The following is a 47423-nucleotide window of genomic DNA, read 5'->3' as shown; positions in this document are numbered from 1 at the left end:
CAGGCTGAGGCCCGCAACCGTCGTCCCGAGCAGACGACGACGCCGCAAATTGATCTGGTCAGACATGGCTAATTCTCCTTATGTGCGACAGCGCTGAATTGAACAGTGCGCCCGCGGGACGCACCGAATGGTTAAATCAAAACATCGCGAAGCGTGGCCGGTACATGCAGCGGCCCTCGAAGCGGACTTCAGTTACGGCTTGGCGTAAATCGCCCCAAGACCGATTATTTCAGAGTCCGACGCATGCGAGCCCGATGCCGAACTGCCGCCCGTCGCTGGGCCATAAGACGACAACGCCAGGCCGTTCCGCGCACTCACGCGGGCCTCGGCGGCCTGGATATTCCTGGGATACTGCGTTTCATCGCTTGCAGGGTTGTAGCCGGCCTTCTCCAACTGCACGAGTTCCGCGCGGACCTGCGCCCGAGTGAGCGGCTGATTCGATTGCGCGAACGACAAAGCCGGGAGAGCAACGGCAGCAGCGACGATAAGCGATTGAATGACTTTCATGATCTTCACCTTGAGAAAAAATGTCTTCCACGCAAACGCCCGTTTGTGTTCTGCGTTTGCGTTCTGATTAGCAACGCCAGTTCGACTGGCCTGGAAGCATTAGACCCCGTCGACGTATCTGGCTTATGTCGGCAATGCCCGTTGGTGAAACGTTATGTACCCTGCTACGGTGCAGATACATTGCGATACAAAGAACGGTGGCAACGCCAAGGCGCTCGCCTTTGAGATTGCCAATCCAATCAGGCCGGTTCAGCTTGCCTCTGAGTCCTCGTCCATGATGAGCAGAAAGAGTGTTGCCTGGGAGGAAATGTTCAGTTTCCTGTAGAGATTGCGCCGGTGAACCTTGGCCGTGGCAGGCGACACCCCCAGTTCTCTCGCCATGTTCTTGGTCGAATGACCGGCGAGAATCATCAGCGCGACTTCGATCTCGCGATGGGTCAGCGACGCATTGGATCGCTTGCGCAGTGCCTGTTCGAAGTGAAGGCGACGGTCGCCTCCCGCCGCCGAACTCGCCGGCGGCGGCAGCATCGCGGTCTGTGCCGAGAGCGCATGGCACATCAGCGGAAGCAGCCATGCGCCGTAAAGACAGAGCGTTCCGACGTCGGCCGAACTGAAGCGCCGCTCACTGCCCATCGACACCGACAGCGTTCCTCCCGAAGACAGCGGCGCCAGTAACTGCACCTCGTCTTCGAGCACGTTCACCGAAAAATAGCGGCGAAAGTATTCGGTCTCGCGGAAATGATCGGGCGCGACTTCATCCAGACAATACACGCCTGGGCTGATCGCGCCGAGGCTGAATTGATAGAAAGGGTCCAGCAAATAGACGCTGTTCAGATAGCCCTTGAACAGGTCGTCGTGCGGTGTGCGCGTTTGTGTCTCCGCGATCAACTGTGGTTTTCCGTTGGGCCAAAAGATCATCGCCACCCAGTTGTCGAAGTGAACAACTTTGCGCAACAGATCGATCAGCGCATGCCAGAACTGTTTGTCGTCGAGTTTTTCGACCAGACGTCCGAGCCGCTGATGAAATGCAACGTCCGATATTTCAAGCGGCATGTCAGTGTCCCCCTCTACCCCTAAAAGGGTAGATCGCTCCATCGTTCTAGCCCTTCGGCCTGATTTGTACCCGTTTGCGCCGCCCCTACCATCTCAGTACCCCGCCGCATAGGCAGCGGCAAGACTTGCCCGCAGCGGGCAACACAGGAGAAACGTATGGGTATCAGAGACATCGGTGTTCGAGTCGGCCACGGCACGCCAGGTCCATTCAACAGCATCACCGACGTGCAAGGCGTCAGAGTCGGTCATCGTACCCTGGTCGAAAACCGGGCAGAAGTCTCGATTCGAACCGGCGTGACGATCATCGAGCCGCGCCCCGGCATCGCGCGGTTCGATCCGTGTTATGCGGGCGTCCATGTGCTCAACGGAAACGGCGATGCCAACGGCCTGGAGTGGATACGCGAATCCGGCTTGCTGACCACGCCCATCGCGTACACCAACACGCACAGCGTCGGCGTGGTTCGCGATGCGCTGGTTGCCGCCGAACGCGCGACGCTCGGCGAGAGCCAGTACTGGTGCATGCCGGTGGTGCTGGAAACTTTCGACGGGGTGCTGAACGATATCTGGGGGCAACACGTCACCGCGGCGCATGTACACGAGGCATTGGCCGCGGCCCGCAGCGGACCTGTCGAGGAAGGCTCGGTTGGTGGCGGCACCGGCATGATTTGCCACGAGTTCAAAGGCGGCATCGGCACCGCCTCGCGCCGACTCGCGACGAAGGACGGCGGCTGGACCGTCGGCGCGCTGGTCCAGGCCAACTACGGCCGGCGCGACGCGCTGCGCGTGGCCGGCTATCCGGTTGGCGACGTGCTGCGCGATCTGCCCTCGCCATTCGACAAGCGCCAGATGGGCGTCCCCGGAATGGGATCGATCGTGGTGACGCTCGCGACCGACGCGCCGCTTCTTCCGCATCAGTGCGAGCAGGTCGCACGACGCGCAAGCATTGGATTGGCTCGCGTGGGCGGCGGCACCGAATATTCGAGCGGCGACATTTTCATCGCGTTCTCGGTCGGCAATCACGCCATACCTCCGGCGGACTACGGCAAAGCGATCGAACCGGTGATCAGCGTGCGCACCGTCACTCACGATTCTATTTCTCCGCTGTTCGTCGCGGCCGCGGATGCCGTCGAAGAAGCGATTCTCAACGCACTTGTCGCTGCTGAAGATACGAGCGGACAGCGCGTGCATGTCCCCGCGCTGAGCACGGCCCGTCTGCTGAAAGCACTGGAGCAGGTTGGCTGGCGCCGCCCAGCGGATCGAGCCGAACGCCCGTTCACAGACTGACTCTTCTTCTCCTCGCATGCGCTTCTTTATTCAACCCGGAAGACCACTATGACATCCCGCCATCTCATCAGCGTAGTCACTGGAATCCTCGCAGCATCGGGGATGCTGGCGGCGACCACTCATCCTGCCAATGCCGAAGAACTGAATGTCTACAACTGGTCGGACAATATTGCCGAGGACACCGTGTCGGGCTTTCAGAAAGAAACCGGCATTCACACGCGATACGACGTGTATGACGGCGACGACACCTTGCAGGCAAAGTTGCTGAGCGGTTCCTCAGGCTATGACGTGGTGGTGCCGTCGTCCGCCTATGCCGCCAGGCAGATCGAAGCGGGTGTCTATCGCAAGCTCGACAAGAGCAAGATTCCGAATCTGGCCAATCTGGATCCCGTGCTCATGAAGATGCTGGCATCCGCCGATCCCGGCAATCAGTACACGGTGCCCTGGTCATGGGGAACGGACGGTATCGGCTACAACGTCACGAAGGTCACGCAGATACTGGGCAAGGACGCACCCTACGATAGCTGGGATCTGCTGTTCGATCCGCAATACGTGTCCAAACTGAAAACCTGCGGCGTTTCCGTGCTCGACTCTCCCGAGGATGCTTTCTCGGTGGGCTTGATCTACCTGCACAAAGATCCCAATAGCACTAACCCCGCCGACTATCAGGCCGTGTACAAGCTGTTCAAAACAATCCGGCCGTACATCACCCAGTTCAATTCATCCGGCTACATCAACGACCTCGCCAATAACGATGTCTGCCTCGCGCTAGCATGGTCCGGCGACGTCGGTATCGCAAAGCGGCGCGCAGAGAAGGCACACCGCGCCTATGAGATTCGCTACGTCATTCCCAAAGGCGACGGCGTGCTGTGGTTCGATCTGATGGGCGTGCCGAAAGATGCACCTCATCCTGAAGCCGCGATGCAGTGGATCAACTACATTCTTCAACCGAAGGTCAGCGCGGCGATCACCAATCAGGTTTACTACCCGAACGCCAACGCCGCCGCGCGTGCTTATGTGAAACCGGCCATCCTCGACAATGAAGCGGTCTATCCTCGCGGCGAGAAGATGAAATCGCTCACGCTGTCATTGCCTTTGCCGGCCGAAATCCTTCGCCTTCAAAACAGGCTGTGGACGCAACTCAAAGCTGGGCGGTAACTTACAATGCTGTGGATGAGCCCTTCTTCCACAGCATCGACGCGAGACGTACTGACTTCCTATTTCTGGAGTGGCGATGCCATTCGCAGCCGGAGCGTGAGTGACATCGTGCTGTCAGGCACGCTCGACGTACCCGCGCCTCCTGCTCGCGTGCTTGCGGATTGGGACAGGGAGATGTCGTCGCGCATGGTCCTCGAACCCGGTGACGTCGAGGTCATGCCGTTGGCGCGAACGCAGGTGCGCTGGCCGGACTACCCGCGCTGTGTGCGGGCAATGTCCGAGTGGACGGGCGCGCTCGGACTGCCGGACGTGCTTGCCGCCAGCGACATTGCGCTGATGGCCTGCCGCGGCGCGAGGTATCACCATGACGGCGCGCAATATGGCGGTGCGGCCTTCTGCAATCTGTTCCTCAGCGAAGACAAGGGGCTGGATGTTCATTTCCCCGGCACAGGTCATCGCATTCCTTTGACTCGCGGCACGGCCTTGATATTCGACACCGGCCAGCCTCATGGCGTGATCCGGCGAGGCAGCAGCGGGTTCAATGCAGCCGACTTCGCGCCTGATCAGGATTGCACGCAAATATTCCTGACGTGGGAGCTTCCCATCGAAGACCTTCATGTTGCGCGTGCGCTTAACGTTGTCTTCGACATCGGTATAGCCCCTTCGACCCCGTTGCAAGCGGATGAAGAGCAAGTCCGCGTGAATGGTGAATCGGCTATCGTGTGTGCGGAATCCGGCCGTTGGTGCAGGATCGAATGAGACGGTATCGTTGATTCGCGCTTTCCCGGTATACGGGGACGCGATATCAAACCAGTATCGTCAGAGTGTCGAACAAAGCGAGATCTTCTTTCTTCGCCGATCGTGCGTGCTTGCGGACCACCTGCAACAGGCATTCGATAAAACAATGCGCCGCGCCGCCAAGCGTACTGTTTCGGCGCGTGACAATGCTCAGTTGTCGCGAATCGAATTTCTCTTTCAGCGGCAGCGCCACGAGTTTTCCGTCAAACAGAGAAGCCGTCTGGAGGACGGCCGGGCACCACGTACACATCTCGGCACGTTCAACCAGTATCTGCAGCGTGCCTAGCGAATGGGCCCGTACAATGCGGCTCGCTTCGATCCGCGCACCGTGGCGCGTGAACAGATAGTCGATCAGCGCATCCTGTCCGTCGGGTGCGAAGTTGAGAGCCCAGTCCTGGTCCAGCAGATCGTGAATCGAACGGCAGTGCTCGCGCGAATGTCCCCGGCGCACCATCACCGCCGTTTCATAGTTCAAAACCGGTTCACACGAAAACTCCTGAGTGGCCGTCGACGGATTCAACTGGCCAATCACGAAGTCCATGTCGCCGGCACGTAAAAGCGGTTGCGCGACCGCCATGAGACTCTCGAATATCTCCAGCTGAATGTCGGGCATTCGCTTGCGAAACAGCAATACCGTCTCCGCCAGAAACGTCAACGTAATCCACGGTGTCACACCGACGCTAAGCCTCCCCTCCGCTCGTCCGCGCAGTCTTGCCAGGTCGCTCTGCGCGTGTTCCAGCTGATTGAGAACCAGCCGCGCGTGCGTCAGCAACGTCTTGCCGTAGTCGGTAAAGCTGATTCCCCCCGGCGCGCGTATCAGCAGCGGCAGTTGCTCGGTGGCTTCCAGTTCGCGCAGCGCGCGCGTGACAGCGGCCTGAGAAATTCCCAATGAGCGCGCGGCCGCCCTAATGCTGCCCGTTTCCGCGCTGGCGACCAAGGCCTGCAATTGATGAATCTTCACGGAACCACCCCGACAACAAATGGTTGTCAGCATAACAAAACTGCGGCTTCACCCTCGATATTTAGCTGAATAGCATTTCGATCAATGCAGACGATGGCGCGGTCCGAAATCTGGAATGACGGGACGCGACGGCAGGATCTGCGGGCTTTCCAAGGACTTTATCGATGATTCAAGACTTCGTTTTGCCCGGCATCGCCGCTATTCAGGAAGAAATGATCGGCTTGCGGCACCGCATCCACGCGTATCCGGAACTCGGCCTTCAGGAGGTCGCCACCAGCGAACTGGTCGCCGAATGCCTCGACAAGTGGGGCTTTCAGGTCACGCGCGCCGTCGGTAAAACCGGCGTGGTCGGCACGTTGAAGAATGGTCGCGGGCCGTCCCTCGGCTTGCGCGCCGATATGGACGCACTGCCTATCCACGAAACGACGGGCCTGCCCTATGCCAGCCGAAACGATGGCGTCATGCACGCATGCGGCCACGACGGGCATACGGCCACCTTATTGGCCGCTGCCAGGCATCTCGCCGAAACACGTGACTTTTCAGGCACGCTGAACCTGATATTCCAACCGGCTGAAGAAGGCCTCGGCGGCGCACAAAAGATGATGGAGGACGGCCTCTTTGAACGCTTTCCGTGCGATGCCGTGTTCGCTCTTCATAACGTGCCGGGGTATCCGGCGGGCCATCTGGGTTTCTTCAACGGCGCATTCATGGCGTCGGCCGACACCGTCACCGTGCGCGTGGTGGGCCGCGGCGGCCACGGTGCCGCGCCGGACGAGGCGATCGATCCGATCGTCGTATGCGCGTCGATCGTGACGGCGTTGCAAAGTATCGTGTCACGCAATGTGAGTCCGCGCGATCTGGCCATTATCAGCGTCGGTTCGATTCATGCGGGCACCGCGTCCAATGTGATCCCTTCATCGGCGCAGATGCTGCTGACGGTCCGGGCACTTGCGCCGGATGTGCGCGACCTGCTCGAACGCCGGATTCACGAACTCGTGCACGGACAGGCAGCGAGTTTCGGCGCGCAAGCGGAGATCGACTATTTCCGCTGTCATCCCGTGCTGATCAATCATCCTGCGCAAACGGACTTCGCTCGTGCGGTGGCGACGGACTGGTTCGGCGCGCAAGCCGTGATCGACGACCTTGCACCCTTCACCGCCAGTGAAGACTTCGCCTGCATGCTCGAACAATGTCCGGGCAGCTATCTCGTGATCGGTAATGGCGACGGTGAACGCGGCTGCGCATTGCATCACTCCGGTTACGACTTCAACGACGACTGCCTCGCCGTGGGCGCCACCTATTGGGTCAAGCTCACCGAACGCTTTCTGCCCATGGCGGATCGCCCGGATCACCATCATTTCAACCATGACATCGAGGAGAAGCACACATGATGAAAAAACTCGCAGCGATTTCGGCCGCTTTGGCGGTGCTGTCCGGCGGCGCTCACGCCGCCGACTGGTCGGGCAAGGAAATCCGCTTGGCGGTGGATCCAACCTATCCGCCGCTGGAGTACAAGACGCCTGACGGCAAGTTGACCGGCTTTGGCGTGGACATCGCGAATGCGCTCTGTGCGGAACTTCACGCGCGCTGCGTATGGGTCGAAACCAGCTTTGACGGAATGATCCCAGGACTGCTGGCAAGAAAGTTCGATGCGATTTCTTCGTCGATGACCATCACACCCAAGCGCATGCAGCAGATCGCGTTCACGAACAAGATCTCCAATGCACCCGCGCGGCTGGTTGTCAAACGCGACTCCGATCTGCTGCCGAGCGCCGCCTCGCTAAAGGGAAAACGCGTCGGCGTCGAACAGGGCACGAGCCAGGAAGATTACGCCCGCGCACAGTGGCAACCGGCCGGCGTGCAGATCGTCTCGTATCAGAACCAGGATCAGGTCTACGCCGATTTGATGTCCGGTCGACTCGACGCGGCATTTCAGGCGTCGATCGAGGCGAGCGACGGCTTCCTCAAGAAGCCCGAAGGCAAAGACTACAAATTTGCCGGCCCGGCTCTGGACGACCCGAAGTATTTTGGTCTTGGCGACGGACTCGGACTTCGCAAAGAGGACGTCGCGTTGCGTGATGCCTTCAATCAGGCGCTCGCTGCGGTGCTGGCCAATGGCACGTATGCGCGGATCAACCGCAAGTACTTCGACTTCGATATCTACGGTGCGAAGTGAACCGGCTTGAGCGAGCCACAGGAGACAAAATGATACTTGGAGGATTCGGGCCGGCGCTCGTCGCCGGCACCTATGAAACGATCAAGCTCGCGCTGCTGTCGCTACTCGTTTCATTTGCACTGGGGTTGTGCGGCGCCGCAGCCAAACTATCCGGCCGTCGCTACCTCGTGCGGATCGGCGTCGCATACACGACCTTGATCAGGGCGGTGCCGGACCTCGTGCTGATGCTGCTGCTCTTTTATAGCATTCAGATCGCGCTGAACCATATCACCGATATGTTGGGCTTCGACCAGATGGATATCGATCCCTTCTCGGCCGGTGTCGTCACAATTGGCTTCATCTATGGCGCGTACTTCACCGAAACTTTCCGGGGTGCGTTCATGGGCGTTCCCAGAGGGCAACTGGAAGCGGGCATGGCATTCGGCATGTCGAGCTGGCAGGTATTCTCCCGCATCCTGTTTCCGCAAATGATGCGGCTGGCGCTGCCGGGCATCGGCAACAACTGGCAGGTTATCGTCAAGGCGACCGCGCTGGTGTCGATCATCGGACTCTCGGATGTAGTCAAGGTGTCGCAGGACGCCGGCAAGTCGACGCAGAATTTCTTCCTGTTCACACTCGCCGCCGGCGCGATCTATCTGGCAATCACCACGCTGTCCAACGTGGTGCTGTGGCGACTGGAAGTACGGTATTCAGCGGGTGTGAGGCGCGTGGCCACATGATCGACATCGTTCGTCAATATTGGCAAAACTATCTGTACACAGATGGGTTTCAGTTCACGGGGCTCGCCGTCACATTGTGGCTTCTGGTGGCATCGCTCGCACTCGGCTTCATGCTGGCGTTGCCGCTCTCGGTGGCACGGGCATCGCGCAACCGGCTTCTGTCCACGCCGGTCTGGCTGTTCACCTATGTATTTCGAGGAACGCCGCTCTACGTCCAATTGCTGATTTGCTACACGGGGCTGTACAGCTTGCATGTCGTGCATTCACACGCGCTGCTCGACGCATTCTTTCGCGATGCCATGAACTGCACGCTACTCGCGTTCGCGCTGAACGAATGCGCTTACGCCACGGAGATCCTTGCGGGAGCAATCCGGGCGACGGCATACGGAGAAATCGAGGCAGCACTCGCAGTCGGCATGTCCACATTCACCGTCTACCGCCGGATCATTCTTCCTTCGGCACTGCGACGTGCGTTACCTATGTACGGCAACGAGGCGATTCTGATGCTGCACTCCACCACGCTCGCCTTCACCGCCACGATCCCGGACATTCTCAAAGTAACCCGCGATGTCAATTCGGCGACTTATGCATCATTCGAGGCATTTGGAATTGCGGCGCTGCTGTACGCAATGATCGCTTTTGCGCTGGTCTGGATATTTCGGCGGCTTGAGCGACGCCTTCTGGCGTATCTGAAACCGCGAGGCGGATAACAGCACTTGACCCCTTTGATTTTCCATTCTGCCGAACGGCTCGATTGGCCAATGAGCGCCAAATAAAAAAACCATTTCACATTCAGGATGACGAATTGAACAAAAAAATCTTTTGTAGCGCAATAGCGTCGGTATTTGCAACGTCGGCTTTTGCGCAGAGCAGCGTCACACTCTATGGCGTCATTGATGAAGGACTCGACTTCACGAACAACGTCGGCGGAGGCCACGTGTACGAGATGGCAAGCGGCTACGCCCAAGGTAGCCGCTGGGGGCTAAAAGGCGCCGAAGATCTGGGCGCAGGGCTTAAAACGGTCTTTCAGATCGAAAGCGGCTTTAACGTCAACACCGGCAAGCTCGCGCAAGGGGGTTTGGGGTTTGGTCGCCAGGCCTATGTTGGTATCGAGAGCGGCCGATACGGGTCGGTTACGCTCGGCCGCCAATACGACTCGGTGGTCGACTATCTTGCGCTGACAACGGCCAATGGCAACTGGGGCGGCTATCTGCTATCCCATCCGTTCGACAATGACAACACCGATAACACGTTCCGCGTGAACAACACGGTCAAGTATGCGAGCCCGGATATTGCCGGCTTCCAGTTCGGCGGCGCATATAGCTTCAGCAACAGCACGGGCTTCGCCGACAACCGGCAATTCAGCGTCGGCGCGCAGTACACCTATGGCGGCCTGCTGATCGCGGCTGCGTATCTGAACGCGGACAATCCCGGATCGACGTCCGGTGGCGCGATTGCCGGTTCGAGCTCGACCGTCTCCGCGGATGCGAACTTTCAGTCGGAGCGCTTGCGGATCTTCGGCGCGGGAATCAACTACACACTGGGTCCGGCGACGGCGGGCTTCGTCTATACGAACACGAACATCAGCAATCCGGCCGCGAATGTGGCCTACCTCGGCGCGCAGGAGAGTATTCAGCCGACCAGCGGCGCGCTGGCAGGCGGGACACTGACCCGGTTGAAGTACCAGAACTTCGAACTGAACGGGAAATATCAGTTCACACCGGCGTTCTATGTGGGCGCGCAATACGTCTATACGCTGGAGAACTACGATGCAACGACAGGCAGCGTACGTCCGAAGATCCACACCGCCGGCTTGATGGCGGACTATAACCTTTCGAAGCGCACCGATTTCTATGTTCAGGGCGCCTTTCAAAAGATCGCCGGCGACGCAACCGGTTCGGCTTTGGATCAGGCATATGTGCCTGGCGCGCAAGACCTGTCGTCGTCATCGAGTCAGATCGTCGTGCGGGCCGCGATCCGGCACACGTTCTAACCGCGCGGAGAGGTTTGCGGGTGGGCGAAACCTGATTGGCCTCGCCGGCGCACGTTCCGGGGCAAGGCCGTTTCAACAGGAACTCGGGGGATTGCGTTGTTTGGTGCGGCGCTCGTCGCTCGCGCGGCCTGACGAGACGTTTAGCCATCGCGTTCGAATCAAACAGCCATTCTCCCGCGGTCGAGTTAACGTGGCTCGCTATGCGGCAATACCTTGCGTGACGGGTGCGGCGTAAACGGCTTCGCGCTCTTGTGCTTCTGGCGCGATCGTCGTGATTGGCGTAGCCATCTTCGCCAGCTGCAGGCGCACCACGAAATTCGAGCCGCGGCCCAGTCCCGCGGAAAATGCCTCAACGGTGCCGCCATGGCTCGTAACGATATCGCGCACCACCGCCAACCCGAGTCCATGGCCACCGGTGCCCAATGCGCGCCCCACAAGCCCGCGCGCGTAGGGCTTGAAGATGGCCGCAAGCTCGCCCGGCGCGATGCCGATGCCTTCGTCGCTCACGCTGATATAGCAGTAACGCCCGGCGCGTGACGCCGTTACCTTGATCGCGTCCGCAGCCGCCGAATATTTGAGCGCGTTGACCAGGAGATTGACGAACACCTGGGTCAGCTTGCCGAAGTCGCCTTGCACCGGCAACGGCGCGTCGCCTGCCGTCAGTTGAATCGGCGCGTGATCCGGCGCGCCCGCTTCGGCTACCTGCACACAATGCGCGAGCAGATCGCCAATATTGACCGATGCGGGATTCTCGACAGTTTTCCCGCGCGACGCACATGCCGACGCGTCCGGCGCCGGGTGAACAGAACCAGCGGAACCATCGAACCCGGCATCGTCCGGCGCCATCAATTGCTGGGCCAATTGACCGAGCAGGTTTGCCTGCCGCGAGAGTAGAAGCGCGTAGCGCGTCAACTGTTCATCATGGCCGTACTGCGTGTTCAACAAACGCGCGAGCAAGCCGAGCGGCGTAATGGCATTGCGGATTTCGTGGCCTATCGTTGCACCGATCGAGGCTTGTTTCGTTTCATCGCTACGCCCGGCAATGGCGACGACGTGCTCCGAACGTTGCACACTCTGCCCACCAGCGTGCGCGCGAGAATGCCCGGAAGTCTCGACGCGCGGCGCTTCGATCTTCGCATCGTGCAGGCGCTCGATGTCCCGTGCCTGCGCGGTGCGAAGCTTCTGCACGCAGTACGTGCACAAACCGATGATCGGCCGCTCAGCAAGCTTCTCCTTCAGCGAGGCTTCGTAGTCGAGCAGCGCAACCCAGTCGGTGGTTTCGTTGCAGACGGCGTCGCCGGCCACGCGCAATCCTTCGAAGCCTCGCCCCAACGCGTCGTTGATCGCCTTCGACCACAAGCCCACGGTGACGCCGCCGTTGAAGCCCGTTTTGGGCGAGGCGTAAATCTGCGCGCCATCGAGAATCTGCAACTGGCCTGCATCGATATATTCGGCGAGTGCGGGCGCGGTTCGCGTGAGCATATAGCGGGCTTTGTCGGGTCCCAGCAGCTCGGGCGCGACCCACACGGCCGCTTCGCGATTGGCGAGTCCGGCATGCAGGAAGTCCGCGGTGACGCTGAGCAATTCGCTACGCGATTCGTAGAAGTGACACAGATGTGAGCCCCAGGAGAGGGCGCCAAGCGCTGGAAAACCGCTGTTACGAGGTCCGGTGGTCATCGTTTCCCTGAAAGTGCGTGGGTCAAGAACCACAGTCGCGCCAGGGTCTAACGATATCCCGCGCGCTCGAATATAAATGTCACGGCACTTCCCGCGTCGATCCGCCGATCCTGTTGAAGGACTGGAAGCGGATCCACCGCATGAGTGCTCGATATTTGGGATTCAGCCAAGGTTTAAAAGTACGCGAGGGTCGGTTTTGACAGAATAGATACTTTCCCTAGGCATGTTTTTTGGCACGAATGAGTGCTCGGTCACATGCGTGTCAATCGCGTTTGGTATATGACTTCGAGACGGCGACTTCAAAACGGGTGAATGCGCTCACGGCGGTCAGGTGCTCGCTACAAGCAGTTCTTCCGCATTGTTCGGCGGACGCAGACCGTCGGTTCTGCCCGTGAAATAGCGCTGCGTCAAATCGGCCGCCGACACGTGGCGCGCTTCGCCAAAGCCGGCTCCATAGGCCAGCGCCAGCATCTCCGGCGGCGTGAAGAAGCTGATAAAAGGTGTGCCGCTTGCTCGCGCGCCCTTCTCCGCCATCTCGAGCCCGGGACGTACCTCGGGGTCCGCCAGTTGCAGCGGCAGCAGGAAGGTCATGGCGAGCGTCGATCCCGCCGCGAGCGCCGCGACCTCGCGCAGCGTGGCCATGTTCGCGTCGCGCGTGAGATACATACTGACGCCCGTGGAGACCACGACCGCCGGCTTGCTGGCATCGAAGCCGGCAGCCATCAACTCGTCCCGCCAGTTCCGGCCCGCCTCGAAATCGACCGGCACGAAGCGCAGCCAGTCCGGCACGCCGAAGCCGAGTTCGATCAGGCGCTGGCGCTTCCATGCCTGAGGACCCGGCGGATCGATCTCGAACACCTTGAGGCGAGACGCGATCTCAGGCCTGCGCTGGGCGAAGCTGTCGAGTCCAGCGCCGAGAATGACGTACTGACTCAACCCTCGCCCGGCCTGTTCCACGACCAGGTCTTCGATGAAGCGAGCCCGCGCCACGATCGAGGCGCGAAACGGACGCGTGAACTGCGGGTCCATATCGCCGCGGTCACGCCAATCGTCGCCGGGAGCCAGCAGCTTGAGGCCGATGGCGTCTTCCAGCACATGCGGCGGCGCGTCGGCCTCGACATGCAGCGCGCGCCACAAGGCGACACGCGCAGCGGTGCTGTCAGGTGCTGCATCTCGCTTCTCGTTCATGACTCTCGATCCCGTTGTGTCCTTCTCGGCCTCTATTCGCGATCGCACAGAAACACTGTCGCGATCCTGCCGCCCGCTACAAGTTATGATTGACAAGTAAGCATGACGAGCCGATGACGAGGGACAGCGTGTCACAGACAAGCCCTGATCGCAAGACGATGTTCAGCAAACGCCTCTTATGGTTCATTGGCTTATGGCTGCTCGGCGTAGCCGGGGCAGTGCTGCTCGCGCTGCCGTTTCGGCTTCTGATCGCCGCGGCAATGCATTATCAGCATTGATGCGTTCCTTCCGCTTCAAGGTCGTTCGAGCATTTTCGGCACCTGTCCAAGCTGTCGAAACAGCGATAGCCAGTCTTCGAGGTGCCACGTTATCTCGATCAGATTTCCACGCATCTGATGGAAAGAATGAATCGCGAATTTCACGTGCTTCGAACTCGCGTCGATGCCGAGCAGTTCTCCGGTTTGCGTGCCGTTGATCTCCGCGCGAACCCCTATCCGGTTGCCATGCACCAGCAAATCGAGAATTTCGACTTTCATGTCCGGCATCGCGGTTGCAATGTCATGGAACACCTGAATCATTTGAGCAGGCCCGTGCGTGGCCCCGCGAGGCTCCGGAATGTACTGCCAGTCAGGGGTGACAACCTTCGCCAATAACTCGACGCTTTTCTGCTCGAATGCTCGATAGAAGCCTTCAACCGCTTCTCGAGCCACTGCTTCGTCGGTACCTGAGGTCATGATCTGCTGCTCCTGAAGGTGCAAGTCGCCATGTTAGACCGAATCATCCCGGGTGGCTTCAGGCATTCATCGTCGGTTCGCCATCCATTTGCAATGCGAACGAATGCCACTGTCTATTGGCCGATCCGCCACGCCACGACGCCTCCCGAAGCCGGCACCGAGTTCACACAAATTATCTGCTCGGTATAACATCTGTGGGCGTGATGGATGTCAACCATGTCACGCATGTTGCGCCCTTCCGGCGACAAGGCAAAGCGCTACGCATGCCTGAGGTGGCCGCAACAGCGAACCTGCTTCAATCATTCAAACGAAACTCGCGCCCGCCTCCCGCATGAAACGCGTAGGCGGAACGACATGGGTTCTACTGCCGTCGGAATCCGTAACGGTCTCTCAACACTCAAATCGATGCTCAACGAAACCCCGGAACCGCAAGCAATTTGTAATGACGTCTCCCGCAGTGCGATCTTCATTGTCGCGACCATCGCGAACGACCGCGATCAGGAGGCCAAGGTGCGCGAATGGTGCGGCGACATTGCCGCCCTTGTGCGCGCGGTCGGCAAGCGTGTGCCTGCCGGCAATCTGTCGTGCGTCTGCTCGTTCGGCTCCGATGCGTGGGACAGGCTGTTCGGCGCGCCGCGGCCGGCCCTGCTGCATCCGTTCCGCGACATCGGCGAAGGCGAGCGTCGCGCGTTGGGGACACCGGGCGACTTCCTGCTGCACATCCGCGCCGATCACATGGATCTGTGTTTCGAGCTCGCCACGCAGTTGCTGGGCGCGCTCGGCGACGCGGTCACCGTGGTCGATGAAGTTCACGGGTTTCGCTACTTCGATATGCGCGACATGGTGGGCTTCGTCGACGGCACCGAGAACCCGACCGGCCGCGCCGCCGACGAATACACGCTCATCACCGACGACCCCGGGTTCGAGGGCGGCAGCTACGTCCTCGTGCAAAAGTACCTGCACGACATGGACGGTTGGAATGCACTCTCCGTCGAGACTCAGGAGCGCATTATCGGTCGCAAGAAATTGTCCGACGTCGAACTCGACGCGGCGGTCAAACCGTCGTCGTCACACAGCTCGCTCACCACGATCACCGAAAACGGCAAGGAAGTGAAGATCTTGCGCGACAACATGCCATTCGGCCGCCTGGGCGCGGCCGAATTCGGCACTTACTTTATCGGCTACGCACGTTCGCCGGCGCCGATCGAGCAGATGTTGGAGAACATGTTCATCGGGCGGCCGCCGGGCAACTACGACCGGCTGCTCGACTATAGCCGCGCCGTCACGGGCGGCCTGTTCTTCGTGCCGTCGGCCATCTTGCTCGAGGAACTCGCGGACCGCGATCCGCCGAGCGTCACGGCCGCCATCGAAACACATTCCGAACCGTCTTTGCCCGCCGAGCCGCGCCACGACGGCTCGCTGAATATTGGCTCTCTAAAGGGAATCTCCCAACATGAATAACCTGCATCGCGAGCTCGCCCCCATCTCCAGCGCCGCCTGGTCGCAGATCGAAAACGAAGTGGCGCGCACCTTCAAACGCAGCGTAGCCGGCCGTCGCGTGGTCGATGTCGAGGGTCCGGGCGGGACGGAGTTGTCTGGCGTCGGCACGGGGCATCAGACCGCGATTGCCGCGCCTCAGCAAGGCGTCGTGGCCAAGCTCGCGGAGGTCAAGCGCCTGGTCGAATTCACCGTGCTGTTCGAATTGCAGCGCGAGGCGATCGACAGCGTGCTGCGCGGCGCGAACGACGCCGACTGGCAGCCCGCCAAAGACGCAGCGAAAGAGCTCGCCTATGCCGAAGATCGCGCGATCTTCGACGGCTATCAGGCAGCGGGAATCGGCGGGATTCGCGAAGGCTCGTCGAACGCGCCGCTCGCGCTGCCCGCCGACATCGGCGATTATCCGCACGCAATCGGCAACGCGCTGGAAGAGTTACGGCTTGCCGGCGTGGACGGTCCTTATTCCGTGCTGCTCGGCGCCGACGCCTACACGGCGCTCAGCGAGGCACGCGACCAGGGCTACCCGGTGATCGAGCACATCAAGCGGATCGTGAACGGCGACATCATCTGGGCACCCGCGCTGACCGGCGGTAGCGTGCTCTCCACGCGAGGCGGCGACTTCGAGTTGCACCTCGGCGAAGATCTGTCGATCGGCTATCTTAGCCACACCGACTCGGTAGTGCGCCTCTATCTGCGCGAGACGCTGACATTCCTGATGTTGACGAGCGAAGCGTCGGTGTCGTTGACGCTCGCTGAATAAGCGCGGGTCGTTGCGGGCTCAGGCACGCAACGACTGCTTCGGCAGCACGGAATCAACCTCGTCGGCCAGCACTTCAAGGCCGCGGGCCATTTTGCCGCATTCGACGTGTACGCTCTCGAGCATTGCCGGCGTGCACTGCTTCAGCATCGTCACAATCAGGCGTACCCGCGGCGGCATCGGACGTTGCGCCTGAATCAGTACGTTGACGTCGAAGGGCAGCGCCTCGAATTGCGGCAACAACCGAACCAACCGGCCATCCGCGAACGCCTCGACGCAGGCCGGCTCTTCCAGCACGCCAATGCCCGCACCCGCGACGATCATTTCATACATGGGCCGCCAATGACTGGTCTTCACGGCGGTACGGATGGGGGCGCTCTCGACGACGCTCGCCTGGTGCCTGAGAGGCAACTGGTCCGTGCCGAACATACCCTGCATCCGAATGAACGGATGTTTGATCAGGTCCGACGGCTCGTCGATCGACCCGTGCCGGCTCAGATAGGCCGGCGCCGCAACGAGCACGCGCCCGACCTGCCCGAGTTGACGGGCAATGAACGCGCCTTCTCCAAGTTGCCCGAGACGAAAGGAAACGTCCACGCCCTCCGTCACGAGATCGACGATCCGGTCGTTCAGTACCAGCTCCAGATCCAGTTGCGGATAGGCCGCACGTACGAGCGTCAACGCCTGCGGCACGATCGTCTCGCCGAAGCAGTGAGGCGCCGCGATGCGGACCGTGCCTCTGAGCGCCTGTTCGTCGTTCGACACATCGGCAATGGTCTGCTCGACGGCGCTCAGAATCCTCTTGCTACGCTCATAGAAGGTCACGCCTTCGGGCGTGCACTTGAACGCGCGTGCACTACGCAGCAAAAGCCGGCAACCCAGGTACTTCTCGAGCCGCTCGATGCGCTCGCTCGCGGCGGGCTGCCCGATATTCAGATCCCTGGCCGCGCTGGAAATGCTCTCGCGCTCCACGACTCTCACGTAAATGCGCATGGCTTCGAGCAGATTCATGATCCCCCTCCCCCTTTTGCGCCGGTCCTGCGTGATTCAAGTGACGAAGCGTCGGGGGGCTGTAGGCATGCGTGGCTATTTCCCTTCAGATTTGCGTCTTTCATGTTTCGGCTCCAGTCTTTGCATATCGACAGGCCCTCTTAGCAGGACCCGCGAACACGCGTTCGATGGAGAACAGAGTAAGGCTCGGCGGTCAGTCGCAGAGTGCACAAATCGGCCCGGCTTGCATCAGTACAGTTCTGCTACGATCTGCGCACCGGACGGCGGCACGTCTTCAAAAGCGCGTGCGCCGCAGCGAAGCAGCCGGTATAAACCGTCGCTGAAAAACGCCAGGAAAATCGTCCGATGAATCTCTATGAGAAGCTTGCAGACGACATCGAAAAGCTGATCTGGCAAGGCGTGTACGGCCACGGCGAACGCCTGCCATCGGTGCGGCAAACCAGCCAGCAGCATCGGATCAGCGTCACCACGGTCATCCGCGCCTACGTGTTGCTCGAAAGCCGGGGCTTGCTCACGAGCAGGCCGCAGTCCGGCTATTTCGTCAATTTCCGCGGCGACGAAGGCGCGCGGAAGTCACTCGAATTGCGGCCGTCTAAACCGATTCCGATTTCGTCACCGGTCGACGTCAGCCGGCTAGTGCTTTCCACGCTGCGCTCGATCGGTGTCGACGACGCGGTGCCGCTCGGCTCGCCCTACCCTGATGCGAGCCTGTTTCCTTTCGAGAAGCTCAACCGCTACGCTTACGACGCGGGACGAGGCAAGACACGCTGGGGCGTGACCGACGCGCTGCCGCCGGGCACGGCGAGACTGGTGCGCCAGATTGCGCGCCGCTACCTCGAGAACGGCATGGCGGTCGATCCGAATGAGATCATCATCACGGTCGGCGCGACCGAGGCGATCAATCTGTGCCTGCAGGCCGTCGCGAAGCCAGGCGATACGATCGCCGTCGAATCGCCCACGTTCTACGCGATGCTGCACGCGATCGAACGGATGGGCATGAAGGCGATCGAGGTGTCCACGCATCCTGAACACGGCATCGACATCGAAGCGCTTGCCGCGATCGTGGAATCGCAGACGGTCACCGCCTGCATGATCATGCCGAACTTCCAGAATCCGCTCGGTTTTCTGATGCCCGACGAGCGCAAGCGCGAGCTGGTCGACTACCTGACGAAACGGGACATACCGGTCATCGAGAACGGTGTCTACAACGAGCTGCACTTCGACAGCACCTATCCGAGCACGTTGAAGTCCTACGACACGAAGGGACTGGTGCTTCACTGCGCGTCGTTCTCGAAGACGCTGACGGCAGCCTACCGCATCGGCTGGGCGATGCCGGGCCGCTATCGCGATCAGGTCGAGAAACTCAAGTTTCTGAACACGCTGACCACGCCGACGATTCCGCAACTGGCGATCGCGGAATTCCTCGAACGCGATGGTTACGAGCATCATCTGCGACGGGTTCGGAAGACCTACGCGCAGCAGGCCAACCTGATGAAGGCGATCGTCTCGCGCTTCTTTCCCGAAGGCACGCGCATGTCCAACCCCGCGGGGGGCTACGTGCTGTGGATCGAGCTGCCGTCCAAGGTCGACGCGATGCGGCTCTATAAGCTCGCACTCGAGCAGGGCATCACCATCGGACCGGGTTACATGTTTTCGATCTCGGAGACGACCTTTCGGAACTTTATCCGCCTGAATTACAGCAGCCCCTGGTCGAGCGATATCGAACAGGCCGTGATTACCGTGGGCAAGCTCGCCGCCCTGTGCGCCCGCTAGCGATCTTCTGGCTAGCCGCTTCGCGCGGAACATAGCCACGCTCAGTGGTAACCGGCGTCCCCCTCCCGCACCTTGCCGCGGAACACGCGGTACTGCATGGCGTTGTAGACGAGGATGATCGGCAGCACGATCACCGTGCCGACCAGCGTGAACAGTTGGCTCGAATGACTCGACGAGGCTTCCCAGATCGTCAGCGAAGGCGGCACGATGTTCGGCCAGATGCTGATCAGCAAGCCGCTGTATCCGAGAAAGCACAGCGCAAGCGTGAGCAGGAACGGCATGGCTTCATGCCGCAGGCGAAGCGAACGAAAAATGCCCCACACACAGGCCAGAACAAGAATCGGCACCGGCATGAACCATCCGAGATAGCCGCTGCCGAACCAGCGATGCTCGACCGCCGGCAAGCCGATCACGGTCCAGAGACTCACCACGAAAATTATCCCCAGCAGCACGGCGAGCAACGGCCGCATCACCTCGCGCATCTTGCGCTGCAGTTCGCCTTCCGTTTTCAGGATCAGCCAGCCGCAGCCGAGCGTCGCATAGGTGAAGAGCACGCCGATCCCGCAGAACAGGCTGAACGGCGATAGCCAGTCGAACGGGCCGCCGGCAAAACGGTCGTCGACGATCTTGATGCCTTGCAGCAGCGATCCCAGCACGATGCCCTGGCAAAGCCCCGCGAGAGCCGACCCGGCAATGAAGGCGAGATCCCACGCATGCTGGGTCCGCGTGGCCTTCGCGCGCAATTCAAAGGCCGCGCCGCGGAAGATCAGCCCCACGACCATCAGGATCAGCGGCAGATAGTTCGCCGGCAGCAGCGTCGAATAGACCACCGGAAACGCGCCGTATAGGCCCGCGCCGCCGAGCACGAGGAACGTCTCGTTGCCGTCCCACACGGGGGCGATGGTGTTGAGCATCACTTGCCGATCGCCTTTCTCTTCGAAAAACGGAAATAGCAGGCCGATGCCGAGATCGAAGCCGTCCAGCATCACATAGATGAAAACGCCGAGCCCGATGATCGCAGCCCACACTACCGGAAGATCGATTTGCATGGCGTCACTCCCGTTCCAGTGCGTCCAGCGGACGATTGCGCAACACCGGATGCTGGACGGACTGGCGGGCGTCGACATGCTCGTCGGGTCCGCGCTTCATCATCTTGAGCATGTAGTAGACCCCCATACCGAATACCAGGAAGTACACCAGCACAAAGATCAGCAATGAAACACCCGCTTGCTGGGCGCTGATCGGCGAGAGCGAGTCTTCTGTGCGCAGAACGCCGTAGACCGTCCAGGGCTGGCGGCCGACCTCCGTCGTGACCCACCCTGCCAACAGCGCGACGATTCCCGACGGGCCCATGCACAGCACGAAAACCTGATACCAGCGCGTCTCGTAGAGACGGCCTTTCAATCTGAGCAGCAGCCCGAGCAACGCGGTCAGCAGCATCAACATACCGAGGCCCGCCATGATCCGGAAGGTCCAGAAGATGATTGGCGAATACGGACGGTCCCTGGCGGGAAACGTCTTGAGCCCGCGAATTTCTCCGTCCCAGCTATGGGTCAGAATGAGACTGCCCAAATGCGGAATTTGCAGCGTGTAGCGTGTCACTTCGGCGTTCATGTCGGGCAGACCGACCAGATTGAGCGCAGTGCCGCCTTTCTCGGTTTCCCACAGTCCCTCTATCGCCGCGATCTTGGCGGGCTGATATTGGCGGGTGTTCAGGCCGTGCGCATCGCCGACGAAAATCTGGATCGGCGTCAGCAAAAGCAGAATCCACAGCGCCATCGAAAAACTGCGCTTGATTGGTCCGTCGCGCCGGCCACGCAGCAGATGCCAAGCCCCGCACGCGGCGACGATAAAGCCCGCGACGATGAACGCGGCGATCGTCATATGCGCGAGCCGGTACGGAAACGACGGGTTGAAAATCACTTTCAGCCAGTCGACCGGCACGATCCGGCCGTTCTCCATGGCGAATCCCTGCGGCGTCTGCATGAAGCTATTCGACGCGAGAATCCAGAAGGTGGACATCAACGTGCCTGCCGCCACCATCAGCGTGGCGAAGAAGTGCGCGCGCGGACCCACACGCTGCCAGCCGAACAGCATGACGCCGAGAAAGCCGGCCTCGAGAAAGAACGCCGTCAACACTTCATAAGTCAGCAGCGGCCCTGTAATGTTACCGGCAACGGTCGAAAAGCCGCTCCAGTTGGTGCCGAACTCGTAGGCCATCACTACGCCCGACACCACGCCCATGCCGAAGCCGACCGCAAAGATCTTCGACCAGAACAGAAACATGTCCTTGTAGATCACGTCGCCGGTCAGCAGCCAACGCCACTCCAGCACGGCGAGGAAACTGGCCATTCCGATACTGATCGCGGGGAAAATAATGTGAAATGAAACCGTGAACGCAAACTGCAGCCTGGCGAGGTGGAAGGCATCGAAGATTTCCATGATTGATCGGCGGCTCCAGGTTGTACCGGCACGTGCGCAAAGATGAACGCCTCGCAAAGCTGAGCGACATCACTCAGCCGGCGAACCGTGCGCCGCCCGCCTCTTTCTTTCTAGAAGAGTTCGAGAGGCATCGCCAGGTCCGCTTCCGGATAATACGCGCCACACCGCCGACACGCTCGCTGCGTGTCCTCGCCCGTCGCCCACACCACGCCGTCAGGATCCGGCGCCCTCCGTGGACTCGGTGCTGCCGACTTCGTCGGACGACTTCTTCCTGGTCCGGCTATTAATGCGCTTCGCCTTGGGCGGCGGCGCCTCGCCGCGAGCGAACTTCACTTCGCCGCTGTCCTTGTCGTAGCTGACCTCGACACTGTCGCCCGATTTCAGGTTGCCGCCGAGAATCTCCTTGGCAAGCCGCGTTTCCAGTTCCTGACGAATCTGCCGCTTCAGTTCGCGGGCACCGAACTCGGGCCGGTAGCCGGCGTCGGCAAGATGGTCGACAATCGACTCGTCCATCTTGAGCGTGATGTCCTGGGCCGCGGCGGTGCGCGTGACCCGTTCGAGCTGGATCTGCACGATCGAGCGGATATTCTCGCGAGAGAGCCCGTGGAAGACGATCACCTCGTCGATACGGTTCAGGAATTCCGGGCGGAAGTGGCCCTTCAGCACATCCATCAGTTCTTCGCGGAGCTTCTTCTCCGGCAACTGGTCCGCCTCGGGCTTCTCGAGGTTATCCATGATGATGTGTGCGCCGAGATTGCTGGTCGCGATGATGATCGTGTTGCTGAAGTCCACCACGCGGCCCTTGCCGTCGGTCAGCCGGCCGTCGTCGAATACCTGGAGCAGCACGTTGCTCACGTCCGCGTGGGCCTTCTCGATCTCGTCGAGCAGGATCACGCTGTACGGGCGCCGCCGGACGCGCTCGGTCAACTGGCCGCCCTCGTCATAACCGACATAGCCCGGCGGCGCGCCGATCAACCGCGCCACCGCGTGACGCTCCATATATTCGGACATGTCGATACGGATCACCGCCTGCTCATCGCCGAACACGGTTTCCGCCAACGCCTTCGCGAGCTCGGTCTTGCCGACGCCGGTCGGTCCGAGGAACAGGAAGGTCGCGATAGGCCGGTTCGCCTGGCCGAGTCCGGCACGCGACAGGCGCACGGCGTCGCTCACGGCAAGCACCGCGTCGTCCTGGCCGACCACGCGCTCGCGCAGTTTGTTCTCCATGTCCAGCAGCTTCTGACGCTCCTCCTGTGTCAGGTCGGTTACCGGAATGCCGGTTTGGCGCGACACCACTTCGGCGATGGCCGCCACCGTCACTTCAAGCGTTTCCGAACCGGTCTTGCGCTGCCATGCCTCCATCTGCTCGTCGAGTTTCGTCTGCTTTTCGCCGATACGCTCTTCGAACTTCTTCGCCTCGTCGTAGCGCTTGCGCGAGGACGCATAATCCTGCTCGCGCTTGAGCTGGGCGATTTCGGCTTCGAGTTCCTGGATGTCGGCCGGACGCGAGGTGGCGCCGATGCGCACGCGCGCGGCGGCCTGGTCGATCAGGTCGATGGCTTTGTCGGGCAGAAAGCGCGACGTGATGTAACGGTCCGACATCTCCGCTGCGGCGACGAACGCATCGTCCGCAAAGGTCACCTGATGATGCGCTTCGAGCTTGTCGCGCAGACCGCGCAAGATGACGATGGTCTGCTCGACGGTCGGCTCGGGCACCAGCACCGGCTGAAAGCGCCGTTCGAGCGCGGCGTCTTTTTCGATGTACTTCTGGTATTCGTTTAGAGTCGTCGCGCCGATCAGACTGAGTTCGCCGCGCGCCAGCGCCGGTTTGAGCACGTTCGCGATGTCGAGGCCGCCCTCGCCGCCGCCCTGGCCGGCGCCCACGATCATGTGCAACTCGTCGATGAACAGAACCAGTTCGTCTTTCTTTGCTGTCACTTCGTCGATCAGCGTTTTTGCGCGTTCTTCGAACTCGCCGCGATACTTCGCACCCGCCACCATCGAATTGATATTGACCTCGACGAGCCGCTTGCCGCGCAGGTTTTCGGGAACATCGTCGTTGACGATACGCTGCGCCAGGCCTTCGACGATCGCGGTCTTGCCGACCCCCGGTTCGCCGATCAAAACCGGATTGTTCTTCCTGCGCCGCGCGAGTACTTCAATCGTGCTTTCGATTTCCTGAGCGCGGCCCAGCACCGGGTCGAGCTTGCCCTGCCGCGCCAGAGCCGTGAGGTCACGGCCGAACTTGTCGAGTGTGGGCGTGCCGGTCGGCGTGTCGACGCGGCCGTCCTCGGCGCCTTTGCCGACGACCTTCACCACTTTCTGCCGCAGCGCTTCCGGTGTCACGCCGTACTTCTTCAGCAAGGTACCCGCAATACTGTCCGGCACCGCCGCGAGCCCAATGAGCAGATGCTCAGGCCCGATGTAGGAATGACCCAGATCGCGCGACGCCTGGAACGCGCTCTGGATCACTTTTTTCATGCGCGGCGAGATGGTCATCTTGTCCATCGGCGCATCGGGATTCGCAGTGCCCTTCTGGGCATGCTGATCGATATAGCCTTTGATGTCTTGCGGCGACAGCTTGAGTTCCTTGAGCAGCGCCGCACACACGTCAGTGTCCGCCAGCACATAAAGCAGGTGCTCGGTGTCGAGTTCGGTGCGTTGAAGCTCGTGCGCTTTCTCCGCCGCGCGCTGCAACAATTCGAGCGTCTGCTCGCTGAAGGCGTCGGTGGCGTCGACCGATTCGCGCGGCAGCTCCGCGGCCAATTCTTCTTCGTCGTCATCTTCCGTGCTGGCGCCCGCGCCCGCGCCGCCAAGACCGCCGAAGAAGCGGGACAGACCGCCTCCTCCGAGCAGCGAGTCGAACGGGTTTGCCATGCTTTGGTGCCGCATTAATTGCCGATAGTCGTAGTCGCAGATCGATAAAGTTTTCCGCTCGCCGTTCTGCACAACGGTCACACGGGCGACAGCGGGACGGGCGTTACAGATTTCGCAAAGGGCGGGCATCGTAAATTCACCTTTATCAGTTAAGGCATCCGACGTTGTTACAGGCTATGGAACGCGTTCACGTGAGGGGCAAATGCTCGAAACCTGTCGCCGGCCTTTCGATCAGGGATACGCCAGGACCGATGCTTTGCTGATCAGCGTTCAAATGCCGGCGTCTCCCGAACAGATCGAGACGCGCGAGCGACTTCCGGCAACCGGCACGCGTTTGCGTGTTCGCGCTGCGCGCCTGATCGCCACATGATTGGCATAACGAATCTAAAAAAACCGCCCTTGAATTCTATGAGTGGATCGTTAGTAAGGGAACATTGGTTTTTCCGATGATAAGGATTGGCAGCCATGCCCAACGCTATCAGCTACGAGATTGCGCGCCTGGCCGCACGTGAATGTCCCTACTTGCCGGTCTCCCGGCGGCTCTGCTCCGCAACGGTCAGGATAGCCTCGGGCATGACCTCGAGCCGCTCTTTGGGAATCGGCTGGCCGCTTTCATCGGAGAGACCGTAGGTGCCTTCGTCGATCTTGCGCAGCGCACGCTGGATATCCGCGACGCGCTGGTCGTTCACGTCATGCAGCGACTGATTGATCTCGTTCTGTGCCATTCCCTGCGCCTCGTCCTCGTATTCCTCGGCCTCGTCGCCATGTTCCTCCTGAGCCGTTCTCTCGTCCGCGATCGTATCTTCCTCGCCGCCCAGCAGTTCCCGGCGCAGCGCTTCCAGACGCTTGCGCTGCTGCGCGATGAACTCGTCACTCAGATCACTCTGTTGCTCCGGCATGGTCTTCTCCCTCAGCTTGATTCGCTCTACTCGCCGTAGAGCGGGGCGTCATGCACCCAGTTCCTGAAATACGTGGCCGTTGGCTTCGAGTCCTTTCAGAAGTTCGGGTGTCAGTTCGCTTTGCCAGACATGCCCCTCGAATTGCCAGTCGCTCTTGTCGGCGAGGTCGGGCAGGCCGGCGCCGTTGCGCACATAGAGGCCGAGTGTCGGCTTCTTCAGGTTAATGTAGAAATCGAATTCCTGCATTTTCACCTCCTTATGCAAGTTAAGGTCTCAAAGACGCTTCAACTATCGTCGACGTTGTCCGCGTAATGATCGACAGCAACCTTGCATTCGTCGACCACGACCTGAAGGAACGCAGGATCGTTTCTTTCCACCCATCGTTCGACGTGAAGGAAACGCTGCGTGCCGAGATCGGCGATGCGCTCAGCGTCCGAGGTCGTGACATCGACCGTGACCATACCCCGGCTCCCTTGCAGAGGCGAGATCGTTGCGGAAAACAGGAATCGTCGATACGGGAATTCTTGAGCCTCTTGTGCCATAAAGCCTCCTTACGGAAGACCAGTTGAGTCCACGTTTTCTTCATACGAGTACGCGTCTTCGCGCGCCACGCGCCACGTGGCATTCTATGAGCAAGTCACGACCCGGTGAACGCAGGTTTGTCCAATGCTAACTATCGGCGAAATACGGTCGGCGTGCGCCATCCGGGAGCAATTTTCTTTGTATCGGAATGCTGAGATTGCGGCATGATGGCGCTTAGTAGCGACACCCAGGCTAAAGGAGAAAACGATGCCAGCATCCACTATTTTCTACGGCGAATTCGAGATGGTCGTGCGCCCTGAAACCAATAAGTTCGGCGCCTGGGTCGCGAGCGTGAGCCTGAAAAATAGCGCGGGTAAAGTCGTCGATATTCGACCGATGACTGTTCAACCCGAATGGCTGACCGAAGAAGAAGCGATCAGAGATGCGGTCGAATGGGGCCGCCGTTTCATCGATCGTGAGTTCGAGACGCCGCAACCACACTCCTGGGTCAGCGCCCGGTCTCGCGCAGAGGACTGGTTCCGCGATGCGGAAGAAAAATCGCACGGCCCAGACATCAGTGCCTGAACGCTGCCAACCTGAACACTGCCAAGCCGGCGCCTGCAAAACGCTTGCAGGCGCAGTGAAATTTTTCCGCAGACGCTCTCTACTTCCGCAGACGCGCCTCGATTTCCTGTGTACTGAGCGACAACAGATCTTCGCTGATCTGCTCGAATATCATTCGACGCGCTTCTTCGCTCAGATTCGAACGCACCATGCCGAGGAATTTCGACTCCATGGCGAGCCGCAGCCGATTGTAGAGTTGATGGAGCCGCCCTTCGTCCATATAGGTGGCAACCCGCTTTGCAAATTTCTCGCGGTCTTTCTCGGTCAGGACCGTACCGGTGTATTCGTCGTTGACGAGAACTTCGACTTCCTGCAAGTCGAGCGTAAGCCCGGGCATCCGGAAAACACGCGCGCGACCTCCGTCAGCCACGACAAGCCAGGTAACTTCGACCATCATGCACCTCTGAGCAGGAATTTTTAGCGCGTATGTGGCGCTCGCTCGCCGACAGTGCCGACGACACTCACTCAAGATAGCAGTTCGAACCGGCTACGCCCAAGATCAATTCACCGATTCATGGCATCGGCGTGAAGTTCACCGCTCGCTTGGCTTCGGTACGAGTATTCGAGGAATAGCCGGGATCCGTGAAGCCGTGCAACTCCGCAGCGGGAAAAAAGCCTTTGACCGCGCCGATATCGATCTTCTGGATCATGTCATCTCCGTTCAACGTTGCGGGCAGAATGATTGAGCTATGACTACACAGAGAACGCCCGGCTTGCTAACTGACTCGGCACGTTCAGCGTAGCCCGATAACGACGTGGCCGTTAAGGCAGAAGTTTTCACGCGTATGTGAGCGAAACTCGCCGGTCGCTGCACACTTGCCGATATTCTTCCCCTTCAAGCAAAGACCATTCCGAAGCTGATACGGTCATCGGCATTACCCAAACGCCCAACCTCGAAGTTCGGTACGATAAGCGCGCCTGCCGCACGAGCGCATCCTGCTATGAACGAAATGACAATGGAATGGGGCGATGTCCGCGTGTTTCTCGCGATTGCCCGTTGCGGCACACTCGGCGCAGCCGCGCGCCAATTGGGACAGACCCAGCCCACCATGGGCCGCCGGCTGCGCGCGCTCGAAAACGCGGTCGGCCAGGCGCTGTTCCAGCGCACCGCCGAGGGCTTCGTCCTGACCGACGAAGGCCAGGCGGTATTGAGTTTCGCGGAGCGAATGGAGGAAGAAGCGCTTGCGTTCACACGTTCGCTTGCCGGGACCACGCAGCAGTTGACCGGGTCGCTGCGCGTGTCGTCGTCCGACTGGTTCGGCATTCATGTGCTGACGCCGGTATTCGCCACGTTTCTCTCGCGGCATCCGCAACTGTCGATCGAGTTGATCACCGATTCGCGACGCTACAGCCTCTCGCGCCGGGAAGCGGATCTTGTGTTTCGCATCACGCCGTTCGACGAACCCGACGTGATCCAGCGAAAGATCATGGATATGAATTACGCGCTGTACGGGCACGCCGATCTGGTCGCGCCGCAAGCCGGCGATGGCGCGGGGCAATCGCTGATTACGATGGATAGCGCCTTCGAAGCCTTGCCCGACGTGACGTGGATTCGCCGCATGCTGCCGAATGCGCGAGTCGCGTACGCCAGCAACAATCGCGGCGTCCAGGCGCGCATGTGCGCCGAGGGCGGCGGTTTCGCGGTCCTGCCGTGCGCGCTCGGCGACAACACGCCGGGCCTGCGGCGCATCGACCTCGGCGAAACGCCGCCGGGTCGTGAAGTGTGGCTCGGCTACCATCGCGACCTTCGGCGGCTGGGGCGCTTGCGGGCGCTGATCGACGTTGTCGTCGACAGACTCGCCAACGCCGGATAGGCATCGGGCCGCCGCTCAACTCACTCGCGGATGCACACCCGCGCAGCAAGCATCACGCTATATCGACGACGATCTTGCCCCGCGCGCTGCGCTCGGTGATCGCGTCGTACCCTTGTTCCGCCGAGCGAAGATCGAAGCGGCGCGGATCGAGCCGCGGCGTCAGTTGACCCGCTTCGGCGAGGCGCGTCGCCTCGCGGAGCATCTCGCCGTGATGCGCCCGGTTCTTGCCGCTCAGCAGCGCATGCAGGGTGAACACGCCCGAATACGTGGCCTCGCGAAACGACAGCGGCGCGAGTCCATGCGTACCCCAGCCAAGCGCGCTGACCACATGGCCGAAATGCTTGACTGCCGCGAACGATGCATCGAGCGTCGCGCCGCCCACCGTGTCGGCCACCACGTCGAATCCCAACCCGCCAGTATGCTGGGCAACGTATTGCTCGACGTTCTGCGCGGCGTAATCGATCGGGGTTGCGCCGAGGCGCGTGAGTTCGTCGTGGTCGCGCGCGCTCGCCGTCGCGAACACCCGCGCTCCGAGCGCCCGCGCGAGTTGTACCGAAACATGGCCCACGCCGCCCGCGCCGCCTTGCACGAGCACGGTCTGCCCGGCCTGGAGCTTCGCGCGATCCACGATCCCCATGTAGGCTGTGATGAACACGAGCGGCAGAGAGGCGGCTTCGCGCATCGACAGATTGGCGGGCTTCAGTGCGAGCAGATCCGCGTCGACGGCGGCATATTGCGCGAGCGAACCCTGAATGCCGCCTACACCGCCTGTCATGCCGTAGACCTCGTCGCCCGCTTTGAAGCGGGTCACGCCCGCCCCCGCCGCCTCGACCACGCCGGCCATGTCGATGCCGAGCACCAGCGGCAGCGGATGTTGTGCATGAGCGGCGGCGCCTGCGCGGATTTTCGTGTCGAGCGGGTTGAGACCGGCCGCCGCGATACGCACCAGCACCTGGCCGGGCAACGGTTCGGGGCGCGCCACGGTGGTGAGTTCCAGCGGTCCGTTGTACTGGGAGAGAACGAGGGCTTGCATTGTCATGGTCAACGCTCCTGGCAAATGCCGGTGAATGGAAAGCAGATGAAGCGAATAGTGACCCATGCGAACCGGCCTGAAAACTCACAAATACGCACACCTTCCATGCATTAATGCATGACAAGACGCCTTTTGCCGACACTAAGCGCCCAGACCCTGAAGCGGGGGCACGCCCAACATGTCAATTTCGTAATGAACTGGTGGGGATCGCGTCAGGTGCGCAAGCGCAATATGACTTCCAGACGCTCAGAGAAGGAAGACCCATGCAATACCAGTAGCGTCGAATGAGCTGCTGCTATTCAGTGAATTTCCCTCAATCAACCATCGTATTTATTTCGGAGTCTGAATCATGAAGAAAGCTATTGTTTGCCTCACCCTCGCCGCTGCCGCCTTGTCCGCTCCGGTTCTCAGCTTCGCGCAATCCAACGGGCCGGTGACACGCGCCGAGGTCCGCAGCAATCTGGTGCAGGTGGAGCGGGCCGGCTATAACCCGGCGCGTTCCGACGACGCCAGCTATCCGGCCGACATCCAGGCCGCCGAAGCGAAAGTCGCGGCACAATCAACGCCCCAGCAAACCACGCAGGGCTACGGCGGTGTGCCGGCGAACAGCACGTCGTCGGGTGGCCCGACGCATACGGCGATGCAATCGACCTGTGTCGGTCCGGTCAGCTTCTGCACCCCGTACTTCGGCAAATAAGTGGCATGCCGTGCAGGTCCCGTGCTTGTTGCCAGATGCGCGGGACCGCGTTTCATTCTGAACATCTCTTGACCGCGGCAAAGCCAGGTTCGCCTTGATAACAACCGACCGAACCTCAGCTTGCCTCACACCCGCGCCCATGAAGCGCGTCAACCCTTGACGAATTCCGTCTCCCACACCTGCTCGATTGCCTGCAACGCAGTCAACACGATCGAGCGGTTCAGCGCCGCCGCGAGCGTGCCGTCGCGCTCGGCATATGCCTCGCACAGCCGTTGATGATCGGCGCACGAACGCTGCATGCGTCCGGGCAACGAGGTGCTGAGGTGCCGCAGCCGGTTGGTGCGCATCCGCATCGAATCGAGCACTTCCTTGAAGATGCCGTTACGGCTCACTCTTAGTTCTTCATCGCGAAACGCGACGTTGGCCCAGAAATAGCCGTCGACGTCGGCGTGCGCGGCTGCATCGGCGAGACGCTTGTGCGCGCGCCACAACGATGCGATGTCTTCAGCGGTGGCCTGTTCGACGATCGCCAACGACACCTGCCCATATAACAGCACACGCAGTTGATAGATCTCGCGCACTTCCGTGAGCGTCATCGACGACACGCGCGGGCGCCGCCGCGGCGACCAGTCCACCAGCCGTTCGCGGTTCAGCACGAACAGCGCTTCGCGCACCGGCGTGCGGCTGACGTTGAAGCGTTTCGCGAGATCGACCGAATTCAGGTCGTCGCCCGGTTGCAGGCGTCCTTCGATGATGCCGCGCGCCACCCAGTCGACGATCTCTCCGACCGGCGATGCGTCGCCCTGCTCCTCTTCGTCGCGTGTGTCGACAGTTTCGTCCATCCCGTTTTCCTCGATATCCCTTGGCGTGCCGCCCGACTGCGTGGACGGATTCTAGCAAACCGGCAATTGGCCAAGCCGGTGCGGCTTCCTGCTCGATTTCCCTAAGTGTGCACACTTTGTCGAATATTTCTTGAAATCAATCGCCGATTCGCCATACACTTGGCAAAGTGTCGACACTAACAATATAGGACACCAAGTCCAGTCGCAACTAGCTGCATGGGGGCCGGAGTCAGCGCCGAAGCGCCAACTCGCCCGACACAGGAGACGCAAGCATGTATATGGAAAAGGAGATCGCCGGCGCAACCGCCGTCGAAGCCAGCGTTTCGGCGCGGCTCGACCGCCTGCCGCCGACGCGGTATTTCAGCGGCCTCGTCGCGCGCATCGCGATCGGCGGCTGGTTCGAGTTTTATGAAATGTTCATGGCGGCCTATATCTCGCTGGGACTCATCGGCAGTGGTCTGTACCGCGCCACCACGGCGGGCCTCTTCGACGTCAACGGCTTCGCCAGCTTTCTCGGCTCGTTTTTCGCCGGGATGTTCGTCGGCACGGTGGCGCTCGGCGGCTTCACCGACCGCTTTGGACGCCGCGCCGTATTCACCTGCGCGATGCTGATCTATTCGGTTGCGACCTTTGCCGCCGCGTTCCAGCATTCGCCGGAATCCATGGATCTCTGGCGCTTCGTCGCGGGCCTCGGGATCGGCGTGCAGCTCATCACTGTCGACACTTACATCTCCGAGCTGACGCCGCATCACACACGCGGCCGCTACAGCGCGTTCAGCATCCTCGTGATCCTGACGTCCGTGCCGACCGTCGCGGTGCTGTCCTTTCTGCTCGTGCCGCACACGATCCTCGGTCTCGAAGGCTGGCGCTGGGTGATGATCATCGGCTCGGCGGGCGCCGTGCTGATCTGGTTCATGCGGCGCGGCCTGCCGGAATCGCCGCGCTGGCTCGAAAGCAAGGGCCGCATCGACGAGGCGCGCGCCATCGTCGATGCGATCGAGGCCCGCGTGGTCGCCGAAACCGGCCGCCCGTTGCAGGCACCCGCGCAACACACGCCGGAACCGCCGGCCGGCGAGCAAAGCGGTTCATGGTCGGAGATGTGGAAGGGCCGCTACTTCAGCCGCACGGTGATGCTGTCGTTCTTCAACTTCTTCCAGACCTTCGGCGTGTACGGCTTCGGCGCGTGGGTGCCGGTGCTGCTCTACACGAAAGGCATCACGATCACGCATTCGCTGCTCTACACGATGGTTATCGCATTCGCGACGCCGCTTGGCGCGCTCGGCGCGATGGCGTGCGCGGAACGTGTTCAGCGCAAATGGCAACTGGTCGGCTGCGCGATCGTCGTCGCGGTGGCCGGCGTGCTGTTCGGCATGGTGCGCGAGCCTGTCCTGATCCTGCTGTTCGGCAGCGCCGTGACGATCGCCAACAACTGGCTGATCGGCATCTTTCACACCTATCAGGCCGAGCTGTATCCGACCCGGATTCGCGCCCGCGCCGTCGGTTTTGTTTTTAGCTGGAGCCGTCTGAGCTCGATCTTCGTCGGTTTCTGGGTGGCGGCATTGCTGAAGCATTCCGGTGTGCCCGCCGTGTTCGTGCTGATTTCGTCAGCCATGTTTGTGATCGTCGTGATGGTCGGGCTGCTAGGGCCGAAGACCAACGGCATTCGTCTGGAGGAGTTGTCTCAATGAGTTCCATCGCCGCCGCATTCGCGCACGGCCTTTTTGCACTGGCGCAGCGTCCGCTGCCGGTTCCGGTCGCAGAGGAAGCCAGGCGTTCCTTGATCAATGTGATCGGCACGTCGATCGGCGCATCGCGGCATCCCGGGGTCGACGCGATTCTCGCCGCGGCCGCCGAACTTGGCGTCGCGCGGGTCGCGCCGGTGCCGGGCCGCAGCGAAAAAGTCGATCTGCATTTTTCAGCGCTTGCCACCGGCTTTGCCGGCCATCTCGACGATTTCGACGACACCCATCTCGCGACCGTCATTCACCCCGCCGCTTCGGTGCTCGCTGTGCTGACCGCTCTCGCGCCCGACACGCGGCCCACCGGCGCGGCCGCGCTGAGCGCCTTCACGCTCGGCTGCGAAGCGCAGTTGCGGGTCGGCGTCTCGATCTCGCCGGAACATTACGACCGCGGCTGGCACATCACCGGCACGTGCGGTGTGATCGGCTGTGCGGTCACGGCCGCGCTGCTGCTCGGTCTCGACGAAGCGGGATTGGCGCAAGCGGTGTCGATCGCCGCCTCGATGTTCGTCGGCCAGCGCGAAGCGTTCGGCACGATGACCAAGCCCTATCACCCCGGCAAGGCGGCCGCTAACGGCATTGCGGCCGCGCGTCTCGCGCAGCAAGGCCAGCGCGCCGCGGACGATATTTTCGAAGCGCCCGGCGGCTACTCGCATTCGCTGTCGACCAAGGTCGACTTCGAACTGATGAACGGCGCGTTCGGCGAGCGCTGGGAACTGCTGTTCAACACGTACAAGCCGTATCCGTGCGGCATCGTCGCGCATCCGGCAATCGACGCGGGCCTCGCGCTCGCGCCGCAAATCGACGACGTGCAGTCCATCGAATCCATCACGCTGCGCTGCCATCCGCTCGTGCCCGAACTGATGGGCAATCCGCAGCCGAAGGACGGCCTGCAGGCGCGCTTTAGCGCGATTCACGGCGTGGCCGCCGCGCTGTGCGACGGCCAGGTCGGTCTCGCGCAATACGAGGACGCGCGCGTGGTGCAGGACGACGTCACGGCGGTGCGCGCGCTGACGAAGCTCGCGCCCGACGCCTCGGTCAATCGCGACGAAGTTTTTATCGCGGCCACGCTGAAGGACGGCTCGGTTATCGAACATCACGTCGAACATGCGCGCGGCAGCCTCGCGCGTCCGCTGACCGACGAGGAACTGATGCACAAAGTCCGTCTGCTGGTGGACTCGCAGTTGGGTGACGGCGTCGCCGCTCAACTCGCTGCCGCCGTGGCGGCACTCGACACGGCCGCCAATCTCGACGCGCTCTTTGCACTGTGCGCACCGTCTGGGGAACTGAATCATGCATAACGCCGCTCAACATTCCGTCGTGTCCGACGCGCTCGCCGGCTTCGCGATCGCCGCACTGCCTGCTTCGGCCGACGCCGCGCGCGACGCCGCCCGCGACGCGCTCACCCACGCGCGCCTCATCACCGACCCGGCGACGCGCTCCACCGAGCAGATCAGTGCACTGCTGCAATCGCAAGGCAGCGCGACGACCGATTCGCGCACCCGCGCATGGATTCTCGGCACGTCGCTCGCGACGCAGGCCGCCGCGTCGCCGGCCATGCCGGTGCTCGCCGCCGTGATTGCAGCCGGCGACACGCTGGGCTCATCAGAAAGCGATGAGATTGCCGCCGCCGCGATCGGTATCGAAGCCGCCGCGCGCATTCTCAGCGCGGTCGACAGCGCCGAATTCCGCGCGCGCTGGAATGTGGCGTCGTCGGTGGGCGTACTCGGCGCGGTGCTGGCAGTCTCGCGCCTGCTGCGTCTCGATGAAACGCGTACACGTCATGCGCTCGGCGTCGCCGCAACTCAGGCAGCGGGCCTCGCGCGCAACGCGGACCACGCAATGGAAGCGATCGAGATCGGCAAGGCCGCAGCGGACGCGCTCGAAGCCGCGATGATCGCGAAGCACGGCTTCACGAGCGCGGCTGCGTCGATCGACGGACGGCGCGGCTTCGCGGCGCTAATGGCGTATCGCTTCGACGCCGCCGCGATCACCGAAGCGCTGGGTACGCGCTGGACTTCGCTCGACTGAACGTGACTCGCTTTGCCCGATGTGTTCGACGCATCGGGCAAAGCTGTCATCGACCGCCAATGTTCGACGCTTCTTATCGGCCACACCACGGGAGTCCAATATGTCCAGCAAGCGCATCATCCAAGCCTCGTTACCCGCGCTGTTCTCGCTGTGCGCGGCATTGAGCGGCACGAACGCCATCGCGCAGACGCCCGCGTCGCAACCGTCGGCGGGCGGCCTGCCGGCGCACTCGCCATTCGATATTCCCTACGGCATGCCGCTCAGCCTGCAAAGCGCCAACCAGGCGCTCGAAGCCGCCGAGGCTGAAGCCGCTCGGCACGGCTGGCCCGAGGCAATCGCCGTCACCGATCCCAGCGGAGAACTCGTCGCGTTCGCGAAGATGGACAACACGCAGAACTCGTCGCCGAAAATCGCGCTGCGCAAAGCCGCGACCGCCGCGCGCTTTCGACGCGATACGCGCACGTTCTATAACGCTTTCGAAGCCGGTCATACCTATGCGGCGACGCTCGATCCTTCGGTGGTCGCATCGCCCGGCGGCTATCCGCTCGTGATCGGCGGCAAGATCGTCGGCGCGATCGGATGCAGCGGCGGCAGCGGCGACCAGGACGCGGATATCTGCAAAGCGGGCGCGGACGCGTTGAAGTAAAACGCGGATCGCCGTTTGTGCGGCGCTTACTTTGGTCGGCAATCCTGCCCGCAGGCCAGATCACATCGATCAGGATGCCTTTCTAAGCACGGAGATGTTCATCATGGACGACAAACCCGCTGCCGCGTCGGCGACGCCGCCAATCGCCTCGTCGCGGCGCCGATTCCTGATCAAAAGCGTCGCGGTGTTGCCGGTCGCGGGCGGCCTCGCCGCGTGCGACCGGCCCGGCAGCTTGACGGCGTCAGCATCGGCGTCGACCACGGACAGTTCAAACGCAAACGCGGCACCGTACCAGCCGAAGTTCTTCAAGCCCGATGAATGGAGCGTCCTGCAAGCCGCAATCGACCGCCTGATTCCCGCCGATGCGGAAGGGCCGGGCGCACTCGAACTCGACGTCGCGACATTCATCGACCGGCAGATGGAAGGCGCGTTCGGCCATGCGGCGGCGTGGTACATGCATGGTCCGTTTCATCCGGACGCCACGCCACTCGCCGGCTATCAAAGCCCGATGTCTCCGCGAGACCTGTACCGCACCGGCATTGCCGCGCTCGACGCCTATTGCAAGGCGCACTTCGGCGGCAAGCCTTTCGTGCAATTGACGACCGCGCAACAGGACACGTTGCTGCACGGCATGGATAGCGGCAAGGTCAAATTCGAGCAAACCTCAGCCAGGCATTTCATCGCGCTGCTGTGGCAGAACACCAAAGAAGGCTATTTCTCCGATCCGATTCACGGCGGCAACAAGCACGCCGCAAGCTGGACGATGATCGGATTTCCCGGTGCTCGCGCCGACTATCTCGACTGGGTCGCGCAACCCGGCAAAGTTTATCCGCTCGGACCCGTGACGATCGAAGGCAAGGTCTAGCCGTTTTCATCCAGCAACGCTCGCAGCAGCACCACATAAAACACACGCCAGGAGGAGACACATGGCGAACATCAGTAAACCCAAAGTGGACGCGGTGGTGGTCGGCATGGGCTGGTCGGGTTCGATCATGGCGATCGAACTGGCGGACGCCGGCCTCACCGTGGTCGGCCTCGAACGCGGCGAAAACCGCGATACGTACCCCGACTTCGCGTATCCGAAGGTCGCCGACGAACTCACCCACGTGCAGCGCTTCAAGCTGATGCAAAGCCTCGCGCTCGAGACCGTCACGATCCGCCGCCAGGCGCAGGAAGTCGCGCTGCCGTTGCGTCAATACGGCGCCTTTCTGTTCGGCGACGGCGTCGGCGGATCGGGCGTGCACTGGAATGGCTTTACGTACCGCGCAACCGAAGCCGAGCTGAAACTGCGCAGCCACTATGAACAGCGCTACGGCAAAAACTTCATTCCCGACGACATGACGATTCAGGATTGGCCTGTCAGCGCCGCCGAACTCGAGCCGTTCTACGACCGCTTCGAATATGTCGCTGGCACGTCGGGCAAGGCGGGCAATCTCAACGGACAATCGGTCGGCGGCGGCAATCCATTCGAAGCGCCGCGCTCGCGCGATTACGCCTTGCCGCCGTTACCCACTGCGTATCCGTCGATGCTGTTCGAGCAGGCCGCGCGCGAAGTGGGCTATCACCCGTATCCGACGCCCGCGTCAATCGCATCGAAGGCCTACACAAACCCGTATGGCATGCAGCTAGGGCCGTGCAATTTCTGTGGCTACTGCGAACTGTTTGGCTGCTACATGTTTTCGAAAGCATCGCCGCAGTCTTGCATTCTTCCGGCGCTCGCGAGAAAGCCGAATTTCGAACTGCGTGACCGTTCTGCGGTCGTGAAAGTCAATCTCGACTCGACCGGCAAACGCGCCATCGGCGTCACTTATATCGACGCTCAAGGACACACAGTCGAGCAACCGGCGGATATCGTCGCACTGTGCGCTTACCAGATGCACAACGTGCGCCTGCTGCTGTTATCGGGTATCGGCAAACCGTACGATCCGGCCACCGGCGAAGGCACGGTCGGCAAGAACTACGCGTACCAGAAGAACAGCAAGATCCAGGTCTTCTTCGACAAGGAAGTCGCAATCAATCCGTTCATCGGTTCAGGAGCGGGCGGTGTCGTTTATGACGATTTCAATGCCGACAACTTCGATCATGGTCCGCTGAATTTTATCGGCGGCGCAATTACCTTTGCCACGGTGACGGGCGGCCGTCCGATCGCGCAGGCACTCGTGCCGCCCGGCACGCCGAAGTGGGGTTCGGGGTGGAAAAAGGCCGTGAAAGACCACTATCTGCATTCGTTCGCCATCGCCACGCAGGGCTCGGTGATGTCGTACCGCGACAACTATCTCGACCTCGATCCGACATACAAGGACGCGTACGGCCTGCCGCTATTGCGCATGACGTTCGACTGGAAAGACAACGAAGGCCGCATGACGCAGTTCGTCAGCCACAAAGCCGCCGATGTTGCGCGCGCGATGAACCCGAAGCCGCAATCGGTTGCAATCAACGCGGGCAAGCCGGGCGATCACTTCGATGTCGGCCCATATCAGAGCACGCATACGACCGGCGGCGCGATTGCGGGCGACCGGCCGGACAACAGCGTGGTGAATAAATATCTCCAGTCGTGGGATGTCCCGAATGTGTTCGTGACCGGCGCCTGCTCGTTTCCGCAAAATCTCGGCATCAATCCGACTGGCACGATCGGCGCCATGACGTATTACGCGGCGAAGACGATCCGCGAGACGTATCTGAAGAATCCCGGCCCTCTGGTTCAGGCGTGAGCGAGCGTCATGACAATCCATTTCGATCGCTTGAAACAGTATCTGATTCCCGTGTTTGCGCTGATGTGCAGCGGCGCGCTCAGCAGCGGTGCGAACGCGCAAACTTCGAATGCCACGCCCACGCCGGTAAGCGCCGACGCGCAGCTAGCCAAAGGCGCCTATCTCGCGAAAGTCGGCGATTGCGCGGCCTGTCACACGGTGAACAAGGCGCAACCGTTCGCGGGCGGTCTGCCGCTCGCGACGCCTTTCGGCACGCTGTATTCGACTAACATCACGCCTGACGCATCGGCTGGCATCGGCGGATACAGCTACGCGGACTTTGCCACGGCGTTGCGTCGGGGCATTGCCAAAGACGGTCATCGTCTGTATCCGGCAATGCCGTATCCGTCGTATGCAAAGATCGACGACGCCGACATGCATGCGCTGTATCGCTACTTCATGCAAGGCGTCAAGCCCATCGGGCAGCCGGATCGCGTATCCGAACTGCGGTTTCCATTCAACGTTCGCGCGCTGATGACCGTGTGGGATCGTTTGTATGCGCATGAGCAACTGCCCTATCAAGCCGATCCGCACCAGAGCGTGGAATGGAATCGCGGCGCGTATCTGGTGCAAGGGCTCGCGCATTGCGGCGCGTGCCATACGCCGCACGGCATGCTCGGGCAGGAGAGCGTGCTCAACGAGAAGGACAACACCGCGTTCCTGTCCGGCAATACGTTGGCAGGATGGTACGCGCCCAACCTGCGCGGACATAAGACGCAAACATCCGACAGCGACAAGATGTGGAGCAAAGCCGACCTCGTCGCCTATCTGCGCAGCGGGCGTATGCATGACGGGGCGGCATTCGGCCCGATGACGGAAGTCATCGACGACAGCACGCAATATCTGCACGACGACGATCTGAACGCGATTGCAACTTATCTGACATCGCCACCATTGCAAGCAGGCGCGACGCCGCCGGCCCCGCAGCAAACCGGTCGCGCGGAACAGACGGCTATCGCGCTCCGAGCAGGCCGCGTCGATTCGTCCGGCGCCCGTCTCTATCTGGACAATTGCGCGGCCTGCCACCGCACGGATGGCACCGGCGCAATGCCGGCTTTCCCTAGCCTCAGAGGCAATGCATCGGTGCTGAGCGGCGATCCGGCATCGCTGATTCATATCGTGTTTAGTGGCTCCCATATGCCATCCACCGCAGCCGCGCCGACGCCGCTCGCCATGCCCGACTTCGGCTGGCGTTTGACCGATCAGCAGATAGCGGATTTATTGAGCTTTGTGCGAAGCAGTTGGGGAAATCGCGCGGCGGCAGTCACCGCTGGTGAAGTCGCCAAGGTTCGCGACGTAGCGGTCAGCGCGAAATAACCCCGCAGCGTTGCAGCGTGAAGTGTTCACGCGCACTGTTTGAATACGTGAATGAAGGAAGCCCAGTGCGTTAATCACCGCACTGGGCTTCCTTCATGGAAGACGAGCGTGCTTAGAACTTGTGGTGAATCGCGACGCGCGCCACGGCCTGATGATTGTTCGACGAATCGCCGAGACCGCCGATATCCGCAACCGCCGCGGCGCCCGTGGAACTGGTGCCGCTCGCGGTCTGGAACGTGCCGAGGAGATAAACGTCGGTACGCTTGGACAGCGCGTAGTCGAGCAGCAACGAGAACTGGTTGTACTTCTGGTCGCCGAGGTCGCCTCTCACCGCATTGCCCTTCGTGTAGTTGTATTCACCCGACACAGAGAACGCTGGCGTGAAGCGATAGAGCGCGTTCAACTCATAGCTGTTGAACGTCGCCGTCGCCCCACCGAATGCGCCGATATTCATGTACTTGGTGTTCGAATACACCGCGCCGACCTTTGCCGGGCCGAAGTCGTACGAGCCGCCCGTCGTGATGATTTGCAGCGAGTTGGCGGGCCTCGTGCCGAGATAGCCCGAGTTCAACGAATTGAATGTCGCGGCGCTCGCGTTGCTGTTCAGGATCGAGCCCAACGCCGACGGATTCTTGAACAGTTCATACGCGACCGCAATCCCGAACGGGCCGTGTCCATAGTTCGCACCGAGGCTGTATCCGCTCGACTGCGAAATTTCGCCCGCCACGCCGCCCAGACTCACCGTGCCGCCGAAAGTCAGGCCGTTGAAATTCGGGCTCGCGTATTTGATCGTGCTGTTCGCGCGAAATGTGTGGTTGACGTTGTCGAGGTCACCCGGATGTTCCGTCGTCGATCCGCCGTACGCGGCGGCATAGCCGTAGTTGCCGACGTAGTCGTTGATGCTGTCGTACTGACGGCCCAGCGTTACAGAGCCGAACGAGCTACTGGCGAGGCCCACATAAGCTTGCCGGCCGAATGCGGTGCCGCCTTGTCCGAACGCGCCCGTGCTGACGTTGATGCCAGACTCCAGCACGAAGATCGCTTTCAGGCCGCCGCCCAGATCTTCTGCGCCGCGGATGCCCCAGCGGCTGCCCTGCGTGCCCGCGTTGGAATCGACCGAGAATTGCCGGCCGCCCACGTTCTTGCCGTTCACCACGTTCTTCGCGTTGGTGTTGATCATCACGCCTTCATCCACAATGCCGTACAGCGTCACCGAGCTCTGCGCGTGAACGGTCGCAGCAAACGTGCCCAATATCGATAATGCAAAAAGCGATTTTTTCATTCTGTCATCTCCGCCAAGTCATGATTTATTTGCACCTTTAACATTTCACTCTGTAATACTAACTAATATAAGCGCTCTACCGCATAAGCAATCCTCCCGCGAAACCCGCAACGGCGAGTTCGACTTGAAACTGTTAGAGCGCGGCGCGCGATCGGTCTTTGCCGCGTGCCGCCAGAACGATCAGCCTAGAAACGCGCCACCGTTCGCATGAATCGCCTGGCCCGTCAGGTACCGTGCTGTCGGGCCGCACAGAAACTGCACGAGACTCGCGACCTCGTCGGGCTGGCCGCGCCGGCCGAGCAAGGTGGTGCGTTCAGCGTGATGCGCGGGTTCCTTGTCGCCTGCCGCGCCACCGCGCACCGTCGCGATCAAGCCGGGCACCACGCAATTGACCGTGATGCCGTCCGGGCCGAGATCGTGCGCCAGCGCGCGCGTCAAACCGACGAGGCCCGCTTTCGCGGCGATCACGTGCGCGCGCCCCGCCGAACCGGCGTGCGCGGACATGCCGCCAATATTGACGATCGCGCCGGCCTTCGATTGCCGCAGATACGGCAAGGCCGCGTGCGCGCACAGATACGCGCCATCGAGAATCACCGACATCACTTCGCGCCAGCGGGCGTAATCCAGTTCTGCGAACGGCACTTCGCGACGCACTGCGGCGTTGTTGACGAGAATGTCGATCTGCCCGAAATGGTGAAGCGCCGCTTCCATCAGACTTTGCGCGCCCGCCGGTTCGCTGACGTCGGCCAGATGCGCGGCCGCGCGGCCGCCCGCGGCCTCGATCGCGCGCACGACTTCGGCGGCTTCGTCGGCGGAACTGCGCGCGTTGACGAGCACCGCATTGCCCGCGGCCGCAAGTTGCAACGCGATCTCGCGGCCGATATTGCGCGCCGCTCCGGTGACGACCGCGACACCGCTAACTTCTCCGTTCATGAATGCACTCCCAGTGATTCGGTTGATAGTGTGGGTTTCGCGCCGGCTTGCAGCGGCCGGTCGGGACGAATCCAGAACGACAACGCAATGCCGACCAGCAACAGCGCGATCGACATCACGAACGGCAGACGATAGCTGCCCGTCATGTCGGTAATCAGGCCGAACGCGACCGGCGACACGACCGCCGCGAGACCGGCCGCCGTGCTGATAAAGCCGCTCGCGACGCCCGCAAAGGCGGGCGCGATATCCATCGGCACGGCCCAGATCGGGCCTTCGGTCGATTCGAGGCAGAACAATGCGGCGGCCAGACACAATGCGATTACGGTCCGGTCCCGCACGAACAGCACGCACGAGAGAAACAGCAGCGAGCCCGCAAAGCCCATGATGATGACGTTGCGTCGCGCTTTATTCAGGTTGCCGGTGCGTTTGTAGAGTGCGTCGGTCAGCAGCCCGCCCGCCGTATCGCCGACCACGCCGGCGAGAAACACGCCAGACGTAAACAGCGCCGTGCTTTTGAGGTCGATGCCGTACACGCCGACAAAGAAACTCGGCAGCCAGCTCAGATACAGCCACAGCGTCCACGCATGGCAGAAGAACACCAGCGTGACCGGCATGATGCGCCGGATCAGCGGCCACCACGGCACCGCCGTGCGATGGCGCGGGCCTGCATACGGCGGCAATGCGTCGACTTCAGCGGTGGTGATCGAGGGATGCGTGCGCGGATCGTCGCGGAAATACAGCGCCCATACGACCACCCAGATCGCACTGACGCAACCCAGCGCGATAAACGCGCCGCGCCAGCCGAGCAGCGGAATCATCAGCACGATCAGCGGCGGCGTGACGGTGGCCGCGAGGCGCGCGGCGGAATGCGTGAAGCCTTGGGCGAAGCCGCGTTTTATCTGCGGAACCCAGTTGGCCATCGCCCGCGTGGCGTTCGGAATCGTGCCGGCTTCGCCGAGTCCGACGAGAGCGCGCGAAAGCACCAGCGTCGCGAGGCCGCCGGTCACGCCCGTTACGAGCGTGCCGAGCGTCCACAGGATGCCCGAGAACGCCAGCATCCGGCGAGGTCCGATCTTGTCGCCCAGATAACCGTTGATGATCTGGAAAATCGCGTAGCAGTAGCCGAACGCCGAGAGCGCGATACCGAGCTGCGTATTCGACAGATGCATCTCCGACTTCAGCAGCGGCGCCGCGATGGAAAGATTGACCCGGTCGACGTATTCGATGAAATACATCGCGCAGATGAGCATGAAAACTCTGCCCGTGGTGCCGCTGAACATGCCTGCTTTCGCTTTCATCTCGACCCGCCCTGCCCGTGACCGCGACCGTGATCGCGACTGTGACCATGATGCATGGTTTGCTCCTTCATTTTCAAATTGCCGCCAACGCCTCAATGCACTCGAGGCGCTCGACGCACTTCATTCGTAATACGTACGATCATCTCTGCAATGCCCGGTGCGCGGTTTCCGGCGCCCACTTCACGCAAAAGAGACCGACCAGATAGATCAGCGAAACAGCGGTGATCGCGAGCGGATAGGAACCGAATATCGCCGCGAGCGCGCCGACAATCGACGGCCCCGCTGCGCCGAGCACGCGGCCGAAGCTGAAAGCGAATCCGGAACCGAGCGCGCGCTGCATCGTCGGAAACATTTCGGGCAGCCAGATCGTGAACAGCGAGAACACGCCGCTCGTGAAGAAGCCGAGCAGCGGCAGCGTGATCAGAAAAAGCGGCAGGCTTTTCAGCAGCACCACGATGCCAAAGTACGACGTGACATTGCAGATCAGCGCGCCGGAGAAGAACACCGTGGCGACCGATTTACGACGCGGAATCCAGCGCACAATCCACGGCATCGCGACGCATCCCGCGAGCGTGCCGACACTCAGGATCAAGCCGCTCAGCGAGCCGAGATACTGCGCATCGGCAACGGATGCGCCGCCCGCGCGCTGCCAGGTGATGACGAGCGTCGGAATCCAGAACGTCGACGACCACAGCCCGAAGATCAGACACGTCATCATCAGCGCCGCCGACCACGTCGTGTGCGACATGCCAGGCGCGAACAGATCGCGCACGCGTGCGCGCGGACCTTGTGCGCGGCGTTGTTCTTGCCAGCGGCGCGACTCCGGCACGCCGAGCCGCAGCCAGATCGTCAGCAACGCGGGCGCGCTGCCGATCAGAAACAGCACGCGCCACCCGCCCAGCGGCAGAATCACCAACGCGGCCGCGGATGCCAGCAGAAAGCCGATCGGCGTGCCGGTATGCAGCCATCCCGACAGGCGTTCGCGCAAATGCTCGGGCACCGACTCCTGCAACAACGGCGCGCCGGCCGCCCATTCGCCGCCTATTCCGAAGCCCGTCAGAAAACGAAAGATCGCGAACGACACGATGCCCGGCGCGAGTCCACACGCGCCGGTAAAGATCGAATAGATGAGGATGGTCGCGCACATGGTCGGCACGCGGCCGAAGCGGTCCGCGCACCAGCCCCAGAACATTGAGCAGGCCCAGCCGAGCATGAAGAGGCTGAACATCAAACCGCCGAGCCGCGCGATATGCGCGTGATCGGCCGCAAAGCCGCTTTTCGGCAGTAACTCCGTCAACGCCGGCACGATCACGTAGATGTAGATGGCGTTGTCGAAGCCGTCCAGCATCCAGCCCGCCCAGGTGGCGATAAAGACGCGATACGGACGCGCTGCTGCAACTGCCACACCGACGGAACTCGACATCTCGTCTCCTGACTGAATCCACGCTCCGCCGCGTTCTTGAGTGTCGCGGCTTGTGTTATGTCGTGGCGTGCGCGCCGCCAAGAATCGGTTCGACCAGATCGGGGAACTTGGCGGCCAGCTCGGCATTGCTCATCGGCCGATCGATGCTGCCGATCGCATGCGCGACGTGCTTCTCAAGCCGCTCGCCGCTGATCAGCGTGACCGTGATATGAACGGCGTCGGCGGGCATCGCGGGATCGATTTGGGAGTTTGGGTGACGCGATCAGCTTGGGTCATCGGGTCGTCAAGAGTAGTGAGGTGATGAAAAGGAGAGCTGCCAAAGACACAAGCTCGCATTGTACATATTGTCGACAATACGCAAATCATGGCAAATTCTAGTTGCGCGCTTGCGTTGTGGATAGTATGTTGTCGACAATCTTCAAGACGCAATGTGCGTTGTACACTGCCAGCTTTCCCCAAAATAGGTCCGTCTATGCCCCGCCCCACCACTTCGCTCGAGTTGCTCCGCTCCGTCACGCTGTCCGGTCTCGTGCAAGAGGAAATTCTCCGCCGCATCAAGACGGGTGAGCTCGAGGCCGGCATGAAACTCAACGAGATGGATCTCGCCGACCATCTGAAGATCAGCCGCAGTCCGGTGCGCGAGGCGTTTCGCGCGCTCGAGGAAGCGGGTCTCGTGTGGCTCGAAAAGAACCGCGGCGTCTACATTCGCGAGATTTCCGACGACGAAGCCGCCGAGCTATACGAAGTACGCGCCGGCCTCGACGAGATGGCCGGCCGCCGCTTGGCCTCGAAGATCACCGACGCGCAGCTGCAGGAACTGCACGCCATGCTCGATCAGCTCGAAGCCAGCTCGATCCACGGCGAGCTGAACAACTACTTCACGCTGAATATCGCCTTTCACGACCGGCTGGTCGAACTGTCGGGCAACGCGACGATGCTCGGTCTGTACCGGCAAACGATCAACCGCATGCATCTGCTGCGCCGGCGCGGCTTTTCGATCGCCGGCAGTTCGCAGGCGTCGCACACCGAACACCGCCTGATTCTCGACGCGCTCGCGAGCCGCGATCCCGAAGCCGTCGCGCTTGCCATGCGCCAGCACGTGCAGGCAGGTTTCCAGCGCGCGATCGCCGCACATGGCGCGGAAGACGCCGCGCACGCGGCAACGGGCAGCGCGGCCACGGGCAAAGCGCCGCAGACCACAGTCGCAGAAGAAGGTCCGAATTAAGCCTCGCAGTGCGCCCGGAACGTCGGCGCAAGCGCGACACGGCGGCGCACGCATTTCATTACCGACTCGGAGTGGTCACCCGTATGAGCGTTGAAAAATCAGAAGGACACGGCATCGTTGGCGAAAAACTCGGCGCCTGGATTGCGGACGTGCATGCGTCGGCATTGCCTGCCCAGACTGTCGAAATCGCCCGTCTGCTGCTGCTCGATGTGACGGGCTTGTGCATCGCCGGGCGTGACGAGCCGTATATCCGCGCGACGCTGCAAGCCACCGACGCCAGCGGCGCCTGCACTGCTCTCGGCCATGCAGGCAGCTTCAGTGCGTTCGATGCGGCGCTGATCAACGGCACCGCCGCGCACGGCGAAGACTACGACGACACCTTCGAAGGCGGTCCGGTGCATTCGGGCGCGGTGGTCGTGCCCGCGGTGCTGGCGGCGTGCGAACGCGAAGGCCTGGGTGGCGAGGCGTTGCTGCGCGGCATCGCAGTCGGCACGGAATTGATGTGCCGGCTGAGTCTCGTCGCCCCGCGCGCGATCCATACGGCCGGCTTTCATCCGACCGCCGTGATCGGTGCGCTCGCAGCGGCGGGCGGCGTCGCGAGCGCGTTACGCCTGAATCCGCAGCAGGCCACGTCGGCGCTCGGTATCGCGGGCAGCATGGCGGCGGGGATCATCGAATATCTGGCCGAAGGCACCTCGACCAAGCGGATGCACGCCGGCTGGGCCGCGCAGTCGGGCATTCGCGCGGCGCTGATGGCGCGTGGCGGCTTCGACGGTCCGCGCACGGTGCTCGAAGGCAAGCACGGTTTCTTCAAGGCGTTCGCGCCGTCGCGCGCGCCGGATTTTTCGCCGGTGCTCGATACGCTCGGCAAGTCGTGGATCATGGAGACGATCGCGTTCAAACCGTATGCGTGCGGCACGATGACCCAGCCTTATATCGATTGCGTGATCGCACTCGCGGAGCGCGGCGTCAAAGCGGAAGAGATTCGCGACATCGTGTGCGAAGTCGGCGAAGGCACGGTGCACCGGCTGTGGGAGGAACTCGCGGTCAAGCATCGTCCGCCGACCGCTTACGCCGCCAAATTCAGCACGCCGTTCTGCATGGCCGTGGGTTTCTTCGATCGCAAGGCGGGTTTCAGCCAGTTCACCGAAGCGCGCATTCACGACCCAGCCGTGCTGGCGCTGGCCGGCAAGATCCGCTACGTGATCGATCCGGACAACGAGTATCCGAGCAATTTCACCGGCCATCTGCGCGCAACGCTCGACGACGGCACCGTTCAGGAAGTGCGTCAGCCGCATATGCGCGGCGGCGCGCGCGAGCCGTTGTCGCGCGCCGAACTCGCCACTAAATTCACCGACAACGCGCAGCATGGCGGCTGGAATGCGGCACTCGCCGACGAGGCGCGCGAATGGTGTAAAACGGTGTTCAACGAGCCGGCGCTCGGCGCGATCGCGCAGTTCCGGCAATAGACTGGTCGATGCGAACGACGTTCTACGCATGGACGTCGTTCATTGATACTGTGCGGTGTTTTTCAGGCGCGAGGCAGAAGCCGCGACTGCTTAAAAGCCGTCGCTCCGGCGCACCACCCTCCCCGCCGCCGATGCACGCCGCTCAATCCTGCAAGCCGCGCACGTTCCGATAAGAACAGCGGCTCGAATCGACAAAGCGCACGCGGAATTCGACCGGCTGGTCTTTGAACGTGAACGCCGTGCGCTCGATACGCAACACCGGCGCGCCGACTTC

47 protein-coding genes (1 of these 47 running past the window's edge) are annotated in these 47423 nt (G+C 61.6%); 24 read left to right on the top strand and 23 right to left on the bottom strand.

The annotated features are described in order from the left end of the window. Positions 1–192: 192 nt before the first annotated feature. Positions 193–507, bottom strand: a complete 315-nt coding sequence (locus ACFSNN_RS19485) for a DUF4148 domain-containing protein (RefSeq protein WP_134463093.1) — start codon at positions 505–507, stop codon at positions 193–195. Positions 508–756: 249 nt separating this feature from the next. After that, entirely contained in the window at positions 757–1560 is an 804-nt protein-coding gene (locus ACFSNN_RS19480) for a helix-turn-helix transcriptional regulator (protein WP_134463091.1), read from the bottom strand. Between the two features lie 156 nt (positions 1561–1716). On the opposite strand from ACFSNN_RS19480, the gene ACFSNN_RS19475 reads away from it, so the two are divergent. From ACFSNN_RS19475 to ACFSNN_RS19465, 3 genes are read left to right on the top strand one after another with little or no spacing between them, the layout of a single operon-like run. Continuing rightward, positions 1717–2844, top strand: a complete 1128-nt coding sequence (locus tag ACFSNN_RS19475) for a DmpA family aminopeptidase (RefSeq protein WP_134463089.1) — start codon at positions 1717–1719, stop codon at positions 2842–2844. 48 nt (positions 2845–2892) lie between these two features. Continuing rightward, positions 2893–4002: a polyamine ABC transporter substrate-binding protein gene (locus ACFSNN_RS19470; RefSeq protein ID WP_134463087.1), complete on the top strand. Its 1110-nt coding sequence runs from the start codon at positions 2893–2895 to the stop codon at positions 4000–4002. 6 nt (positions 4003–4008) lie between these two features. After that, the gene (locus ACFSNN_RS19465; RefSeq protein WP_134463085.1) at positions 4009–4761 is read left to right on the top strand and encodes a hypothetical protein; all 753 of its coding nucleotides are present in this window, start codon (positions 4009–4011) and stop codon (positions 4759–4761) included. Between the two features lie 46 nt (positions 4762–4807). Here the strand turns inward: ACFSNN_RS19465 and ACFSNN_RS19460 are convergent, their stop codons facing one another. Then, the gene (locus ACFSNN_RS19460) at positions 4808–5761 is read right to left on the bottom strand and encodes a LysR substrate-binding domain-containing protein (protein ID WP_244322944.1); all 954 of its coding nucleotides are present in this window, start codon (positions 5759–5761) and stop codon (positions 4808–4810) included. A gap of 164 nt (positions 5762–5925) precedes the next feature. Here ACFSNN_RS19460 and ACFSNN_RS19455 point away from each other — a divergent pair, with 164 nt between their 5' ends. The 5 genes from ACFSNN_RS19455 (at position 5926) to ACFSNN_RS19435 (ending at position 10649) form a co-directional block, all read left to right on the top strand. Then, on the top strand, positions 5926–7152 hold the full coding sequence (locus ACFSNN_RS19455; RefSeq protein ID WP_134463081.1) for a M20 aminoacylase family protein: 1227 nt from the start codon (positions 5926–5928) through the stop codon (positions 7150–7152). Next, positions 7149–7937 (top strand): ABC transporter substrate-binding protein, encoded by a 789-nt coding sequence (locus tag ACFSNN_RS19450; RefSeq protein WP_134463079.1) that lies wholly within the window; start codon positions 7149–7151, stop codon positions 7935–7937. Before ACFSNN_RS19455 ends, ACFSNN_RS19450 begins: the two co-directional genes overlap by 4 nt. 29 nt (positions 7938–7966) lie before the next feature. Then, positions 7967–8656 (top strand): ABC transporter permease, encoded by a 690-nt coding sequence (locus ACFSNN_RS19445; protein ID WP_134463077.1) that lies wholly within the window; start codon positions 7967–7969, stop codon positions 8654–8656. After that, positions 8653–9366: an ABC transporter permease gene (locus ACFSNN_RS19440; RefSeq protein ID WP_134463075.1), complete on the top strand. Its 714-nt coding sequence runs from the start codon at positions 8653–8655 to the stop codon at positions 9364–9366. The genes ACFSNN_RS19445 and ACFSNN_RS19440 overlap by 4 nt, the downstream gene beginning before the upstream one ends. A 95-nt stretch (positions 9367–9461) precedes the next feature. Beyond that, positions 9462–10649 carry a porin gene (locus tag ACFSNN_RS19435; RefSeq protein WP_134463073.1) on the top strand — a complete coding sequence of 396 codons (1188 nt, stop codon included), beginning with the start codon at positions 9462–9464 and terminating at the stop codon, positions 10647–10649. Between the two features lie 198 nt (positions 10650–10847). On the opposite strand, the gene ACFSNN_RS19430 is transcribed toward ACFSNN_RS19435, so the two are convergent. Together ACFSNN_RS19430 and ACFSNN_RS19425 are read right to left on the bottom strand one after the other, a co-directional pair. Further along, positions 10848–12326, bottom strand: a complete 1479-nt coding sequence (locus ACFSNN_RS19430) for an MEDS domain-containing protein (RefSeq protein WP_134463071.1) — start codon at positions 12324–12326, stop codon at positions 10848–10850. A 327-nt stretch (positions 12327–12653) separates the two neighbouring features. Next, positions 12654–13514 (bottom strand): class I SAM-dependent methyltransferase, encoded by an 861-nt coding sequence (locus tag ACFSNN_RS19425; protein WP_134463069.1) that lies wholly within the window; start codon positions 13512–13514, stop codon positions 12654–12656. 128 nt (positions 13515–13642) lie between these two features. Between ACFSNN_RS19425 and ACFSNN_RS19420 the strand changes: the two genes are divergently transcribed. Next, on the top strand, positions 13643–13792 hold the full coding sequence (locus ACFSNN_RS19420; RefSeq protein WP_166799306.1) for a hypothetical protein: 150 nt from the start codon (positions 13643–13645) through the stop codon (positions 13790–13792). A gap of 15 nt (positions 13793–13807) precedes the next feature. Here the strand turns inward: ACFSNN_RS19420 and ACFSNN_RS19415 are convergent, their stop codons facing one another. Next, positions 13808–14248 carry an ester cyclase gene (locus ACFSNN_RS19415; protein ID WP_134463067.1) on the bottom strand — a complete coding sequence of 147 codons (441 nt, stop codon included), beginning with the start codon at positions 14246–14248 and terminating at the stop codon, positions 13808–13810. Positions 14249–14653: 405 nt separating this feature from the next. Between ACFSNN_RS19415 and ACFSNN_RS19410 the strand changes: the two genes are divergently transcribed. Together ACFSNN_RS19410 and ACFSNN_RS19405 are read left to right on the top strand one after the other, a co-directional pair. Continuing rightward, the gene (locus tag ACFSNN_RS19410) at positions 14654–15709 is read left to right on the top strand and encodes a Dyp-type peroxidase (RefSeq protein WP_134465573.1); all 1056 of its coding nucleotides are present in this window, start codon (positions 14654–14656) and stop codon (positions 15707–15709) included. Next, positions 15702–16505 (top strand): family 1 encapsulin nanocompartment shell protein, encoded by an 804-nt coding sequence (locus tag ACFSNN_RS19405; RefSeq protein ID WP_134463065.1) that lies wholly within the window; start codon positions 15702–15704, stop codon positions 16503–16505. The genes ACFSNN_RS19410 and ACFSNN_RS19405 overlap by 8 nt, the downstream gene beginning before the upstream one ends. An 18-nt stretch (positions 16506–16523) precedes the next feature. On the opposite strand, the gene ACFSNN_RS19400 is transcribed toward ACFSNN_RS19405, so the two are convergent. Continuing rightward, positions 16524–17513, bottom strand: coding sequence for a LysR family transcriptional regulator (locus ACFSNN_RS19400; protein WP_134463063.1), 990 nt, complete (start codon positions 17511–17513; stop codon positions 16524–16526). A gap of 345 nt (positions 17514–17858) precedes the next feature. Between ACFSNN_RS19400 and ACFSNN_RS19395 the strand changes: the two genes are divergently transcribed. Next, complete coding sequence (locus tag ACFSNN_RS19395; protein ID WP_134463061.1) at positions 17859–19286, top strand: aminotransferase-like domain-containing protein; 1428 nt, start codon at positions 17859–17861, stop codon at positions 19284–19286. A 41-nt stretch (positions 19287–19327) separates the two neighbouring features. Here ACFSNN_RS19395 and cydB read toward each other — a convergent pair whose 3' ends face one another. From cydB to ACFSNN_RS19365, 6 genes are all read right to left on the bottom strand, one after another. After that, complete coding sequence (gene cydB / locus ACFSNN_RS19390) at positions 19328–20335, bottom strand: cytochrome d ubiquinol oxidase subunit II (RefSeq protein ID WP_134463059.1); 1008 nt, start codon at positions 20333–20335, stop codon at positions 19328–19330. Positions 20336–20339: 4 nt separating this feature from the next. Further along, positions 20340–21728, bottom strand: a complete 1389-nt coding sequence (locus ACFSNN_RS19385; protein WP_134463057.1) for a cytochrome ubiquinol oxidase subunit I — start codon at positions 21726–21728, stop codon at positions 20340–20342. 213 nt (positions 21729–21941) lie between these two features. Further along, positions 21942–24734: an ATP-dependent Clp protease ATP-binding subunit gene (locus ACFSNN_RS19380; RefSeq protein WP_134463055.1), complete on the bottom strand. Its 2793-nt coding sequence runs from the start codon at positions 24732–24734 to the stop codon at positions 21942–21944. 389 nt (positions 24735–25123) lie between these two features. Further along, positions 25124–25504 (bottom strand): TraR/DksA family transcriptional regulator, encoded by a 381-nt coding sequence (locus ACFSNN_RS19375; protein ID WP_134463053.1) that lies wholly within the window; start codon positions 25502–25504, stop codon positions 25124–25126. A gap of 48 nt (positions 25505–25552) precedes the next feature. Continuing rightward, entirely contained in the window at positions 25553–25750 is a 198-nt protein-coding gene (locus tag ACFSNN_RS19370) for a hypothetical protein (protein WP_106313048.1), read from the bottom strand. Between the two features lie 38 nt (positions 25751–25788). Continuing rightward, positions 25789–25965 carry a hypothetical protein gene (locus ACFSNN_RS19365; RefSeq protein ID WP_244322943.1) on the bottom strand — a complete coding sequence of 59 codons (177 nt, stop codon included), beginning with the start codon at positions 25963–25965 and terminating at the stop codon, positions 25789–25791. 328 nt (positions 25966–26293) lie between these two features. Between ACFSNN_RS19365 and ACFSNN_RS19360 the strand changes: the two genes are divergently transcribed. Next, positions 26294–26611 carry a DUF6566 family protein gene (locus ACFSNN_RS19360; protein ID WP_134463049.1) on the top strand — a complete coding sequence of 106 codons (318 nt, stop codon included), beginning with the start codon at positions 26294–26296 and terminating at the stop codon, positions 26609–26611. A gap of 79 nt (positions 26612–26690) precedes the next feature. On the opposite strand, the gene ACFSNN_RS19355 is transcribed toward ACFSNN_RS19360, so the two are convergent. Next, entirely contained in the window at positions 26691–27047 is a 357-nt protein-coding gene (locus ACFSNN_RS19355) for a host attachment protein (protein ID WP_244322942.1), read from the bottom strand. A 115-nt stretch (positions 27048–27162) separates the two neighbouring features. Further along, positions 27163–27300, bottom strand: a complete 138-nt coding sequence (locus ACFSNN_RS19350) for a hypothetical protein (RefSeq protein WP_166799355.1) — start codon at positions 27298–27300, stop codon at positions 27163–27165. Positions 27301–27591: 291 nt separating this feature from the next. Here ACFSNN_RS19350 and ACFSNN_RS19345 point away from each other — a divergent pair, with 291 nt between their 5' ends. Next, positions 27592–28464 carry a LysR family transcriptional regulator gene (locus tag ACFSNN_RS19345; RefSeq protein ID WP_134463047.1) on the top strand — a complete coding sequence of 291 codons (873 nt, stop codon included), beginning with the start codon at positions 27592–27594 and terminating at the stop codon, positions 28462–28464. A 52-nt stretch (positions 28465–28516) separates the two neighbouring features. Here the strand turns inward: ACFSNN_RS19345 and ACFSNN_RS19340 are convergent, their stop codons facing one another. Further along, positions 28517–29503, bottom strand: coding sequence for a zinc-dependent alcohol dehydrogenase family protein (locus ACFSNN_RS19340; RefSeq protein ID WP_134463045.1), 987 nt, complete (start codon positions 29501–29503; stop codon positions 28517–28519). Positions 29504–29846: 343 nt separating this feature from the next. Here ACFSNN_RS19340 and ACFSNN_RS19335 point away from each other — a divergent pair, with 343 nt between their 5' ends. Next, the gene (locus ACFSNN_RS19335) at positions 29847–30194 is read left to right on the top strand and encodes a DUF4148 domain-containing protein (RefSeq protein WP_134463043.1); all 348 of its coding nucleotides are present in this window, start codon (positions 29847–29849) and stop codon (positions 30192–30194) included. A gap of 149 nt (positions 30195–30343) precedes the next feature. Here ACFSNN_RS19335 and ACFSNN_RS19330 read toward each other — a convergent pair whose 3' ends face one another. Continuing rightward, positions 30344–31036: a GntR family transcriptional regulator gene (locus tag ACFSNN_RS19330; RefSeq protein WP_134463041.1), complete on the bottom strand. Its 693-nt coding sequence runs from the start codon at positions 31034–31036 to the stop codon at positions 30344–30346. Positions 31037–31308: 272 nt separating this feature from the next. On the opposite strand from ACFSNN_RS19330, the gene ACFSNN_RS19325 reads away from it, so the two are divergent. The 7 genes from ACFSNN_RS19325 to ACFSNN_RS19295 all read left to right on the top strand — a co-directional run bounded on the left by ACFSNN_RS19325 (position 31309) and on the right by ACFSNN_RS19295 (position 39519). Continuing rightward, on the top strand, positions 31309–32724 hold the full coding sequence (locus ACFSNN_RS19325; protein WP_134463039.1) for an MFS transporter: 1416 nt from the start codon (positions 31309–31311) through the stop codon (positions 32722–32724). After that, entirely contained in the window at positions 32721–34076 is a 1356-nt protein-coding gene (locus tag ACFSNN_RS19320) for an MmgE/PrpD family protein (protein WP_134463037.1), read from the top strand. The genes ACFSNN_RS19325 and ACFSNN_RS19320 overlap by 4 nt, the downstream gene beginning before the upstream one ends. Then, positions 34069–34806 (top strand): MmgE/PrpD family protein, encoded by a 738-nt coding sequence (locus ACFSNN_RS19315; RefSeq protein ID WP_134463035.1) that lies wholly within the window; start codon positions 34069–34071, stop codon positions 34804–34806. Before ACFSNN_RS19320 ends, ACFSNN_RS19315 begins: the two co-directional genes overlap by 8 nt. 100 nt (positions 34807–34906) lie before the next feature. Then, positions 34907–35452 carry a GlcG/HbpS family heme-binding protein gene (locus ACFSNN_RS19310; protein ID WP_134463033.1) on the top strand — a complete coding sequence of 182 codons (546 nt, stop codon included), beginning with the start codon at positions 34907–34909 and terminating at the stop codon, positions 35450–35452. Between the two features lie 103 nt (positions 35453–35555). Next, positions 35556–36317 carry a gluconate 2-dehydrogenase subunit 3 family protein gene (locus tag ACFSNN_RS19305; RefSeq protein WP_134463031.1) on the top strand — a complete coding sequence of 254 codons (762 nt, stop codon included), beginning with the start codon at positions 35556–35558 and terminating at the stop codon, positions 36315–36317. A gap of 61 nt (positions 36318–36378) precedes the next feature. Then, entirely contained in the window at positions 36379–38163 is a 1785-nt protein-coding gene (locus tag ACFSNN_RS19300) for a GMC family oxidoreductase (RefSeq protein ID WP_134463029.1), read from the top strand. Between the two features lie 9 nt (positions 38164–38172). Continuing rightward, complete coding sequence (locus tag ACFSNN_RS19295; protein WP_134463027.1) at positions 38173–39519, top strand: c-type cytochrome; 1347 nt, start codon at positions 38173–38175, stop codon at positions 39517–39519. 112 nt (positions 39520–39631) lie between these two features. Here ACFSNN_RS19295 and ACFSNN_RS19290 read toward each other — a convergent pair whose 3' ends face one another. The 5 genes from ACFSNN_RS19290 to ACFSNN_RS19270 all read right to left on the bottom strand — a co-directional run bounded on the left by ACFSNN_RS19290 (position 39632) and on the right by ACFSNN_RS19270 (position 44696). After that, positions 39632–40801: a porin gene (locus tag ACFSNN_RS19290; RefSeq protein WP_134463025.1), complete on the bottom strand. Its 1170-nt coding sequence runs from the start codon at positions 40799–40801 to the stop codon at positions 39632–39634. 180 nt (positions 40802–40981) lie between these two features. Then, positions 40982–41734, bottom strand: a complete 753-nt coding sequence (locus ACFSNN_RS19285; RefSeq protein ID WP_134463023.1) for an SDR family NAD(P)-dependent oxidoreductase — start codon at positions 41732–41734, stop codon at positions 40982–40984. Further along, complete coding sequence (locus tag ACFSNN_RS19280) at positions 41731–43032, bottom strand: MFS transporter (RefSeq protein ID WP_134463021.1); 1302 nt, start codon at positions 43030–43032, stop codon at positions 41731–41733. Before ACFSNN_RS19280 ends, ACFSNN_RS19285 begins: the two co-directional genes overlap by 4 nt. Positions 43033–43171: 139 nt before the next feature. Continuing rightward, positions 43172–44455, bottom strand: a complete 1284-nt coding sequence (locus ACFSNN_RS19275) for an MFS transporter (RefSeq protein WP_134463019.1) — start codon at positions 44453–44455, stop codon at positions 43172–43174. 55 nt (positions 44456–44510) lie between these two features. Further along, a complete protein-coding gene (locus ACFSNN_RS19270; protein ID WP_341868455.1) occupies positions 44511–44696 on the bottom strand; it encodes a hypothetical protein in 186 nt (61 codons plus the stop codon). Positions 44697–44927: 231 nt separating this feature from the next. Between ACFSNN_RS19270 and ACFSNN_RS19265 the strand changes: the two genes are divergently transcribed. Continuing rightward, positions 44928–45680 carry an FCD domain-containing protein gene (locus tag ACFSNN_RS19265; protein ID WP_134463017.1) on the top strand — a complete coding sequence of 251 codons (753 nt, stop codon included), beginning with the start codon at positions 44928–44930 and terminating at the stop codon, positions 45678–45680. A gap of 83 nt (positions 45681–45763) precedes the next feature. Continuing rightward, positions 45764–47149 (top strand): MmgE/PrpD family protein, encoded by a 1386-nt coding sequence (locus ACFSNN_RS19260; RefSeq protein ID WP_134463015.1) that lies wholly within the window; start codon positions 45764–45766, stop codon positions 47147–47149. A 142-nt stretch (positions 47150–47291) separates the two neighbouring features. Here ACFSNN_RS19260 and ACFSNN_RS19255 read toward each other — a convergent pair whose 3' ends face one another. Then, positions 47292–47423 carry the 3' portion of a GntR family transcriptional regulator gene (locus ACFSNN_RS19255; RefSeq protein WP_134463013.1) on the bottom strand. Its footprint extends 609 nt past the window's final position, so only the last 132 of its 741 coding nucleotides appear in the window; the start codon falls outside the window, past its right edge — the gene reads right to left on this strand; it ends in the stop codon at positions 47292–47294.

Origin of the sequence: Paraburkholderia dipogonis (assembly GCF_042680985.1) — a bacterium.
GTDB classification, from domain to species: Bacteria; Pseudomonadota; Gammaproteobacteria; order Burkholderiales; family Burkholderiaceae; genus Paraburkholderia; species Paraburkholderia phytofirmans.
This window is presented reverse-complemented; position numbering and strand designations above follow the sequence as displayed.

Excerpts from the sequence above, each read along its gene's own strand:
- ACFSNN_RS19485 (WP_134463093.1), bottom strand. The coding sequence starts at position 507 with ATGAAAGTCATTCAATCGCTTATCGTCGCTGCTGCCGTTGCTCTCCCG.
- ACFSNN_RS19480 (WP_134463091.1), bottom strand. The coding sequence starts at position 1,560 with ATGCCGCTTGAAATATCGGACGTTGCATTTCATCAGCGGCTCGGACGT.
- ACFSNN_RS19475 (WP_134463089.1), top strand. The coding sequence starts at position 1,717 with ATGGGTATCAGAGACATCGGTGTTCGAGTCGGCCACGGCACGCCAGGT.
- ACFSNN_RS19470 (WP_134463087.1), top strand. The coding sequence starts at position 2,893 with ATGACATCCCGCCATCTCATCAGCGTAGTCACTGGAATCCTCGCAGCA.
- ACFSNN_RS19465 (WP_134463085.1), top strand. The coding sequence starts at position 4,009 with ATGCTGTGGATGAGCCCTTCTTCCACAGCATCGACGCGAGACGTACTG.
- ACFSNN_RS19455 (WP_134463081.1), top strand. The coding sequence starts at position 5,926 with ATGATTCAAGACTTCGTTTTGCCCGGCATCGCCGCTATTCAGGAAGAA.
- ACFSNN_RS19450 (WP_134463079.1), top strand. The coding sequence starts at position 7,149 with ATGATGAAAAAACTCGCAGCGATTTCGGCCGCTTTGGCGGTGCTGTCC.
- ACFSNN_RS19445 (WP_134463077.1), top strand. The coding sequence starts at position 7,967 with ATGATACTTGGAGGATTCGGGCCGGCGCTCGTCGCCGGCACCTATGAA.
- ACFSNN_RS19440 (WP_134463075.1), top strand. The coding sequence starts at position 8,653 with ATGATCGACATCGTTCGTCAATATTGGCAAAACTATCTGTACACAGAT.
- ACFSNN_RS19430 (WP_134463071.1), bottom strand. The coding sequence starts at position 12,326 with ATGACCACCGGACCTCGTAACAGCGGTTTTCCAGCGCTTGGCGCCCTC.
- ACFSNN_RS19425 (WP_134463069.1), bottom strand. The coding sequence starts at position 13,514 with ATGAACGAGAAGCGAGATGCAGCACCTGACAGCACCGCTGCGCGTGTC.
- ACFSNN_RS19415 (WP_134463067.1), bottom strand. The coding sequence starts at position 14,248 with ATGACCTCAGGTACCGACGAAGCAGTGGCTCGAGAAGCGGTTGAAGGC.
- ACFSNN_RS19410 (WP_134465573.1), top strand. The coding sequence starts at position 14,654 with ATGCTCAACGAAACCCCGGAACCGCAAGCAATTTGTAATGACGTCTCC.
- ACFSNN_RS19405 (WP_134463065.1), top strand. The coding sequence starts at position 15,702 with ATGAATAACCTGCATCGCGAGCTCGCCCCCATCTCCAGCGCCGCCTGG.
- ACFSNN_RS19400 (WP_134463063.1), bottom strand. The coding sequence starts at position 17,513 with ATGAATCTGCTCGAAGCCATGCGCATTTACGTGAGAGTCGTGGAGCGC.
- ACFSNN_RS19395 (WP_134463061.1), top strand. The coding sequence starts at position 17,859 with ATGAATCTCTATGAGAAGCTTGCAGACGACATCGAAAAGCTGATCTGG.
- cydB (WP_134463059.1), bottom strand. The coding sequence starts at position 20,335 with ATGCAAATCGATCTTCCGGTAGTGTGGGCTGCGATCATCGGGCTCGGC.
- ACFSNN_RS19385 (WP_134463057.1), bottom strand. The coding sequence starts at position 21,728 with ATGGAAATCTTCGATGCCTTCCACCTCGCCAGGCTGCAGTTTGCGTTC.
- ACFSNN_RS19380 (WP_134463055.1), bottom strand. The coding sequence starts at position 24,734 with ATGCCCGCCCTTTGCGAAATCTGTAACGCCCGTCCCGCTGTCGCCCGT.
- ACFSNN_RS19375 (WP_134463053.1), bottom strand. The coding sequence starts at position 25,504 with ATGCCGGAGCAACAGAGTGATCTGAGTGACGAGTTCATCGCGCAGCAG.
- ACFSNN_RS19370 (WP_106313048.1), bottom strand. The coding sequence starts at position 25,750 with ATGCAGGAATTCGATTTCTACATTAACCTGAAGAAGCCGACACTCGGC.
- ACFSNN_RS19365 (WP_244322943.1), bottom strand. The coding sequence starts at position 25,965 with ATGGTCACGGTCGATGTCACGACCTCGGACGCTGAGCGCATCGCCGAT.
- ACFSNN_RS19360 (WP_134463049.1), top strand. The coding sequence starts at position 26,294 with ATGCCAGCATCCACTATTTTCTACGGCGAATTCGAGATGGTCGTGCGC.
- ACFSNN_RS19355 (WP_244322942.1), bottom strand. The coding sequence starts at position 27,047 with ATGATGGTCGAAGTTACCTGGCTTGTCGTGGCTGACGGAGGTCGCGCG.
- ACFSNN_RS19350 (WP_166799355.1), bottom strand. The coding sequence starts at position 27,300 with ATGATCCAGAAGATCGATATCGGCGCGGTCAAAGGCTTTTTTCCCGCT.
- ACFSNN_RS19345 (WP_134463047.1), top strand. The coding sequence starts at position 27,592 with ATGAACGAAATGACAATGGAATGGGGCGATGTCCGCGTGTTTCTCGCG.
- ACFSNN_RS19340 (WP_134463045.1), bottom strand. The coding sequence starts at position 29,503 with ATGACAATGCAAGCCCTCGTTCTCTCCCAGTACAACGGACCGCTGGAA.
- ACFSNN_RS19335 (WP_134463043.1), top strand. The coding sequence starts at position 29,847 with ATGAAGAAAGCTATTGTTTGCCTCACCCTCGCCGCTGCCGCCTTGTCC.
- ACFSNN_RS19330 (WP_134463041.1), bottom strand. The coding sequence starts at position 31,036 with ATGGACGAAACTGTCGACACACGCGACGAAGAGGAGCAGGGCGACGCA.
- ACFSNN_RS19325 (WP_134463039.1), top strand. The coding sequence starts at position 31,309 with ATGTATATGGAAAAGGAGATCGCCGGCGCAACCGCCGTCGAAGCCAGC.
- ACFSNN_RS19320 (WP_134463037.1), top strand. The coding sequence starts at position 32,721 with ATGAGTTCCATCGCCGCCGCATTCGCGCACGGCCTTTTTGCACTGGCG.
- ACFSNN_RS19315 (WP_134463035.1), top strand. The coding sequence starts at position 34,069 with ATGCATAACGCCGCTCAACATTCCGTCGTGTCCGACGCGCTCGCCGGC.
- ACFSNN_RS19310 (WP_134463033.1), top strand. The coding sequence starts at position 34,907 with ATGTCCAGCAAGCGCATCATCCAAGCCTCGTTACCCGCGCTGTTCTCG.
- ACFSNN_RS19305 (WP_134463031.1), top strand. The coding sequence starts at position 35,556 with ATGGACGACAAACCCGCTGCCGCGTCGGCGACGCCGCCAATCGCCTCG.
- ACFSNN_RS19300 (WP_134463029.1), top strand. The coding sequence starts at position 36,379 with ATGGCGAACATCAGTAAACCCAAAGTGGACGCGGTGGTGGTCGGCATG.
- ACFSNN_RS19295 (WP_134463027.1), top strand. The coding sequence starts at position 38,173 with ATGACAATCCATTTCGATCGCTTGAAACAGTATCTGATTCCCGTGTTT.
- ACFSNN_RS19290 (WP_134463025.1), bottom strand. The coding sequence starts at position 40,801 with ATGAAAAAATCGCTTTTTGCATTATCGATATTGGGCACGTTTGCTGCG.
- ACFSNN_RS19285 (WP_134463023.1), bottom strand. The coding sequence starts at position 41,734 with ATGAACGGAGAAGTTAGCGGTGTCGCGGTCGTCACCGGAGCGGCGCGC.
- ACFSNN_RS19280 (WP_134463021.1), bottom strand. The coding sequence starts at position 43,032 with ATGAAAGCGAAAGCAGGCATGTTCAGCGGCACCACGGGCAGAGTTTTC.
- ACFSNN_RS19275 (WP_134463019.1), bottom strand. The coding sequence starts at position 44,455 with ATGTCGAGTTCCGTCGGTGTGGCAGTTGCAGCAGCGCGTCCGTATCGC.
- ACFSNN_RS19265 (WP_134463017.1), top strand. The coding sequence starts at position 44,928 with ATGCCCCGCCCCACCACTTCGCTCGAGTTGCTCCGCTCCGTCACGCTG.
- ACFSNN_RS19260 (WP_134463015.1), top strand. The coding sequence starts at position 45,764 with ATGAGCGTTGAAAAATCAGAAGGACACGGCATCGTTGGCGAAAAACTC.